This is a genomic window from Embleya sp. NPDC025285 (assembly GCF_055558835.1).
On the sequence record NZ_JBVHLU010000035.1, the window covers coordinates 1 to 55,315 of the forward strand.

At 70.7% G+C, this 55,315-nt stretch carries 53 protein-coding genes and 1 pseudogene (1 of these 54 cut by a window edge); 24 read left to right on the forward strand and 30 right to left on the reverse strand.

What is annotated here, in order from left to right; genetic code table 11:
• Positions 1 to 1,214: 1,214 nt before the first annotated feature.
• The 6 genes from ACZ4FV_RS23640 to ACZ4FV_RS23665 all read right to left on the reverse strand — a co-directional run bounded on the left by ACZ4FV_RS23640 (position 1,215) and on the right by ACZ4FV_RS23665 (position 10,109).
• Positions 1,215 to 2,507: a hypothetical protein gene (locus ACZ4FV_RS23640; protein WP_465323217.1), complete on the reverse strand. Its 1,293-nt coding sequence runs from the start codon at positions 2,505 to 2,507 to the stop codon at positions 1,215 to 1,217.
• A 340-nt stretch (positions 2,508 to 2,847) separates the two neighbouring features.
• Positions 2,848 to 5,652: a DEAD/DEAH box helicase gene (locus ACZ4FV_RS23645; RefSeq protein WP_465323218.1), complete on the reverse strand. Its 2,805-nt coding sequence runs from the start codon at positions 5,650 to 5,652 to the stop codon at positions 2,848 to 2,850.
• A 1,707-nt stretch (positions 5,653 to 7,359) separates the two neighbouring features.
• Complete coding sequence (locus ACZ4FV_RS23650) at positions 7,360 to 7,635, reverse strand: hypothetical protein (protein ID WP_395873125.1); 276 nt, start codon at positions 7,633 to 7,635, stop codon at positions 7,360 to 7,362.
• Positions 7,636 to 8,201: 566 nt separating this feature from the next.
• Entirely contained in the window at positions 8,202 to 8,606 is a 405-nt protein-coding gene (locus tag ACZ4FV_RS23655) for a DUF6193 family natural product biosynthesis protein (RefSeq protein ID WP_395873124.1), read from the reverse strand.
• Between the two features lie 445 nt (positions 8,607 to 9,051).
• Complete coding sequence (locus ACZ4FV_RS23660) at positions 9,052 to 9,633, reverse strand: transcriptional regulator (RefSeq protein ID WP_402240276.1); 582 nt, start codon at positions 9,631 to 9,633, stop codon at positions 9,052 to 9,054.
• 56 nt (positions 9,634 to 9,689) lie between these two features.
• Positions 9,690 to 10,109, reverse strand: a complete 420-nt coding sequence (locus ACZ4FV_RS23665; RefSeq protein WP_465323219.1) for a hypothetical protein — start codon at positions 10,107 to 10,109, stop codon at positions 9,690 to 9,692.
• An 874-nt stretch (positions 10,110 to 10,983) separates the two neighbouring features.
• On the opposite strand from ACZ4FV_RS23665, the gene ACZ4FV_RS23670 reads away from it, so the two are divergent.
• From ACZ4FV_RS23670 to ACZ4FV_RS23680, 3 genes are read left to right on the forward strand one after another with little or no spacing between them, the layout of a single operon-like run.
• Positions 10,984 to 11,136, forward strand: coding sequence for a hypothetical protein (locus ACZ4FV_RS23670; RefSeq protein ID WP_402240273.1), 153 nt, complete (start codon positions 10,984 to 10,986; stop codon positions 11,134 to 11,136).
• 6 nt (positions 11,137 to 11,142) lie between these two features.
• A complete protein-coding gene (locus ACZ4FV_RS23675) occupies positions 11,143 to 12,264 on the forward strand; it encodes a methyltransferase domain-containing protein (protein ID WP_402240270.1) in 1,122 nt (373 codons plus the stop codon).
• Positions 12,246 to 13,304, forward strand: a complete 1,059-nt coding sequence (locus ACZ4FV_RS23680; protein ID WP_465323220.1) for an AraC family transcriptional regulator — start codon at positions 12,246 to 12,248, stop codon at positions 13,302 to 13,304. Before ACZ4FV_RS23675 ends, ACZ4FV_RS23680 begins: the two co-directional genes overlap by 19 nt.
• Before the next feature lie 354 nt (positions 13,305 to 13,658).
• Here the strand turns inward: ACZ4FV_RS23680 and ACZ4FV_RS23685 are convergent, their stop codons facing one another.
• From ACZ4FV_RS23685 to ACZ4FV_RS23695, 3 genes are all read right to left on the reverse strand, one after another.
• Entirely contained in the window at positions 13,659 to 14,894 is a 1,236-nt protein-coding gene (locus tag ACZ4FV_RS23685; RefSeq protein ID WP_402240267.1) for a hypothetical protein, read from the reverse strand.
• 418 nt (positions 14,895 to 15,312) lie between these two features.
• The gene (locus tag ACZ4FV_RS23690) at positions 15,313 to 15,930 is read right to left on the reverse strand and encodes an NAD(P)H-dependent oxidoreductase (protein WP_395873118.1); all 618 of its coding nucleotides are present in this window, start codon (positions 15,928 to 15,930) and stop codon (positions 15,313 to 15,315) included.
• 5 nt (positions 15,931 to 15,935) lie between these two features.
• A complete protein-coding gene (locus ACZ4FV_RS23695) occupies positions 15,936 to 16,556 on the reverse strand; it encodes a short chain dehydrogenase (protein ID WP_465323221.1) in 621 nt (206 codons plus the stop codon).
• A gap of 166 nt (positions 16,557 to 16,722) precedes the next feature.
• Between ACZ4FV_RS23695 and ACZ4FV_RS23700 the strand changes: the two genes are divergently transcribed.
• On the forward strand, positions 16,723 to 17,589 hold the full coding sequence (locus ACZ4FV_RS23700; RefSeq protein WP_402240261.1) for a helix-turn-helix transcriptional regulator: 867 nt from the start codon (positions 16,723 to 16,725) through the stop codon (positions 17,587 to 17,589).
• Positions 17,590 to 17,963: 374 nt separating this feature from the next.
• Here ACZ4FV_RS23700 and ACZ4FV_RS23705 read toward each other — a convergent pair whose 3' ends face one another.
• Positions 17,964 to 18,989 carry a LysR family transcriptional regulator gene (locus tag ACZ4FV_RS23705; RefSeq protein WP_465323222.1) on the reverse strand — a complete coding sequence of 342 codons (1,026 nt, stop codon included), beginning with the start codon at positions 18,987 to 18,989 and terminating at the stop codon, positions 17,964 to 17,966.
• 137 nt (positions 18,990 to 19,126) lie between these two features.
• On the opposite strand from ACZ4FV_RS23705, the gene ACZ4FV_RS23710 reads away from it, so the two are divergent.
• Both ACZ4FV_RS23710 and ACZ4FV_RS23715 read left to right on the forward strand, forming a co-directional pair.
• Positions 19,127 to 20,686, forward strand: a complete 1,560-nt coding sequence (locus ACZ4FV_RS23710; protein ID WP_465323223.1) for an MFS transporter — start codon at positions 19,127 to 19,129, stop codon at positions 20,684 to 20,686.
• A 32-nt stretch (positions 20,687 to 20,718) separates the two neighbouring features.
• Entirely contained in the window at positions 20,719 to 21,231 is a 513-nt protein-coding gene (locus ACZ4FV_RS23715; RefSeq protein WP_465323224.1) for a pyridoxamine 5'-phosphate oxidase family protein, read from the forward strand.
• 128 nt (positions 21,232 to 21,359) lie between these two features.
• Here ACZ4FV_RS23715 and ACZ4FV_RS23720 read toward each other — a convergent pair whose 3' ends face one another.
• Positions 21,360 to 22,340, reverse strand: coding sequence for a hypothetical protein (locus tag ACZ4FV_RS23720; RefSeq protein ID WP_465323225.1), 981 nt, complete (start codon positions 22,338 to 22,340; stop codon positions 21,360 to 21,362).
• Positions 22,340 to 22,942 (reverse strand): RNA polymerase sigma factor, encoded by a 603-nt coding sequence (locus ACZ4FV_RS23725; protein ID WP_402240252.1) that lies wholly within the window; start codon positions 22,940 to 22,942, stop codon positions 22,340 to 22,342. Before ACZ4FV_RS23725 ends, ACZ4FV_RS23720 begins: the two co-directional genes overlap by 1 nt.
• A 339-nt stretch (positions 22,943 to 23,281) precedes the next feature.
• Here ACZ4FV_RS23725 and ACZ4FV_RS23730 point away from each other — a divergent pair, with 339 nt between their 5' ends.
• A complete protein-coding gene (locus ACZ4FV_RS23730; protein WP_395873109.1) occupies positions 23,282 to 23,467 on the forward strand; it encodes a hypothetical protein in 186 nt (61 codons plus the stop codon).
• Positions 23,468 to 23,761: 294 nt separating this feature from the next.
• Here the strand turns inward: ACZ4FV_RS23730 and ACZ4FV_RS23735 are convergent, their stop codons facing one another.
• The 3 genes from ACZ4FV_RS23735 to ACZ4FV_RS23745 all read right to left on the reverse strand — a co-directional run bounded on the left by ACZ4FV_RS23735 (position 23,762) and on the right by ACZ4FV_RS23745 (position 26,227).
• Positions 23,762 to 25,045 carry a L,D-transpeptidase gene (locus ACZ4FV_RS23735; protein ID WP_402240249.1) on the reverse strand — a complete coding sequence of 428 codons (1,284 nt, stop codon included), beginning with the start codon at positions 25,043 to 25,045 and terminating at the stop codon, positions 23,762 to 23,764.
• Between the two features lie 253 nt (positions 25,046 to 25,298).
• Positions 25,299 to 25,448, reverse strand: coding sequence for a hypothetical protein (locus ACZ4FV_RS23740; protein WP_402240247.1), 150 nt, complete (start codon positions 25,446 to 25,448; stop codon positions 25,299 to 25,301).
• 647 nt (positions 25,449 to 26,095) lie between these two features.
• Positions 26,096 to 26,227 (reverse strand): hypothetical protein, encoded by a 132-nt coding sequence (locus ACZ4FV_RS23745; protein WP_395873107.1) that lies wholly within the window; start codon positions 26,225 to 26,227, stop codon positions 26,096 to 26,098.
• 745 nt (positions 26,228 to 26,972) lie between these two features.
• Between ACZ4FV_RS23745 and ACZ4FV_RS23750 the strand changes: the two genes are divergently transcribed.
• The gene (locus ACZ4FV_RS23750) at positions 26,973 to 27,164 is read left to right on the forward strand and encodes a hypothetical protein (RefSeq protein WP_395873106.1); all 192 of its coding nucleotides are present in this window, start codon (positions 26,973 to 26,975) and stop codon (positions 27,162 to 27,164) included.
• Here ACZ4FV_RS23750 and ACZ4FV_RS23755 read toward each other — a convergent pair.
• The gene (locus tag ACZ4FV_RS23755) at positions 27,113 to 28,717 is read right to left on the reverse strand and encodes an MFS transporter (protein WP_465323226.1); all 1,605 of its coding nucleotides are present in this window, start codon (positions 28,715 to 28,717) and stop codon (positions 27,113 to 27,115) included. The genes ACZ4FV_RS23750 and ACZ4FV_RS23755 overlap by 52 nt on opposite strands.
• A gap of 148 nt (positions 28,718 to 28,865) precedes the next feature.
• Between ACZ4FV_RS23755 and ACZ4FV_RS23760 the strand changes: the two genes are divergently transcribed.
• The 3 genes from ACZ4FV_RS23760 to ACZ4FV_RS23770 all read left to right on the forward strand — a co-directional run bounded on the left by ACZ4FV_RS23760 (position 28,866) and on the right by ACZ4FV_RS23770 (position 31,343).
• A complete protein-coding gene (locus ACZ4FV_RS23760) occupies positions 28,866 to 29,750 on the forward strand; it encodes a helix-turn-helix domain-containing protein (RefSeq protein ID WP_402240240.1) in 885 nt (294 codons plus the stop codon).
• A 320-nt stretch (positions 29,751 to 30,070) separates the two neighbouring features.
• Positions 30,071 to 31,030 (forward strand): non-homologous end-joining DNA ligase, encoded by a 960-nt coding sequence (gene ligD, locus ACZ4FV_RS23765; protein ID WP_465323227.1) that lies wholly within the window; start codon positions 30,071 to 30,073, stop codon positions 31,028 to 31,030.
• A gap of 49 nt (positions 31,031 to 31,079) precedes the next feature.
• On the forward strand, positions 31,080 to 31,343 hold the full coding sequence (locus tag ACZ4FV_RS23770; RefSeq protein WP_465323228.1) for a hypothetical protein: 264 nt from the start codon (positions 31,080 to 31,082) through the stop codon (positions 31,341 to 31,343).
• Between the two features lie 19 nt (positions 31,344 to 31,362).
• Here the strand turns inward: ACZ4FV_RS23770 and ACZ4FV_RS23775 are convergent, their stop codons facing one another.
• Positions 31,363 to 31,539, reverse strand: a complete 177-nt coding sequence (locus ACZ4FV_RS23775) for a hypothetical protein (protein ID WP_395873100.1) — start codon at positions 31,537 to 31,539, stop codon at positions 31,363 to 31,365.
• A gap of 1,127 nt (positions 31,540 to 32,666) precedes the next feature.
• On the opposite strand from ACZ4FV_RS23775, the gene ACZ4FV_RS23780 reads away from it, so the two are divergent.
• Positions 32,667 to 33,050, forward strand: a complete 384-nt coding sequence (locus tag ACZ4FV_RS23780; RefSeq protein ID WP_402240239.1) for a VOC family protein — start codon at positions 32,667 to 32,669, stop codon at positions 33,048 to 33,050.
• Positions 33,047 to 33,919, forward strand: a complete 873-nt coding sequence (locus tag ACZ4FV_RS23785) for a sigma-70 family RNA polymerase sigma factor (protein WP_395873098.1) — start codon at positions 33,047 to 33,049, stop codon at positions 33,917 to 33,919. The genes ACZ4FV_RS23780 and ACZ4FV_RS23785 overlap by 4 nt, the downstream gene beginning before the upstream one ends.
• Positions 33,920 to 33,935: 16 nt before the next feature.
• Here the strand turns inward: ACZ4FV_RS23785 and ACZ4FV_RS23790 are convergent, their stop codons facing one another.
• Together ACZ4FV_RS23790 and ACZ4FV_RS23795 are read right to left on the reverse strand one after the other, a co-directional pair.
• On the reverse strand, positions 33,936 to 34,130 hold the full coding sequence (locus ACZ4FV_RS23790) for a hypothetical protein (RefSeq protein WP_402240236.1): 195 nt from the start codon (positions 34,128 to 34,130) through the stop codon (positions 33,936 to 33,938).
• A gap of 118 nt (positions 34,131 to 34,248) precedes the next feature.
• The gene (locus ACZ4FV_RS23795; protein WP_402240233.1) at positions 34,249 to 35,250 is read right to left on the reverse strand and encodes an alpha/beta hydrolase; all 1,002 of its coding nucleotides are present in this window, start codon (positions 35,248 to 35,250) and stop codon (positions 34,249 to 34,251) included.
• A gap of 918 nt (positions 35,251 to 36,168) precedes the next feature.
• Here ACZ4FV_RS23795 and ACZ4FV_RS23800 point away from each other — a divergent pair.
• The 3 genes from ACZ4FV_RS23800 (at position 36,169) to ACZ4FV_RS23810 (ending at position 39,815) form a co-directional block, all read left to right on the forward strand.
• On the forward strand, positions 36,169 to 36,648 hold the full coding sequence (locus ACZ4FV_RS23800; protein ID WP_465323229.1) for a hypothetical protein: 480 nt from the start codon (positions 36,169 to 36,171) through the stop codon (positions 36,646 to 36,648).
• A 495-nt stretch (positions 36,649 to 37,143) separates the two neighbouring features.
• On the forward strand, positions 37,144 to 38,529 hold the full coding sequence (locus tag ACZ4FV_RS23805; RefSeq protein ID WP_465323230.1) for a hypothetical protein: 1,386 nt from the start codon (positions 37,144 to 37,146) through the stop codon (positions 38,527 to 38,529).
• 347 nt (positions 38,530 to 38,876) lie between these two features.
• On the forward strand, positions 38,877 to 39,815 hold the full coding sequence (locus ACZ4FV_RS23810) for a CehA/McbA family metallohydrolase (protein ID WP_465323231.1): 939 nt from the start codon (positions 38,877 to 38,879) through the stop codon (positions 39,813 to 39,815).
• A gap of 824 nt (positions 39,816 to 40,639) precedes the next feature.
• Here the strand turns inward: ACZ4FV_RS23810 and ACZ4FV_RS23815 are convergent.
• A complete protein-coding gene (locus tag ACZ4FV_RS23815; RefSeq protein WP_465323232.1) occupies positions 40,640 to 40,954 on the reverse strand; it encodes a hypothetical protein in 315 nt (104 codons plus the stop codon).
• A gap of 3 nt (positions 40,955 to 40,957) precedes the next feature.
• Positions 40,958 to 41,086 (reverse strand): hypothetical protein, encoded by a 129-nt coding sequence (locus tag ACZ4FV_RS23820; RefSeq protein WP_465323233.1) that lies wholly within the window; start codon positions 41,084 to 41,086, stop codon positions 40,958 to 40,960.
• 155 nt (positions 41,087 to 41,241) lie between these two features.
• Here ACZ4FV_RS23820 and ACZ4FV_RS23825 point away from each other — a divergent pair, with 155 nt between their 5' ends.
• The 3 genes from ACZ4FV_RS23825 (at position 41,242) to ACZ4FV_RS23835 (ending at position 44,139) form a co-directional block, all read left to right on the forward strand.
• A complete protein-coding gene (locus ACZ4FV_RS23825; protein WP_402240222.1) occupies positions 41,242 to 41,376 on the forward strand; it encodes a hypothetical protein in 135 nt (44 codons plus the stop codon).
• A gap of 45 nt (positions 41,377 to 41,421) precedes the next feature.
• Complete coding sequence (locus ACZ4FV_RS23830; RefSeq protein WP_402240219.1) at positions 41,422 to 42,270, forward strand: hypothetical protein; 849 nt, start codon at positions 41,422 to 41,424, stop codon at positions 42,268 to 42,270.
• 423 nt (positions 42,271 to 42,693) lie between these two features.
• Positions 42,694 to 44,139, forward strand: coding sequence for an ATP-binding protein (locus ACZ4FV_RS23835; RefSeq protein ID WP_395873090.1), 1,446 nt, complete (start codon positions 42,694 to 42,696; stop codon positions 44,137 to 44,139).
• A gap of 127 nt (positions 44,140 to 44,266) precedes the next feature.
• Here ACZ4FV_RS23835 and ACZ4FV_RS23840 read toward each other — a convergent pair whose 3' ends face one another.
• The 6 genes and pseudogenes from ACZ4FV_RS23840 to ACZ4FV_RS23865 all read right to left on the reverse strand — a co-directional run.
• The gene (locus ACZ4FV_RS23840; protein ID WP_402240216.1) at positions 44,267 to 44,566 is read right to left on the reverse strand and encodes a hypothetical protein; all 300 of its coding nucleotides are present in this window, start codon (positions 44,564 to 44,566) and stop codon (positions 44,267 to 44,269) included.
• A gap of 773 nt (positions 44,567 to 45,339) precedes the next feature.
• Positions 45,340 to 46,404 (reverse strand): methyltransferase, encoded by a 1,065-nt coding sequence (locus ACZ4FV_RS23845; protein WP_402240214.1) that lies wholly within the window; start codon positions 46,402 to 46,404, stop codon positions 45,340 to 45,342.
• A gap of 666 nt (positions 46,405 to 47,070) precedes the next feature.
• The gene (locus tag ACZ4FV_RS23850; RefSeq protein ID WP_465323234.1) at positions 47,071 to 47,505 is read right to left on the reverse strand and encodes a YdeI/OmpD-associated family protein; all 435 of its coding nucleotides are present in this window, start codon (positions 47,503 to 47,505) and stop codon (positions 47,071 to 47,073) included.
• 155 nt (positions 47,506 to 47,660) lie between these two features.
• Positions 47,661 to 48,074 carry a VOC family protein gene (locus ACZ4FV_RS23855; RefSeq protein WP_465323235.1) on the reverse strand — a complete coding sequence of 138 codons (414 nt, stop codon included), beginning with the start codon at positions 48,072 to 48,074 and terminating at the stop codon, positions 47,661 to 47,663.
• 219 nt (positions 48,075 to 48,293) lie between these two features.
• Positions 48,294 to 48,959 carry a glyoxalase gene (locus ACZ4FV_RS23860; RefSeq protein ID WP_465323236.1) on the reverse strand — a complete coding sequence of 222 codons (666 nt, stop codon included), beginning with the start codon at positions 48,957 to 48,959 and terminating at the stop codon, positions 48,294 to 48,296.
• Positions 48,959 to 49,338 (reverse strand): annotated as a pseudogene (locus ACZ4FV_RS23865) (helix-turn-helix domain-containing protein); the annotation flags it as partial. The gene ACZ4FV_RS23860 and the pseudogene ACZ4FV_RS23865, both read right to left, overlap by 1 nt.
• Positions 49,339 to 49,359: 21 nt before the next feature.
• Between ACZ4FV_RS23865 and ACZ4FV_RS23870 the strand changes: the two are divergent.
• The 3 genes from ACZ4FV_RS23870 (at position 49,360) to ACZ4FV_RS23880 (ending at position 51,009) form a co-directional block, all read left to right on the forward strand.
• Entirely contained in the window at positions 49,360 to 49,506 is a 147-nt protein-coding gene (locus tag ACZ4FV_RS23870; protein ID WP_465323237.1) for a hypothetical protein, read from the forward strand.
• A 328-nt stretch (positions 49,507 to 49,834) separates the two neighbouring features.
• On the forward strand, positions 49,835 to 50,239 hold the full coding sequence (locus ACZ4FV_RS23875; RefSeq protein WP_395873084.1) for a hypothetical protein: 405 nt from the start codon (positions 49,835 to 49,837) through the stop codon (positions 50,237 to 50,239).
• The gene (locus ACZ4FV_RS23880; RefSeq protein WP_465323238.1) at positions 50,218 to 51,009 is read left to right on the forward strand and encodes a hypothetical protein; all 792 of its coding nucleotides are present in this window, start codon (positions 50,218 to 50,220) and stop codon (positions 51,007 to 51,009) included. Before ACZ4FV_RS23875 ends, ACZ4FV_RS23880 begins: the two co-directional genes overlap by 22 nt.
• A 272-nt stretch (positions 51,010 to 51,281) precedes the next feature.
• On the opposite strand, the gene ACZ4FV_RS23885 is transcribed toward ACZ4FV_RS23880, so the two are convergent.
• Complete coding sequence (locus tag ACZ4FV_RS23885; RefSeq protein ID WP_402240207.1) at positions 51,282 to 51,746, reverse strand: hypothetical protein; 465 nt, start codon at positions 51,744 to 51,746, stop codon at positions 51,282 to 51,284.
• A 54-nt stretch (positions 51,747 to 51,800) separates the two neighbouring features.
• The gene (locus tag ACZ4FV_RS23890) at positions 51,801 to 51,980 is read right to left on the reverse strand and encodes a hypothetical protein (RefSeq protein WP_395873082.1); all 180 of its coding nucleotides are present in this window, start codon (positions 51,978 to 51,980) and stop codon (positions 51,801 to 51,803) included.
• Between the two features lie 373 nt (positions 51,981 to 52,353).
• Between ACZ4FV_RS23890 and ACZ4FV_RS23895 the strand changes: the two genes are divergently transcribed.
• A complete protein-coding gene (locus tag ACZ4FV_RS23895) occupies positions 52,354 to 52,989 on the forward strand; it encodes a hypothetical protein (RefSeq protein WP_465323239.1) in 636 nt (211 codons plus the stop codon).
• A gap of 71 nt (positions 52,990 to 53,060) precedes the next feature.
• Here the strand turns inward: ACZ4FV_RS23895 and ACZ4FV_RS23900 are convergent, their stop codons facing one another.
• Positions 53,061 to 53,546 (reverse strand): hypothetical protein, encoded by a 486-nt coding sequence (locus tag ACZ4FV_RS23900; protein WP_465323240.1) that lies wholly within the window; start codon positions 53,544 to 53,546, stop codon positions 53,061 to 53,063.
• Positions 53,547 to 54,368: 822 nt separating this feature from the next.
• On the opposite strand from ACZ4FV_RS23900, the gene ACZ4FV_RS23905 reads away from it, so the two are divergent.
• Positions 54,369 to 55,315, forward strand: partial view of an AAA family ATPase gene (locus ACZ4FV_RS23905; RefSeq protein WP_465323241.1) — the 5' portion only. Its footprint extends 529 nt past the window's final position; 947 of the gene's 1,476 nt are visible here — the first part of the coding sequence; the start codon lies at positions 54,369 to 54,371; its stop codon lies off the right edge, out of view.

Consider the following 55,315-nt stretch of genomic DNA (forward strand, 5'->3'; position numbering starts at 1 on the left):
CGACGAACGTCTGCACTCCGCACTCGACTACATGCCACCGATCGAGTACGAGCAGCAACACTGGGCCGACCAGGAGCAAACCACGCAGTCCGCGTGAACAACCGCAAACGGACTCTACAAAACTCGGGTCACCTCACGTGGCCACGCACTGCAAGCTCCGCGACGGCATCGGCCGGACGATCGTCGTCCCCAACCACGCGCATCTGGCCAAAGGCACGTACTACCGCATAGTTCGCCAGGTCTCGCAACCGTCCTGACCGCTCGCACACAGGGAGTGGGATCGAAACGGCGCCGTTCCCGTGTGGGGGAAGCGGCGCCGCGCGATATGTACAAGGTCGGTGAGGGTGGCCGCCCCACGGCGGAAGGCACACCGTGGCTCCAGCCGAGCGGTATTCCACGGAGGCAATGGTTGGGCCCGGCGGCGCACCCTCACCGAACGTCGAGCGCCATCTGCGCCCCGTCCGGGACGGCAGGACCGCGCGCTGGTCGCGGATCGGGAACCGATCGCGATCCTGGTGCTGCACAGCCCCCTCGGGGTCGGGTCCATCGCGCCCGACGACCCCCCGGATCGTCGCACTCCTGCGCGGATACGCCGCCGACGGCTGGATCCCGCACGTCGACGACGGCGCCCCGTACCACGCGTGGGAAGGCCGCGATGGCCGGCTGAGCCGAGAGCAGGGCGCCTGCCGGCAACGCGATCGGTACATGGGCACGGTCGCGCGTCGAGCGTGGGAGTTCGACGGATGTCGATCGGTCCCGAGCGTGAGGCTCCTCGACGAATGCCTCACCCGACTTGGTTGCCCCTCCGGGTCGGATCACCGGCGGTCGGCCTTGCTCAGGACGGCAATGTCGTGCGGCCCTCGGTGATGACGATCGTGGGTGCGGTGAGCGTCGGGAGAAGCCGGGTGTGGAGTTGGCGCATCGCGGTGGGCTTCCTGCGGTCAGTGGCAACCCGACGACCGCCCAGGCCCGTTCGGATCGTCGGGATCCGCCGGGACGGTGGCCGGCCGCCAGAGCTCCCGTTCATCCCCCGGCCTGCCTGCCGGAGGCGAGGAACTTCGCGCACGAGGCTCGGCGTCCGATCACCGCGGCCGGGCGCGGTGTGCGTCGCGCAGGCCGGCATGCCTCGCGGGGTCACACATCCGGTCTCCGGCGCGGCGCGGCACTTCGGGCAGGGTGTCGCACCGCGCTTTGGTCCCCGTACGTGGAACGTGTCAACCTGTTGGGGCCGGCCGGACTTGCCGCCGCGTCGTGCGCTGCGACGGTGGGACAGGCCTGCATGTCTCGTCGGTTCCAGGCCCGAGCGCGCGGGTGCGGGACCGCTCGAGACGCGCGGCCCGCGCGGCCCGGAACGCCGCGCGCGGGTCGGCGTCGTGCCCACCGGCCGCGATCCATTCGCCTTGCACGGTCGTGTACGGATACCAGCGTTCGTCGGGGCCACACCGAATCTGCACGCCGCCTTCTGTGTCCGTGATGCGGTTCGCCTGCGTTGCCAAAGGACCGCGTACGCCGGTCCGGCTGTTTTCCAGCATCTTGACGGCGGCCGCCAACGTCGTGGGGGCCGGGTGGGTTCGGTACACGGCGGTGTGTACGGCCGCCGGACCGCCGAGACGATGAGCCAGAATCAGACGGTGGAGTTCGTTCTCGGATATCCCGGTGCGGGTCGCGACCTCGGGCAGGCGAGGGAGCCCTGCGGGGTCGCAGAGCATGCGTACCGCGTCGACGACGGCGTCGGCTTCCCATGCGGCTCCGCACGGGCCCATGTTCGCGTCCATGAGGAGGAGCGCGGCCCGGCGTGACGCGTCGGCGATCAAGAGTTCCAGTGCCTGGCGATCCGGGTCCGGAAGGTCCTCGGGTACCCAGCTCGGCCCTGCGGTGGGGGGCGCTTCCGGCGGCGGGTGGGTGGTGTGCGCGAGGCGAGCGCGCCAGCGGTCGTAGGCGTCGTCGGCGCGGGTCTCGACGTGGTCGTCGCGGGCGGGGTCCGGTGGTTCGAGGTGGCTGCCGGGCGGGGTGGGCAGGAGTTCGGCCAGGCGACGCATGCCGGCGCCGCGGAGGGTGAGTACGAGCGCGGGATGGGCCCGCAGCCGTTGGGTCACGGCGTGGGCGAGGGCCGTCGTGTGCGCGCAAGGGGTCGCGTCACCGCATGTGCAGCTGAAGGACAGTGCCTGAGCGGGGGGCGGAATGGGCAGACCTGTGCGGGCCGGGTCGGTCATCTCGGCGGGCAGGGAGCCGCTGCGGACCGCGCGTACGAGTTCCGGCTGTGTGTTCAGGGCCGCCGCGACGGTTTGCCACTGTTCGGTGGTGAGAGTACGGACGTGGATCGCGGTGCGGTGCCGTCGGCCCGCGTGGTCGACCCGGGCGGTCACACGGCCGGCGATGAACCTCAACGTCTGTATTGTGCCGCCGGGTTCGAGGTGTTCGGGGTACGTGGTGGTGGCGGTCAGGGCTCGTGCCCAGGCGCGGGCCCACGGGGTGGGTTCGGATGTGTCTCGGCTTGTGTTGCTCACGGGCGCTCCGAGGGACAGGGTTCGTGGTGGGACGTCGGGTGGCTTTCGCTCCGGTGGGGTGTACCGGTCCGGGTGGTGACCGCGCGGTGGGACGCGCGTGTCACGGGGTTCGCCTTCGTGTGGAGGGACAAGGTCGTCTGTCGGCGCGGGTGGATGTGCTCTGACCGGGTTTCGGCCGACGTTTCCGGTGTCCGTTCTCGGGGTGCCGGCCCTGGAGGTGGCGTCCCGTGCAGCCAGTGATGTGCCGGGCGGTGGGGGCTCGTCCGTCACGGTTGTCGGCATGCCGGCCCGGCCGGCTCGTGTGTCGGTTCCGGTGGTGTGCGGGTCGGGGTCCGCTCGCCTATCGGCCGAGCGTAACCAGTTCGGTCAGGTCCGCGTCCGAGATCTCCGCGAGTCCGGTCTCGCCTGTGGACAGGATCGCTTCCGCGAGGTTTGCCTTGCGGGTGAGGAGTGTGTCGATGCGGTCCTCGACGGTGCCTTCGGTGATCAGGTGGTGCACGTGCACGACGCGGTGTTGGCCGATCCGGTGGGCACGGTCGGTGGCCTGGGCTTCGACCGCGGGGTTCCACTGGCGGTCGTAGTGGACGACGTGTTCGGCGCGGGTGAGGTTGAGGCCGACACCGGCGGCTTTGACGGACAGCACGAGGACGGGTACGTCGCCGCGTTGGAACGCGTCGACCATGTCCTGCCGCTGTGTTTGCGGGGTGTGTCCGTGGAGGAATCGTGTCTGGAGGCCGCGTGCGTGCAGGTGCGCTCGGAGCATGTGTCCCGTGGCCACGTAGGACGTGAACACGATGGCCGCTTCCCGGCGTTCGCGGACCACCGCAAGGATGTCGTCCAGCGCGGCGAGTTTCGCGGAGCGTTGCGTCGCAGCATCCGCGTCCCATGTGTCGGGCATCGGTTCCTTGAGGAACCGGGCGGGGTGGTTGCAGATCTGACGCAGTCCGGTGATGAGTTTCAGCACCAGGCCGTGTCGGGAGAGGCCGGTGTTCTCGCGGATGCGGTCCATGGTCTCGCGGGCCAACGCTTCGTAGAGCACGACCTGTTCCCGGGCCGGTTGCACGACGCGCCGCACGACGACCTTGTCGGGGAGTTCGGGTGCGATATCCGGGTCGCTTTTGCGGCGGCGCAGGATGACCGGTCCCACGAGGTGGTTCACTCGTGCGACGGCTTCGCCGTCGGGGTCGGTGTCGCGTTCGGCCGCGCGGGCGTACCGCGCGCGGAATTCGGGGAGTTCACCGAACAGGCCGGGGTTCACCCAGTCCAGGATGGCCCACAGCTCCGAAAGGTTGTTCTCCACGGGTGTGCCGGTGACGGCCACTGCGGCGCCCGCGTGGATCTCACGCAGCCGCCGGGCCGCGATGGAGGTCGGGTTCTTCACCGTTTGGGCCTCGTCGGCGACGATCAGGTCCCATGCGCGTGCCGCCAGGGCGGCGTGGTCGCGGGCGAGTACTCCGTACGTGGTGACGACGATCGCCGCGGGGGGAACGTCCTCGAGGGAACGGTCGGGGCCGTGGTAGCGGTGTACGGCGGTTCCGGGCGCGAACCGGTTGATCTCGCGGGTCCAGTTCGTGAGGAGGGAGGTCGGACACACCACGAGCGTGGGCGCTCCGGGGTCGCGTTCCTGTCGGTACAGGTGCAGGGCGATCGCGGTCACGGTCTTGCCCAGGCCCATGTCGTCGGCCAGCAGGGCGCCCATACCCAGGTCGGTGAGCCGCGCGAGCCACGCCAGGCCGCGTTGCTGGTACTCCCGCAGACACGCGCGCAACCCCGCCGGAGAGGGAACCGCACCGGCGGAAGGCTCACGCAGACCGTCGACGAGCGTGCGAAAACCGTCGGCCGTGGCGCACGGCATGGTGCGGCCGTCGATCGTGACGGTGCCCGACAGGGCGGCGGCGAGCGCCTCGGTGGCGCTCATGGGTGCGAGAGCGGGCCGGCGGGCGCGTTCGGCCGTCATCTCGTCCATCAGGACCCACGTGTCGTCGCGCAGACGTACCAGCGGTCGGGTGGCCGTGGCGAGGACGTCCATGTCCTCGGGTGTCAGGGCCACGCCCTCGAGCGTGTAACGCCAGCGGAAGTCCAGGACGTCCGAGAGTGCGAAACGTACTGCGGGCGCGGGTGAGCCGGATCGGGTTCCGATCACGGTCCCGGGGTCGAGCGTGTGGACCGTTCCGGGTGGCCAGACGACACTGACGCCGGCGGCCGTCAACGCGGCGCCGCCGGCGTATCTCAACTCCAGGGCCTCGGTGTCGCGCAACACGGTCTCGCACGGGTTCGGACGGGCCGCCAAGGGCCCCAGCGGCGCCCATGCGCGAGCGGCGCGGCGCAGTGCCCGACGTGCGCGTCGCCGACCGTCGGAGTCCAGTCGGTCGAACGTGACGGCCATGTCGTCGGGTCCGGTGAGGTGCACCGCCACGGGGACGACGTCGAAACCCTCGCTTCCTGTGCGTGGCCGACCGACCCGCAGGGTCAGGTGTGGTTCCGGGAGCGGGTCGTGTCCCACTTCGAGGTCGTCGATCCATGCCTGGACGCGCGGGTTCACATCGGCGGTGGCGGTGGTGAACGCACTCTCGCCCAGGACGTGTCGGGCGCCGGGCGTGCGCATGTGCGTGGCGGCGAGAGCGTCGAGGAAGGCGTGGGTGACGGTCGTCGGCGAATCGATCCGCAGCGGCATGTCGCCCAAGAACCGGCAGTGTCCGTGTGGGGGCAACGCGGCTGCCAGGGAACGCAGTTGCGTGGCCTGTGCGTCGCTGGGCGGAGTAAACCGCCACGTGGTCGATCCGGTGTCGGTCGTTGCGAGGCGTACGCGGCGGGCGGCGATCATTTCCAGTCCCCAGCGCGCAATGTCGGCCCAGGCGCGAGCCGCAGGGTGGGTGTGGCAGTCGTGGGGGGCGAGGAGCGCCGGTACGGCGTACGGAAGCGGCACCGCCCAGGCGCCGACGCTCACGCGGCGCACTCCGGTCACGGCGGCGACCGAGGGCTCCAGGACGAGGTCCGTCACGATCGGGTCCGCTTCGGCGGGCGCAGGCGGCATCGGGGCCCCGTCGGGCCGATACAACACCATGTGCCCGCCGTCCTCGGCCGGGTGTCGAGGCATGAACACCGCGGCGCACCCGGCGCGGACGGCTGCCACCACCGAGGTCATCGGTGGCAGCTTCGCCTCGGGTCCCGGCCGGGCACCGATGCCGGACGATGGAGGGCTCATCGGGCGCGGAGCGGGACGGCGCCGGCGCGTGGTGGAGCGGGTGGCGTCGTCGGGCGGGTCGTCGAATACGGGAGCGGAGAACGTGACGAGCGGAGGGCTCGGACGGCAGACGGGGCTATTGCCTCCGGGGGCGGTGTGTTGTGGCTGCACGTGCGGTTCCTGTCGGTCGGGGAAACTGGGAGGGCCCTGTATTCGGGCCATGTCCATCGTGGGCGGAGCAACGGAACGAGGGTGCGCGTCGCACGAGCGGCCATGGGCGCGTGAGCCTCATGCGAGGGCCCCGGTGGGGTGCGACCGGCCGAGGGTCGCGCGGTGGATACTCACCAGTGGTGTCCGCCCGGCAATCGCCGGCGCCGCGTTCAAGAGCGGGACGGTTCGTCGTGTACCGAGCCGGGTGACAGCGACCGCAGGCCCGGGGCCGTTTTCGTCTGTCGGAGCGCGGCCCGCAAACAGCGGGCGTCGCGACCCACCGATATCGCGTACGCCATCGCATAGGCGACGCGGCCTTGCCCGGCGAGGTGGGCAGATCAGACGTGCCCACGCATTGAACAGTACCGCGTACCGCCCCCTGCGCGTGCACGATTTCCGACAAGAGTTCCCCTCCAGACTCCGCGGGCCGTGCCCCGTCGCCCGGGGACACGACACGACACGAGGGTGTACGGGCTGCGACCTGACCGCGATCCGACGCGTGTGCGGACCACCCGCCGGCAGCACTTTCAGCGAACGCCCCGGGGAGGGCGAGGCCGAACGGCCTCCGATCCTCGCCGACGACGCGGCATGGGACGACCCGAACACAGCAGGCCCGAGCGGGATCGACGGTGCGACTGCACGCCGAGGCGGGGGAAGCCTCGACGAACTCGTGCCCGGACGCACCGTCGGCGGCGAGGACGTCGGGGCATGGCTGGAACGGCAACGGCGCAGCGGCGCAAACCTGTCGGCGGCGCAGCGGGCGGCTCCGGCCGGGGTGGGTGTCGAGGTGGCCGCGGTCCCTGTGCGGCGCGCGGTGTCGGTGGATCGGTGGGCGTTGACCCTGGCTGCGGCGGCGTTCCGCCGGCGGGAAGGGCACCTGGTCGTGCCGCGCAAACACGTCGAGACCGTCGAGCGGGCGGCGAGGCACATGCAGGTGAAGCTGGGTGTGGTACTCGCCAACGCACGCCAACGACAGGCTTCTTGGACGCCAGAGCGCGTCGAGGCGCTCACCGTACTCGGCAGGAAGAGCAGGGGGTGGTGCGGGGTGAACTCGAAGTGGCCAATGGTCGCCGCGGGGTCCTCGGCGAAGACGGCTCCGAGATGGGGGCCGCCCGGGGCCGCGTGTCGGCCGGCGGGGTGCGGCGCCGTGCGGTGGCGATGTCCTCCGGGACGTCGGCCGCGCTCGCATGGGGGCCGGCGAAGCGGTCGGTGGCGGGCGTGGCACCGGTCCGGGGCCGGCGGATCGCCGCGGCGAGGCCGTAGGTCTCGGCTGCGGTGTCGTGGGGCCGGGCCGGGCGTGTGGGGGCGGGATCGGCGGGGAGGCGGGCGTGGTCCGGCCCCCGCGACGCCGATCGTGACGCGGGGGCGGGACGTGGGTGTCGGTCAGCCGTTCCTCGTGACCGGTCGGTCACGAGGAACGAAACGTTGCGGACGGCGGGGACGCACCCTACGGGTCGGTCACAGCGCGGCGCGGCGGCACGCCTCGTCGGCGATGGCCGGCGGGACGCCGGAGACGGTGGTCAGGGTGAGAGAGCACAGTTGGAAGGCCAGGGGCAGTCCGGAGCCGCCCACCAGACAGGCGGCGTTGGTGTCCGTGGTGTTGTAGCCGAGGCCGGCGAGGTAGGTGACGCAGTCGGCCTGGGTGGCCTGAGCGGTGGGGGCCAGGGCGGTCAGGCCGCCCAGGGCCAGGGCCACGGCGCCGGTGGCGGCGGCGATTCGATGGGAAAGACGCATGGTCACACCCGTTCTGGGTCGTGTGCGAACAGAACCGGAAACAAGGCGGGGTCGGGGCCGGGTGGTCCCGGGCGCTCGGCCTCCGCTGCCCACGGTAGGACGCGCCCCGCCCCTCGGGCAGAGGCGCACGTACACCCGCGGGTGTACGCCCGCACCCCACGAGGATCGATGCGGAGCGTCGACGTGCGCACAGGTCACGACAGGGCCCCGAAGAGGGCGGTCGTCGGCCGTGAACCGGCCGAGCACGAACGGGCGCACGCCCCCGACCCCCAGCGCCCGACCCCCGGCATCCGGGTACGGCGGCCGGTCGTCGTCGACCGGACAGGCTGCGCACCGGCGAAGGAGCACATCACGCCCCGACCGGCACCAACACCCTCGCGCGGCCCATCGGTTCCAAGGGCGACGGGCGACACGACAGGGCAACAGCCGCTGTAGGATCTCGCGTTCCGCTTCCTACGGCGACGCCGTGTCCTGCGGGTTCTCCGGCTGTCCCACGCCACTTCACCGGGGTTGGTCTCCACCCCCGCCGCACTTCCTCGCGACGAACCGGGACGACGCCGAACACGTCACGGTCCGAGGTCGCCCGCTGTTCCGGCCACGGCTGGGCCGATGTCGGCCGGGAGGTGGTCCAGGACGAGGGCAATGGCCTCCTCGGCGGTGTCCGTCACGCCGATCACGTCCCGGGAACGGGGAACACGCACCCGGAAGCGTCCGTCGTGCAAGGGCTCGACGGGCGGAACCGCGATCGCGTACGGGTACCTCGTGCAGCTGCTCAAGCACAAGGTCGCGTGACTTGTGAACGGGTACAGCCGACGCAGCCGGGGTTCCGCGCGGGCTGCCACCACGAGGCCGAGAGTGCCGCGAGTCGTAGTCCCCCCGGTCCGCGCGGACATCCACTCCAGTGCCAGGAACAGCCGCTGCCACCGCGCCTCGACGGCGAAGGCCGGTCCGCGCTCGTGGGCGGCGGCCATGTCGGGAAGGGCCGGCCTCGGACGCTCGGACGGCCGCGCCACAGCACCCGGGGCATCTGTACTCACCGCCCCATCCTGGCACCGACCACCGGGAACCGAAACGGCCCCCGGCCCCGTACACCTGCCGAAGCGACCGCGACAGGTGCAGTGAGAACGAGGCCGCGAAGTGAGACCGGATCATCCGCACGAGGTACACGACCTGTCGAAATCGCCAAGTACCCGAGATCTCGACTCTCCGGTAAGAGATGCGGCGAGAATCCGACGGCCCCCGGAACAAGGAACGGGGATTCGTGCCCGGCGTCCCCGCCCCTCGATGCACGACGCAGCGAGAATCCGCCGGTTGCACCGCGACAGAACACTGCGAATCGCACGATCGCTTCATATATGCGATCCGTAGGGAACCGGGTCGAAGACCGTGAAGCGGACCTCGAGACCCTACAGTCGGCTATGCCGCGAATCCCACCCCGGAAGCGAACTCGAAGCCGCCCCAGTCCGAACCGAGATCGGCCAACACCTCGTCGGTCCACAACTCGTCGAGCATGCGTTCGTCCCCGGCCGCCCAGGCGCGCACGATCGTGTCCCAACGGCGGACGTTGACGCTGCGGTGCCCGGCCACGCCCGCCCGGCGGTGCGGCTCGCGCACGCCGGACTGGTCGTGCGGGTGCAGTTCCACGCGGGTCCCGCGGCCGTTGTTGTTCAGGCGACGGGTCAGCGACCGCGCCACGTTGCGCCGGCGCAGGTCGCGGTAGGCGGTCTCGATCCGGCGCAGGTTCGCCCGGTTGGGGGTCCGGTCCTCGGCGAGCCAGGCGGCCAGGGTCCGGGGGGTGACGGCGATGCCGGCGTTGTCCATCGCCTCGTAGCCGGCGGTGGAGGCGGTGAGGCAGCGCAGGCGTGCGGCGAGGCCGCGTTCGGTGTCGACGGGCGAGCTGACGCCGTCGGCGAGTTCGTCCAGGCGCTCGGCGGCCTGGGCGGACGCGCGGGCGTCGCGCATCCCGTACTTGCCGGGCTCCAGGGAGCGGTACGGCATCCGGCGTCAGGTCCTCTCGGGCGAAGCGGTGGCGGCGGGGGCGGTGGCGTGGGCCGTCAACTCTTGTCCTTGCTCTGGAGAATGTACGTGTCCTTGATCTTCACGTCGCCGACGCCGCGGCCCTCGGTGAACACGGTGCGCCAGTCGCCGCCGGTGAGGTGGAGTTCGTCGGTGCCCATCACCCGCACCACGGCGAGGCCGCCCCGGTGGGCCTTGAAGGCCTTGACCCACAGGTTGGAGAACGCCTGGGAGCGGATGATGTGCATCCAGTCCGGGCGGTTGATCTCCCGGTTGTAGTTCGAACCACCCATCGTGGACACCAGCTTGGCGTACATCTGCTTCACATAGTCCAACGTCACGTCGTCGCCCTCGGCGATCGCGGCGTCGCGGGCATCGCGCAACGCGGTCCGCAACCGCTCCAGGAGGTTCTCGGTCGCCACCGCCGTCCAGGACTCGTGGCCTGTGGTTCCCCGCACAGGGTGCCGTACGCGGGCGACGCGCAGCGCAGCAGCAGCCGCAGGGTCGGGTCGGTGATCCACAGCGGGCCCGGCTCGTCCCGATCGCCAAGCGGATTCGGCAGGATGTCGTGGTCCCAGGCCGGGGGTCGACGAGATAGATGCCGGCGCGGCGGCGTTTACGCCCTCGCGGTCCGTCGCAGTCGTCCACCTCCGTGCCCGCGCGGTGTTCGAGCGGGCCGATCGGCAGGTGGGCCTTCAATGCGGACAGGTAGGCGGCGTTCATGTCCAGCGCGACGATTTCGTGATCGCCCGCCGGGAGGTGCTTGTTGCGCCACTTGGGGCGGGCCTCCCACACCGCGTCCGACTCCTCCTTGCTGCACTTGCGCAACAACTCCGGCAACGGCGGATACCACGTGTGCTCGTACCGCGAACCCGCCCGGGAGAGCCTGAGGAGTTCCATCACGTCCGGGATCGCCCGGCGGGCCAACGCCTCGCTCGCAGCGGTGATGTCGCCCTCGGCCGAGGGAGTCGGCGGGGTGGGCGTCGAGGTGGCGTGGCGGCGCGGCGTGAGGCGCCGGTGGACCGGTGGGTGCTGCCCTTGGCTGCGGGCGGGTGCGGTCTGTGTGCGGAGGGGGCATCTGACGGTGCCGGGCAGCATGTCGAGACCGTCGGCGTCGATGGTGGGGCGCGCGCGGTGAAGCTGGGTGTGGTTCTCGTCAATGCCCGCCAATGGCAGGCCGATTGGGCGGTGGGCGGGTCGAGCTGACCGGGCTTGGGATGCGCCGGGATAGCCGGGTGTCGGTGGCCGGGGCTGTTGCCGCATCGGGGGGCTTGCGGGTGGTGTGGGTCGCGGTTCGGTGTGTCTTCGGCCCGGATGTGGTGTGGCGTCATCATGGTGTCTCTCTGGGTGATCGAGGAGGCGTTCATGGGACAGCACGAGAAGCCGCCGCCGGATCCGTCGCAGGGCAATCCTCCGCCGGACAACTCCGACGGGCGCGTGCCCCCTCCCCCGCCGTCGAACGGCCGGCACAAGAAGGACGAGTAGCCCGCTGTGGACCTGGTCGAGGCGCGGTCGCGATCGGCGGCCGAGATGGAACGGCGTGGCGACTGGCCTGTGCGCGCGCCGTGGATCCGGACCGCGGTGGAGGCCACGCCCCGGGACGCGTTCGCGCCCGATCGGCTGTGGCGCTGGGACGGCGCGGCGTATGTGCCGGTGGACCGGGCGGTCGACGAGGACGCGTGGGTGTCGTTGGTGTACGCCGGGCCGGACGACGCCGCGGTGACGCAGGTCGTCGACGCGGTACCCACGTCGAGCCTGTCGTGCCAGGCGGTGGTGGTGGACATGCTCGACTCCCTGCTCCTGGAACCCGGACACCGGGTCCTGGAGTTGGGCACCGGGACCGGGTGGAACGCGGCCCTGCTCGCCCGGCGCGCCGGGACGGGCAACGTCGTCAGCGTCGAGGTCGATCCCGACCTGGCCGAGGCGGCCCGCAAGGCACTCGCCGCGGCGGGGGCGGACGTACGGGTCGAGGTCCGGGACGGCGCGGCCGGCCTCCCGGCGCAGCCGGCGTGGGATCGGGTGGTCTCGACGTACGCGGTCGAGCAGGTGCCGTGGGCGTGGATCGCGCACACCCGCCCCGGAGGCCGTCTGGTCACCCCGTGGGGGCGGCTGGGGCATGTCGCGTTGACCGTCGCCGACGACGGACGCTCGGCGAGCGGGTGGGTCCAGGGGCTCGCCACGTTCATGCCCGCCCGCGGCACCCCGGCCGAACCCCGCTTCACCGACGTCCGCGGCGACACGGCGGCCGAGGACGAGCGCGGCGTGGTCCGGGACCTGGCGCCGTTGTGCGACGACGCGCACCTGCTGTTCGCGTTGCGCGTCGCGCTGCCCGAGGTACGCGTGCGTGCCGCGCGCGACGCCGACGGGGTCAACGCCTGGATCCACGACGGCGACGCCTCCTGGGCCGTGTATTCCGCATCGGCGGGCGTCGGAACCACGCTGTACCAGGGCGGAGCGCGGCGGCTGGGCGACGAGCTGGAGGCGGCCTGGGACCGGTGGATCGCCGCCGGGGCCCCGGGACTGTACGACCACGGCATGACCGTCACACCCGACACCCAGTACGTGTGGGCCCACCACCCCGACACCGGGCCCCGGTGGCCGACGACCACCTGACCGCCCACACACCCCTCGACCACCACGCCGGGCAATCCGCCGAACGGTTCCGCCCGACTCACGACGACATCGCACGCGAGTGGCGCAGCGGTATACCGAGGCCCGTCGAGACTTCTGCAAGCCTCATCGTCCCAGCCCAGAAGGCACGTTCGCTCCCGCTGGACCGTCGAGCGCACCCTGGGCCGGCTCATGCGCCCGGGGCCGGGGCCAAGGCCGTCATGCTCAGCGGCGAAGCGAGCTTCGAGCCCGACCACGGCGAGCCGGTGCGGCTGCGCCCGGGCGACGTCGCCATCGTTCGCGGATCGGACCCCTACGTGATGAGCGACGACCCGGCGACCCCGCCGCAGGTCATCGTGCACCCCGGCCGGCGGTGCGTCACGCCCGAGGGCGTCGACCTGCGCAAGCGGATGGCGCTGGGGGCGCGCACATGGGGCAGCAACCCCGACGGGTCGGTGCAGATGGTGCTCGGCGTGTACGAGGAGGTCGGCGCCGTCGGCCGGCGCCTGCTCGACGTCTTGCCGCCACTGCTGGTCGTGTCCGACGACACCTGGGACTCGACGCTCATCCGGGTGCTGACCAAAGAGGTCGCCCAACAGGGGCCGGCCCAGAGCGTCGTGCTCGACCGCCTGCTCGACCTGCTGCTCATCTCGGGGTTGCGGGCCTGGTTCGACCGGCCCGAGACCGAGGCGCCGGCCTGGTACCGGGCACACACCCACCCGGTGGCAGGCGAGGCTCTTCGCCTGTTCCACGAGGATCCGACGAACGACTGGACGCCGGCGCGGGTCGCCGCCGAGATCGGCGTGTCACGGGCACCGCTGGCCGAGTGCTTCCGCCACACCGTCGGTACGCCGCCGATGACCTACCTGACCGAATGGCGCCTGGCTTTGGCCGCCGACCTGCTGCGCCAGTCCGATGCCACCCTGAACGCCGTCGCCCGACGGGTCGGCTACGGCAGTGGGTTCGCCCTCAGCTCGGCGTTCAAGCGGGTGTACGGCATCAGCCCGCAGGAGCATCGCAGCGCCGCCGCGCCGGCGGGCTGATTGCGACGACGTCGTTGCGCGCACCCGGTGTTCCTGTTCACGTGTCGCAATCGTGCCATTCACGTGTCGCAATCGCGCCGCATGCCGCCTTCACGTTCCGACACGTGCAGGCGATTCCCGCACCGGACCGGGAACAAGAGGGCGTCTGTATGGCCGACCTTGCCGACGAGGCGGGACAGGCGCTCTGTTCCGGTGTCGTACTCCAGGACGAGGTTGAGTGGCTTGGGAGTTGCTTTCACGCCAGGCCAGGAAGGCACGCGGACAAACGCAGGCGTACATCTGCGGCTCGGGCATCTCGCGTTCGCCGAGGCGGCGTTAGACGCCGGTGTCGGGTGGGCGTCGCCGGCCGCGGCATTACATCGATCGGCTCGGCTTCTTGTCTTGAAGGCCGCGGTGCTTGATCACCAGCGGTGGGGCGGGGCTGCGGATGGGCGCGTTCGTCGGCGCCGACCTCACGCGTGCCGAGGTCTTGTGCTTGGTGTGTGGGGTGGGCTTGTGGGCGGGCGTCAGTCCCGTCGATGCCAGCCTTGCGATGTCGGTATCGCGTACCGCGGACGGCTGGGGTTGCGGGGAGCGTGCGGGCGACGCGCTTGCGAGTTCGGGCGGCAGTGTGGGTTCCTGGCCCTGGAGGTTCAGGGCCGCACGGACGTCGCGTGTGCGTGCTCGGCCGAGCCAGATCGACAAGGTTGCTCCCGGCCCGGGCTCGAAGGGGCGTACCGCCGCCTGCAGGCGGTCGTAGACGAGGCGGCTGATCGGTTCGGCGTTCGGCCCGTTCATGATCGCGTCGGTGCCCAGGACGGCGACCAACTCGTCCAGGGTGGTGGCCGCGTACTCCCCCACGACACTGACGTAGTCGGCCTTGGTCAGCCGTTCCGCGGGTTTGCCCACGCGCAGGGCGACGGCCGCGCGGACGTCGTCGCTCAGCGAGTTCGGGTAGCCCGGAATCACCCCTGCCTTGCGCCATTCCGGGTGCGCCATCGTCTTCTCGACGACGTGCAGGTACTCGTGGACACCCGTCGGCGTGGGCAGGCTCGCGCCCATCCCGAGCAGGAGAGAACCCCGGTCGGTCGCGCGGAGGTCGGCGTACGTCTCCCGTTGCTTGGCCGGCCTCTTGGAGAGGAAGGCGGCGGTGTCGACCTTGATCTCGGCCTGTGCGTATGCGAAGAACCTACGCCCGAGTTCATCGGGGTGGGTGATGTAGATCTGGGGCGAGGTCAGGGCCGACACCTGCGTCGCACCGCCCACCGCCTCCAGGGACAGCCGACTCAACGCTGTCCCGACGATTCTCTCCACTGGCGCGTCCGGGAAGTGCTGCGCCCCGAGCAGCAAGCCGTCCGCGAAGTGGCGAGCGCCTTCGACATCGGCGCTTCCCAAGTTCACGGGGACATGGGGTTCGTACTCGTACACCTCGGCCAGACCGCGCTGAGCCTGCGCCAACTCGCTGCCGAGCACGTCTTCGACCTCGAAGAGGTCTCGCGCGGCGGCCAGCCCGGGATGGCGGACCGGGAACGGATCGACCGGTACGCCGGACCGCCAGATGAGATGCCGGAGGAGACGGTCGGATCGACCGTACCCCGGCGGCGCGGACAAGCCCGTTTCCTTCGAACCCGATTCCTTCGAACCCGATTCCTTCGAACCCGATTCCTTCGGCTCCATCGCCGACGACTCCATCGGTGGGGCGGTCTCTGCGCGATCAGCCGGAATGGACATCGCATCGACACGCTTGCATTGCGCCGCGTCGGTTTCGTTGGCGGCGAGCAGCACGCTAGGGCATCCATCGATCCCCAGAACAGGGCTCTGGTGCACCATTTCCCGCTGCTCACAGGGCACTTGTGCACCATCGCCCGGCACACCCCATGTCCCTGCCCGGCGCTCCCGCGTCCCCTCCCGCCGTGCTCCGGCTACGTCTTCGACTCCGGCCAATGACAGGCACTGTGATGGTCGGTGTCCCGAGACTGTCGGCACTGACTGGCGCCGCTGCCGGCCAGGCCGGGCCAGGTCGGCGGCGTCAGCGGGATCGAGACGGCACGGCACCCTGCACCCGCCGCACAGCCGGCGCGGCCGAATCGGCGCGAGAGTGTCGGGCCGACACCCCTGCCGGCACCCTTCCCTTCAGCAATGCCCGGTAGCGTCCCGCGAGTTCGGCAAGGTCGCCGTCGTCCAGTACCCGCGTGCCGTGCACCACGAAGGGGTCCTCGTAGCGCATCCCGACGAGGTTCGCGGTCGCGTCGAACGGCCGCAGCAGGTCGGTCACCGGGAATCGGTTGAGCCCGCCGGGGCGGTACAGGTCCTCGCCTCCGCCGGTCGTGGTCGCGACGCGCAATGACTTGCCATGTAGGGCCGTGCCGCCGGCGCCGTACGCGAAACCGTAGGCGAGCACGTCGTCCGACCACTGCTTGAGCAGCGCGGGCGAGGAGTACCAGTGGAACGGGAACTGCAACACGATCCGGTCGTGGGCAAGCAGCAGTTCCCGCTCGTGGTCCGCGTCGACGCGCAAGTCGGCGTAGGCCGCGTACAGGTCGTGCACGGTCACGTCGGGCAGGTCGCGGATGGCGTCGGAAAGCGCGGCGTTGATGCGCGAGTTCGCGAGGTCGGGGTGGGCCAGGACGACGAGGGTGTCAGGCATGGTGGTCACAGTCCGATCGGGGTGGTGGTGGTGATAGCGGTGGTGGGGTCGATGACGAGGCCGTGGGCACTGCCCTCGACGACGGCCGTATAGGCGCGGGCGACATCGGCGGCCGGTATGCCGGGCGAAGGGTCCATACCGAGCATCGCGAGGGACTCGCTGAGCCAGCCGGGGCTGACGATGTTGAGCCTGATGCCGCGCGTCATCTCGGTCGCGGCGGCGAGCACGAACGCCTCCAGGCCGGCGTTGACCAGGTACCCGGTGCTCGATCCGGGAATCGGCTCGGCGAAGTGCCCACTGGTCAGGGTGATCGAACCCCCGTCGCGGATGCGATGGACGGCCCGCCGTACGAGATCGACCTGGCCGATCAGCTTGCCGCTCAGGCCCGTCCAGTAGTCGACGTCGTCGCCGTCGTGCAACCGGGTCAGGGCGCCGCTCGCGGCGGCGCACACCACGGCGTCGAAGGCGCCGACTTCGTCGAACATCGCGTCCAGCGAGGCCCGGTCGGTCAGGTCGGCGCGTACCGGCCCGCGCCGACCGACCCGGACCACGTCGTGTCGCGTTTCGAGTCCGGCGGCGATGGCGCTGCCGAGGGTGCCGCCGGCACCGATCACGATCACTCTCATGTGCTCTGAACCCCTTGCCCCGTCGTTCGTGGCGGTCGTTGTTGCGTCGGAGACCAGACTGCGTGCGGATCGGCGGGGCAGCCGGCCCCGTGTCGGGGGTACCTCCCCGGTGCCTACACCTGGCAGGTGCAGGCACGGCCGCCGCGTCACGGGCACAATCGAGGGCATGGACACGCATGTGGAGCTGGGTGAATTCCTGCGTTCGCGAAGGGCCGTGCTCTCCCCCGAGGAGGCCGGACTGCCGACGTTCGGCGGGCGCCGACGCGTCCCGGGCCTGCGCCGCGAGGAATTGGCCCAGCTCGCCGGCGTCAGCGCCGGGTACTACACGCGCCTGGAGCAGGGCCAGAGCCCGAACGCGTCGGACGCCGTCCTCGACGCGATCGCACGCGTGCTACGCCTGGACGACGTCGAGCGCTCGCACCTGTACACGCTGGCCCGGCCGGCCGCCAAGCCGCGCCGGCGTGCGGCCAGGCCCGAACAGGTGCGGCCCACGGTCGGCGTCATGATCGACGCGTTCGCGCAGGTACCGGCCCTGGTGATGGGTCGCTTCCTGGACGTACTCGCGTGGAACCCGATGGCACACGCGTTGATCGCCGGACACGTGGACTTCACCGCGCCGACCCGGCCGGCGGATCGCCCCAACATCGCCAGATTGCTCTTCCTGGACCCGCACGCTCGGGAGCTGTACGGGGACTGGACCCGCAAGGCGCGCTCGACCGTCGCCGACCTGCGACTCATCTCGGGCCGCTATCCCGGGGACCCGAGGTTGGCCGCACTCGTGGGCGAACTCACGCTTTCCAGCTCGGAGTTCGCGAAGTTGTGGGCCGCCCACACGGTCGGGGACTGTGGCACGAACACGCGCGACTACCATCACCCGGTCGTGGGCACGATGCAGCTCACCATCGAGTTCATGGCCCTGCCCGACGAGGGTCAGCGCGTCGCCGTCTTCACGGCCGCGCCGGATTCGCCCTCGGCGGCGGCCCTGTCGCTGTTGACCGACATCGTCGCGGACACCGCGTCGGGCAGGGCCTGACGGCGTCGTTCACGTCCCGCGGCCCTCGCGGGGAACAGCGCGGGTCGCGCCGCGGGATGGGTGCGGCGGCCGGGACGGGTGGTGGGCCGAAACCACACCCATGAGGGAAATCAGGATCGTTTGACGGAGTGGAACATCCAGTGGTCCGCCTCGTCGTCCGCTGACGAGGCGTCGTCGACACCCATCGCCATTGCCGCTGCCCATGATGTGCGCTGCGAACGGTGTGCACGGCCGCCGGCCGCGTGCGCGGTCTCGTGTCCACGGCCGGCCATGTGCGCGGTCTCGCGTACCCAGCTCGCGTACCCACTCTCGCGGGCCCGCGCAGCGCCGGGCCACCGGCTCGACCCGCAGCTTCGCGCGTGCCGATGCCTCCGTCACACGTTCGCCGGCGTCGTCGGCGCCGGTACGCCGCCCCCGGTCGCCCGGGCACGCGTGCCCGCGCCCGGCCCCGTGCTCGTCGCGCCCCTGCCCGCGCTCCCGGTCGTACCGCCGCCCGACGCCGGTGCTCCGGCTCCCTCGCGTGCCGCGTTCCGGATCGCCTGCGCGAAGACGCGCATCGCCACCGTGTTCTCCTCGCTGCGCCAGACCAGGCCGTAGTCGACCGGCTCGGCATCCAGGAACGGCACATACGTGACCCCGGGTCGCGCGAAGTACGCGGAGGCGTGTGCGGGCGACAGCAGAGCCCCGCGTCCGGCCGCCACCATCATCAGCGCTTCCTGCATGTTGGTGACCGAAGGACCGCGCCCGATCGCCCGACCACCGGGTGTGTGCGTCGGCGCGTGGAACTCGCGCACATGGTCGGGGAGTTCACCGGCGATGGTGAGCAGCGGCAGGTCGGCCAGGTCCTCGAAGACGACTGCGGCGTGGGCCGCGAGCGGGTGATCGCTCGCGATCGCCAGCGTGCGTCCTTCGCGGAGCAGGGTGGGACCGTGGGCGAGGTCGGTCTCGCGTACCGGCAGTTCCGCGACCTGTACGTCGAACTCCCCGTTGCGCAGCTGCCCGTACGGATCGGCGAGCGGCACTTCGCAGATCTCCACCGCCAGTTCGGGGTGTGCGCTCCGGAGCAACTCGGCGGCCCGGAGCACGATCTCGCCGGTGAGCGGCGTGGAGAACCCGACGTGCAGCACCGCGTCGATGCCGCGCGCGGTGGTCCGGGCCCGTTCGACGGCCGCTGCCAGCGCGAGGTGGAGTGGGGCCACGTCGTCGCGCAGTTGGCGTCCGATCGCGGTCAGCCCGACCCGGCGGCTCGTGCGCACGAACAGCGGAGCCCCGACGTGCCGTTCCAGACGGTTCACGAGCTGGCTCACGCGTGAGCGCGACAGGCGCATGCGGTCCGCCGTCCGGCCGAAGTGGAGTTCTTCGGCCAGGATCAAAAAGGTCTCCAGTTCATCGCGTTCCATGGGGCCCTCACGGCGGTCGATCGGATCATGCAGTCGGACTGCATGAACGGTGAGATCTTCGCCGTTGTTCCGCCCCGGCGTCCGGAACGAAGGTGGTGACATCCCGATCACCCCCTCGCCCCGGAGGCGTTTCCGATATGTCCCCAGAAAATTCCGACACAAATAGCACAAGCAGCGCAAGCAGCACAGGTACGCGCGACGCCACGGACGGTGCAGGCGGCCTCGGCGCGCGCAGCTGGGGCGTACTGCTCGTCCTGTGCGGCGCGATCTTCCTCGAGGGCATCGATGTGGCCATGCTCAATGTCGCCCTGCCGTCGATCCGCGCCGACCTGGGCATGTCCACCGGCGAGTTGCAGTGGGTGATGAGTGCCTACGTCCTCGGCTACGGCGGCTTCATGCTCCTCGGCGGGCGGGCGGCCGACCTCTTCGGACGGCGGCAGATGTTCGTCTTCTGGCTCGTCGTCTTCCTGCTCTTCTCCGGCCTCGGCGGCTTCGCCACGCAGGGCTGGATGCTGATCGTCGCCCGTTTCGTGACCGGTGTCGCCGCCGCGTTCATGACCCCGGCGGGTCTGTCCATCATCACCACGAGCTTCGCGGAGGGCCCGCAGCGCAACCGCGCCCTGCTCATCTACTCGGGAACCGCCGCCGGCGGGTTCTCGATCGGCCTCGTCGCGGGCGGCCTGCTGACCTCGGCAGGCTGGCGCTGGGTGTTCTTCGCTCCGGTAGTCCTGTCCGCGCTCATTTTGGTCGCGGCGCTCGCGGTGGTCCCGAAGTCGCCGCGTCCGGAGCGCACGGGCGAGGGCTTCGACATCCTCGGCGGCCTGACCGTCACCGGCGCCATCGTGCTCATCGTCCTCGGGGTCGAACGCGCGGCCCACGCCACCCTCGTCCAGACACTCGCCACCGTCGGCGGCGGTCTGCTGCTCATGGCGGCCTTCGTCGTCATCGAACGCCGTTCGGCCGCGCCTCTGGTACGCCTGGGCATCCTGCGCAACGGCGCACTGCTCCGCGCCAACCTGTCGGGGCTGCTGTTCGCGGGCGGCTTCTTCGGTTTCCAGTTCATCGTCGTGCTGTACCTGCAGGAGTTGCGCGGCTGGTCGACGCTGGAGACCAGCTTCGCGATGATCGTCATCGGCATCGACGCCATCCTGTCGCCGCTCCTCACCCCCAAGCTGGTCGAGCGCTTCGGCAACGCCCGGGTGATCTTCGGCGGGCTGGTGCTCGCGTCCGCGGCGTACGCGCTGTTCCTGCCGGTCGGCTCCGACTGGACCTACCTCGCGATGCTGCCGAGCCTCGTACTCCTCGGCCTGGCCTTCGCCCTGTCGTACGGGCCGCTCACCATCGCCGCCACGGAAGGCGTCGACGAGGAGGAACAGGGTCTCGCCGGCGGGCTGCTCTACACCTCGTTCCAGTTCGGCTCGGCACTGGGACTGTCCGCCGTGACCGCCGTCAACATCGCCGCCACGGAAGCCGGTTCGGCCTCCGGTCAGCTCGACGGCTACCGTGCCGCGCTCGTCGTCCCGTTCGTGGCGGCCGCCATCGCCGCGGTGATCGGGGCGTTCGGGCTGCGCTCGGGGTCGACGGCGGTCGGCGGGAGTGGCGACGACGACACCGATGCGCCCGGCGCGGTAACCCGGATCCCTACGCCGACCTCGACACGGACCAAGAACAACACCGACGTACCCGTCGCGCGCTGAGCAGCACCGACCCACAACCTCGGGAGCCCACCATGGCCACCAAAGTCAGCGACTTCGCCGACATCCAGGACACGTTCTTCTCCTACATCCGCGAGATCAAGTACGCCACGATGATCACCGTCGACAAGCGACACCGCCCGCGCGCACGCATCCTCTTCCCCGTCTGGGAGGTCGTCGACGGCGCCCCGAGAGGCTGGCTCGCGGTCTACAAGACCCCGGTGAAGGCCGCCCACCTGGCCGACAACCCACACACCACCTACTCGTACTGGGGCCCCCGCCAGAACGCCGTCTTCGTCGACAGCGTCTCCACCTGGGCCGAGGACCGCGAAACCCGAGAGTACGCCTGGAACCTGTACGTCAAGGGCAGCCCGCCCGGCGTCGGCTACGACCCCGCCCGCTACTGGCAGGCCGGGCCCGCCGACCCCGACTACCACGTGCTCCGCATCGACCCCTGGCGCATCCAACTCGTCCGCGGCACCGATCTCCGCAACACCCTGTGGCAGCCCCTCCGCACGCCCGCCGAGTCGGGGGCCTCCCCACACTGAACAGGCTCGCCCAACCGTGCCCTGGTCGACCCCGCCCGCATGAGTGGGGCCGACCAGGGCGCATGGCGGCAAAAGCCTGCCTTCTCCGGTCGGCATCCGCCGGTCGGAATCAGGTCGGCCGGATGCGCTCATCGGGCGCCGGCGGTCCAGGGCAGGGCCGGGCGGCACGTGGCGGGATCGGGTTCGGCGCGGCCTTGGTAGTCGAGCAACCGGCCGTCGGGGGTGCGGACACATTCCGCCGATCCCGGCTTCGGGACGTCTCGAGCGGAGTCCCAGATCAGCTTGCCGGCGTCGTCGTAGCCGCGGATCCGGGGATACTGGCCGGCCGGAAACGCCTCGGCGGCGTCGCGCGTGTACCCGACGGTCTCCGCCGCGTACCAGACGCCGCCCGCCATGATCGCCTGGTGCTCGCCGGTGCCCCGGTCCATGGTGATCCGCGCCACGGGGGCGTTGTACCGGCCCGCGGAGTAATCGGTCCAGCTCGAACCGGACTTGGTGCCGCCACTGTGGTCCACCTGGACGGTCCCGGTGAGCAGTTCGAAATCACTCCGAATCCGGAGTGCCGTGGGCAGGTTCGAGCCCGAACACTGCAACGCGTTGTGTCCGGCCGGGTCGACCGCGATCGCATAGATGTTTCCGGGGTCGGCCGGCCGCGGGCTGCGCACCGCGAAGTAGGCCCGGTACCCGCTCGCGGCCGCAGGGTCGAGCCGGTCGGCGGCGCATGCGGCGACGAATCGGGCGGCGGTGTCGTCGGACACCGCGACCTCCGCCGGTACCGGCACCTGCTTGAGCGGCAGCGGGCGGTCCCCGGCGGAGGGCGCGGGGGTGGGCACAGACCCCGAGTCGGCCGGCCCCGGGACCCGGATGGCCCCGTCGTCGTCGCCGGAGATCCCGAGCAGGACCCCGGTGACCAGGCCCGCCACTGCCGCCGCCGCAGCCAATGGGAGCAGCACCCGGCGTGGCGGTGTCAGTCGGCCCAGGGTCCGCCGGCGGATGGTGGGCAGTGCCGGTGCCGGGGAGCCCGCGTGGGGCAGGAGGGCGAGCAACTCGGTTCGGCGGGCGGCGCTGTGCGGCAGGTCGCGCTCGGGCGGGATCGGGTTCGAGGGCATCACGAGGTCTCCTCGGCGATGACGCGGCGGTCGGGGGAGGACGGTGCGTATTCGCGCAGGTCGTCGCCGAGTCGGCGGCGCGCGCGGTGCAGGCGCGATTTGACGGTGCCCACGGCCACGCCCAGCGCGGTGGCGGCGGCCTGTTGGTCCAGTCCGCTCCATACGCACAGTTCGATCACCTCGCGTTCGTGCGCGGGCAGGCGGCCGACGGAGGTGCGCAGCGCGACCAGGGCGCGTTGCTCGTCGATGCGATCGGCGACGTCCTGGGCGTGGTCGGGGACCGGGGAGGGGGTGGGCAGGCGTTCCTTGAGCGCCTGGTAGCGCCGACGGGCCCGGCCGCCGTTGGCGGCGGTGTTGCGAGCGATGCCCAGCAGCCACGGCAGTGCGCTGTCCCGGTCCAGGGTGACGGCGCTTCGATGGCGCCAGGCGTCCAGGAAGACCGCCGAGGTCAGGTCCTCGGCCTCGGCCCAGGAGGCGGTGCGGCGGGACAGGAAGTTGTAGACCGCGCGGGAGTGCCGGTCGAAGATGGTCCCGAACGCCTCGGGTTCACCTGCGCACGCCCTCTCCCACAACTCGCGGTCGGATATCGGGGTGATGGTCACACCCTGTCTTGTCCGGCGGGCCACTGCGGGTTCCCGGCGGCCGGTGCTCACCGCTTCTCCCGTCGCTTTCGGCGGACCGGGAGACATCGAGGCGTTCCCGGACCCGTTGCGTGCCCGGCGGGCCGCGACGATGAACCATTTGCGGGAGGCGCAGTCTTGGGCGACTCCGGATTCTTGATCCTGACACGCACGGGCGGTGGGATTCGGTCTCCGCGGCTACGACAACGATCAGGTCACCGGGGACCGGGCGCCGGCGGCGATGCTGCGCGCCGGGCGGCGGCCCCGTCTACATCCCTACGGACCGAGAGGGCGGGGAGGGGCGGCTCCGTCCTCGACGGCATGCACTGCGGCGGACAGGCGGTGTTGTTCCTGGTCGACAACACCCCCACGCCCACCGCGAAGATGGAGGACGACCTCGACCGGATCGCGCCCGAACCAGCTTCCATCCCTTGCCCCCCGGACGCGGCGACCACCGACGGATCACCGGACCGGGAACGGGAATGCCCCGCGTCGAGGCGCGACTGATTCCGAGTCCTCGCCGAACGTCGACGAACCAGCGACGGACGGTCGCCGGCGGGACCGCGTTTCGCCTCCGATCCGGACGATGCAGATCTCTCGCACGAGGCGATCCACCTCTCGCTCTACGACCCGTGCCGCCCTACATCTATCGATCGCACGCTCACGCGGAACCCGCGGACCGCACGGCCCGTGCGCCGGCCGGCTTCGTCGTTCGTCGGCGCCGCCGCGTTCCGGGTCGACGGCGCCATCGCGGGCGCCGACGTCACCCCGATGTGGCGCCCGTGTGCCGGCCGGGCGTGGTCAGGCCTTGATCCACTGGGCCCAGGTCAGCGTCCAGCCGCTCCAGCCGTTGTCCGCGTCGATCACCTTCTCCGGCGAGTTGATCACCTCGACCACGTCGCCGACCAGCGAGTTCGCGTAGAACCAGGCGCCCGGTTTGGTGGCGTCGCCGCCACCGACGACATCCTCCAGGCCGACACAGCCGTGGCTGGTGTTCAGCCGGCCGAACGGGGGGTTCGCCTTGTCCTTGAACCAGTGGTTGCCGTGCACGTAGGTGCCGCTCGTGCTCAGCCGCATGCTGTGCGGGACGTCGGGGATGTCGTACGAATCGGGGCCCAGGCCCACGCTCTGCCCGTACATCCGGATCGTGCCCTCCTTGGCCATGATCAGCATCCTGCCGTTGTAGGTGGTGAATTCGTCGCTGCCCAGGCTGGCCGGCAGCTTCTTGAGCAACGCGCCGTCGCGGGTGACGGTGAGGGTGTGGGCCTTGCTGTCCGCGACGCTGGTCTGCGCCCGGCCGATGGTGAAGGTGACGGTCTTCTTCTGCTTGCCGTAGACACCCGGGGAGGTCTGCTTGCCGTCCAGGTCCAGATGGAGGGTGACCTTGGTGCCGGGCTGCCAGTACTTCTCCGGGCGGAAGTCCAGTCGCGTGTCCTTGAACCAGTGGCCCTTGACCTCGACCGCGGGCTCCGAGGTGACCGTCACCGACCGGTTCACCAGTGCCTTGTCGGTGACCGCGGTACCGAAGGTCAGCGACACGATCATGCCGACGCCGTAGGTTTCGTTCGCATCGATGTTGAAGTAGCCGTAGTTGGTGTTCGCCGGGGTGAGCGTGGTGAACGAGGACTGCATCGCCGACACCAGCCCGGCTGCGTCCGTGGCGGTCGCGGACACCGCGTACTTCATCCCGGTCTGCAGCGCCGCCGCCGGTGCCCAACTGGCCCCGTCCGGTGCGATGGTGCCCTCGACGGTCTTGCCCTCGGAGGTCTTCACGGCGACCTCCGTCAGCTTCCCGGCGGTCGCGGTGACCTTGAGAGCCCCTTCGGTGGCCACTCCCGTCGCACCGTCCTGCGGGGTGATCGCGACCACCGCCTTGGACATCTTCGGCGCGTCGCCACCGGGGTCCTTGGCCTGGGCGGCGGGCTTGCCGTCGCCGGGGCCCTTGCCACCCCTGTCGTCCTTCGAGTCGCCTCCGCTGCACGCACCTGCGCCCAGCAGGGCGACGCACAGCGCCAGCGCCGGCAGCACCCGGCGGGCACGCCGCACGGGAGACCTCCTCGGGCTCTCTCGGGTGGTGTTCGGCATGCGCTCTCCTCGGTTGTGGTTCCCGAGGAGATGACGATCTCGGCCACCGAACACGTCACGAGCCCCCGGCATGACATGTGTCACGGATCGCATCGGAACCGGCACGCCCGAACGACCGTCTCGGTAAAAGCGATTCGGCGCCCGGGCCACTCCGGCAGATGACGCGCCTGAAGAATCCCGTACTGGTCGAGGATCCCGACAGCGGCGGCACCCGGCGGATCCACCCGGTGGTGCGCGACTGGCTGCTCGACGCTCACACGGCCAGGATGGCGAACTGCCGCCCACCCTCCGGATCCTGCCCGCCCTGCACCGCGCCGCCGCCGAGTACCACGGGGTCCCGGCCGAGGGCGGCTTCTCCCCTCGGACCACCCAGCACCGCTTCGCCCTCGGTGACGATCGCCACGTGGCCACCTGGAGCCGGCACCTCGCCCACGCCCTGACAACCGAGCCACCCGACACCGCCCGAACTCGCCACACATCGCTGTCATCGCGACTCCCCCGCCCCCGCCGTACACGGGCTCGGGCCGTACGACGCACCCGACGGCCGCTGCCTCACCCGGCTCTGTTCACCCGGGCGGACCACGCCGATCGAAGAGCAAGGTGGAAGAACCCCGCCCATCCCGCGGTGGCGTTCCGCCGGCGCACCCGGGCCTCGACACCATCGTCCCTCACAGCGAACGCACCGAAGCAGCCCGCCAGAAGGCCTTCGCCGGCGGATACCGCGACGCCGCACGAACAACCTTGTTCGGGGAACTCCGACAGGCACGCCCACGACAGCGGCCTCGTCCGCTCCGCCCTCGAACAAGCCCTGCGCCTACACCAGACCACCAGCGACCGGTTGGACCGAGGCATCACACCGGACGTGCTCGCCGAAACCGCACGGAACGGGGCCGTCTCGGCGAGGCGCGCCGCCTGGGCAACGAAGCCCTCAGGCCCCCACCCTGTTCCGAACCCGCCACCGAGCACGACGGCGAGAAGGGGAACTACCGAGTCCACGTGGAGACGCCGGCGGGGAGCAGGACCGGCTTCGTCCCTCCGCCGCGCGAATCATCAACGCAGGACGCCGGCCCAGTGGTCCAGGACCGAGGGAAGCTCCTTGGCGTCCACCCATGCCCGGAACAGTTGGTCGCCCCGCTGTTTCGGAGCTCCGGTGTGCACGGAGACGATCACACGGTCGTGCATGAGCGCATCCTCTCTGCACCTGTGGTCCTCCGTCCACACGGACACGTACCCCTGGCGGTACATCAGCGGTCCGATCTCGTGCATCTCCCCGACTCCGGAGCCTCCATTTACGTCCATGTAAGGGACTCTATGCCCCGGGCGCGACCCTCTCCCCCGGATCGTCGCGGCGGGCGTCCCGAGGATCCGGAAACCTGGTACGAGATCGGTCGTCCACCGTCCCTGGCACGCGGGCACACACCCGCAGGACTCGCTGCACAACGCCGATCGGCGCGAGCAGGCCGACAGTTGCGGCCACAGCCGCTTCGCAATCAAAGCCCACGCCCTGCGACCCGCATGCGCCGATGTCCAGTCCGGTGTGCGGGCCCCGATGAGCGGCGCGAGGGTCTGCGGCACGTCCTACACGCGGCATCCGAGGAGGCCCGCGAGATCGGCCTCATCGGCCGTGTCGACGGCAACGACCCGCGCCGGCTGTCGAGGCCGTCGGCGCTCGATCATCGAGACCCCGGACCTTCCGGCGGAGGACGCGCTCAATCGCCAACTTGCATCGGCCGGCCGATCTTCGCGACCGCCGACGCACAGGAGGGCCCCACCGCGTTCGCCCGGAAGCGCAAGCCGGTATTCCCGTAGGGCGTGGCAGCCGGGTGCGCGCCGCGCACGGGCCGGACGACCCGCGGAAGAGGGACACTGGAGACACAGCGGCACCGCACCCGGCACCGCAGGGTGCGGTGGGCCGCAGGAGGTTTCCATGCCTGACACCCAGGTACGTGCCGAGCACCGGCTGCACGAGGAGCACCACGGAATGCACTCGCCCCCGCGCGTGGTGGTGCGGGGAAGCGACATGCGCACGTCCGACGCAGACGCCACATCGGAGCAGACCGCCCACGCCTACGAGACATCGCAGGCCGAGGGTGACCGCGCCGAGGACGAAGACGACTGACCGAGCGGATCGGCAGACTCGATCCCGGCCGGATCGGCAGGAGGCCGCACGGCCTTCGGAAGAGCCAGCGCGGCCGGGAGTCCGACGAGGGCGCCCACCGCGACCACCGCCACCGCCGTCCGGATCCCGCCCACCGAGACCAGCACCGCCAGGCCGGCCCCGGAGCCAAACTGGAGTGCGGTGGACGCCAGTCCGGAGGCGGCACCCTGCTCGGTGTCCGCGACGCCCGACGCCGCGGCGACCCACATCGTGGTGAACACGACGCCGGTGCCCAGCCCGAACGCGACGATCCCGGGCAGCAGTGCGGCGTACGACGAGTCGTCCGTCATCCCCGCCGCCAGCACCGCGGCCCCCAGTGCGGCGACCGAGAACCCGACCATCAGTGTCCGACGCACGCCCAGGCGCCCCGCGAGACGCTCACCCGCGAGATTGCCCACCGTGATCGACAACGTCGGCCCCAGGAACGCGACCCCCGTGCGCAGCGCCGAAAAGCCCATCTCGTCCTGGAACCACAACGTCAGGAAGAACGGCACGGCCTGCAGGGTCAGTCCGAACACCAGGATCACCCCGGTCGCCGCCGTCAGGCCGCGATGCGTGAACAGGCGCAGCGGCAGCAGCGGATCGGCCGTCCGCGACTCCACCGCGACGAATCCCGCAAGCAGCAGCAATGCCACTCCCGCCGCACCCGGCACCCGGGGATCCGTCCAACCCCACTCCGGCCCCTGCGCAATCGCGAACACCAGCAGCGTGAGCCCGACCGTGCCGGTCAGCGCGCCCGGGAGGTCGAAGCCGGGCCGCGTCGCACCCGCGCCGCCGCGCCCGTCGCGCTCCTTGCGTCCGTCACGTCCGTCGCGTCCGTCCTGGCCCTTGAACCCCTCGCAGCCCTCGCGCCCTTCGTGCCCGCTGCGTCCGTGCTGTTCCTCGCACCCTTCGCACCCCTCGCGTACGTCGCGCCACGCCGCGTCGGCGGGCAGCAGCGCGGACGCGGCCAGGGCGGCGACCACGACCAGCGGCACATTGACGTAGAACACCGCCTGCCAGCCGAACGCACTTGTCAGTACGCCGCCGAGCAGCGCCCCCAGGCTCAGCCCGCCCGCTCCCGACACCGCCCACACGGTCAGCGCCCGGGTCCGCGAACGCCCTTCCGCGAAGAGCGTGTTCACGAGCGACAACGTCGCGGGGAACAGGACCGCGCCGCCCACGCCCTGCACGGCCCGCGCGCCGATCAGCGCGCCCGGCGCGGTGGCCAGACCGCCCAGGAGCGAGCCGGCACCGTACAGCGCCATGCCGACCACGAACATGCGGCGTCTGCCGAGCAGGTCCGCGAGGCGACCGCCGAGCAGCAGAAGTCCGCCGTACACGACGGCGTACGAGCTGACGACCCACTGCAACCCGTGTTCGGAGAAGCCGACGTCGGCGGCGATCTGGGGCAGCGCGACGTACACGATCGTGAAGTCGAGCGCGGTGATCAGGCCCGCGAGGGCGAGGAGAGCGAGTGTCCAGGCGGGACGTGTCAGGCTGGTGGGACGTACGAGGTTGGCAGGCGACGGCATAAAGGCCGACCTCCGGAAAGGGCCTCGGGAGTGAGGCGGGCGGCTGGGTCGCTTCCCAGCCTGGGCGGACCGCCACGCGCTACCCAGGTCCCGGCTTTGCCTACGCACCGCGTGATCACCCTCGCGCCGTCCCGGTTATGGTCGCCGTGTGGACGCACGTATCGAACTGAGCGAGTTCCTCAAGTCCCGCCGCGCCCGCCTGAGCCCGGGGGACGTCGGACTGCGGGCGTACGGCGGCCGCCGCCGCGTGGCGGGCCTGCGCCGCGAGGAACTGGCAGGTCTCGCCGGCGTCAGCGTCGCGCACTACACGCGCCTCGAACAGGGCCGGGCCGACAGCGTCTCGGCGGAGGTCCTGGCCGCGATCGGGAAGGCGTTGCGCCTGGACGAGGACGAGCGGACGTACCTGGGCCAACTCGCCAGGCCCGACGCCCGCACGTGTCCCGGAACCGCCGTCACGCCGCGCCCGGGCCTGCGGCACCTGGTGGCGTCCTTCGACGCGACCCCGGCGATCCTGGTCGGGCGGCACACCGAGGTCGTGGCGTGGAACCCGGTCGCGACCGCGCTCTTCGGCGACTTCGCGGCGATGCCCGAGGGCGAGCGCAGCATCTCCGACCTGATCTTCCGCCGGCCGGAGATGCGCGACCTGCACGGCGACGGCTGGGAGCGCACGGCGGTCGAACACGTCGCGCACCTGCGGGTGTTGTCCGCCTGCTACCGGGGCGACCGGAGCCTCGTCGCACACATCGAGCGGTTGCGCGCGGCCAGTCCCGAGTTCGCACGGATGTGGTCGTCCCATCCCGTCGCGCGCACGGGCCACCGGTTCTACCGGCTGCACCACCCCGTCGTCGGCGACCTGGAGCTGTACGGCGAACTCGTGACGCTGCCCGGCGACCTCGAATACAGCGGCCTCGACCTGTTCGCCGCCGAGCCGGGCTCCGCTTCCGAACACGCACTACGCCGCCTGGCCGACTTGGGCCGCGCCCGGGAGACGGCTTCGCCCGCACGCTCATCCTCGGCCGCGGGACCGCGCTAGGGGTACCGGTTACTCCCGCAGCCCGGGCCGCAAGCCCGCCGGCACCAGCGGCACGCCCGCGCCGAGCAGTAACGGGGCGCCCGGCGCCGGCCCGCGAGCGCGTCCGCAGCCGCGTCGATGCGGCGCCCGCGCAGTCGTCGCGGTGCGCCTGCGCGGTGGAGCCGGCACGCCTATTGCGATGCGGTCGGCGTCCAGGCGGTGCGGGCGCAGTGTTCGAGGTACGGAGACCGTTGACGTGCGCCTGCGTTCGGGTGCCTCCGTTCGGGCGACCCGGGCCACCGCCGGGTGTACCCGGGCGCCGGGGCGACGACGTTCCCCGCATGCCCACGCTGCCCCGGATCGCGCCCATGCTCGCCACCCCCGGCACGCTGCCGCCCGCGTCGGAGGACGACCGGTGGGCGTACGAGACCAAGCTGGACGGGCAACGCGCGATCGTCTACCTCCCCGGGGACGGGACGGTGCTGCTGCGCGCTCGCTCGGGCGCCGACATCACGGGCGCCTACCCCGAGCTACGGGCGATCGGCGAGGCCCTGGGCGACGTCGCCGCCGTGTTGGACGGCGAGATCGTCGCGCTCGACGAGCACGGGCACAGCGACTTCGAACGCCTGCAAGCCAGGATGGGCTTGGCCGGCTCGCCCGCCCGGGCGGCGCACATGGCCAAGGAGGTCCCGGCGCGGCTGATGCTCTTCGACGCGCTGTTCCTCGAGGGCCGCGACCTGACCGCACAACCGTGGACCGAACGCCGCGACCGGCTGGAGACCCTGGAGCTCCGGGGCCGGAACTGGTCCACCCCCGGGGCACTCGTGGGACACGGCGCCCAGGCGCTCGAGGCGACCCGCGAGGCGGGCCTGGAGGGGCTGGTCTGCAAGCGGACCGACGCGCGGTACGAACCCGGCGTGCGATCACGCTCGTGGATCAAGATCCGGCATGTGCGCACCGTGGACGTGATCGTCGGCGGATGGCTCCCCGGCCGCGGCCGCCTCTCCGGCCTGCCCGGATCACTGCTGGTCGGCCGTCCCGGCCCCGACGGCCTGCGCTACGCGGGAGCCGTCGGCACCGGCTGGACCGACCGCGAACGCACCACCCTCGCCGAACTGCTGCGCGTCGCCGCCACCGAAGACTGCCCCTTCCACCCGCGACCCTCCGTCCCCGGCGCCCGCTGGGTCCTGCCGCGCCTGGTCGGCGAGGTCGCCTACGCCACCATCACCCGCGCCGGACTCCTCCGACACCCCGCGTGGCACCGCCTGCGCCCCGACCTCACCCCCGACGACGTCGCCTGACCGGCGGACCGGGCGAGCCGATCCTCGCGAATCAGGCCACACTCGAATCATGGAGATCGTCGAAGCGCACGGCCACCTCACCGTGCCGGGGCTGGGCGACGTGGAGGTCGACGTCGACCTGTACGACTGGCCGCCGGCCGAGCACGTCGGTCCGGTCGCGTGGAGCGCGGTAATCGCCGACGGCCCGGAACTCGAAGTCGGCACCAAGGGCGAACTGCACATCGACGGAGAGAACACGGAGACCGGCCACCCCTTCACGGTCATCATGAACGCCGGCCGAGTCAGCCAGCTCCGCGGCCGCGAGAACACATGAGCTGCAATCCCATCAAGGCTCAGTCGAAGCCCGCTTCGGATCGCAGCTCGGCGATCTCACGATGCGAGGCCGCGAGATCGGCGGCCACCCGCCGGTTGACCTCGGCGACACCGGCCTCCCACACCACACGCACCAGCGCCTCGGCAGCGGCCTGAGCCAGGCCGGCCGACCCCCTCGCACGGTCGGCCGGCGTCACGATCGGATGCTCGGCATCCACGTCTCCAGGACGCTCCGCTCGCCCGTCCGCATCCCGCAGAGCGCTACAGCCACTGGGACTGCGAAGCCGGAGTGGCGTAGTCCACCGGCCGGGCTTGCGACAACCGTGCCGAGATCGCCGCCGATCGAACACCGGACACTGACGCGACGCCCATATCGGGCTGTCCCAACCCAATGCCCAAAACGGCCGAATGCGCCTCGATGCCGCTGCGCCGCGTGCGGCAGCAGTGTGCACTCCCCGGTCCGTAAGGCGTTCCACCGAACAGCGCGACCAAGACCACGTCGCCGATACACACGACCTACCGCTGCGCCGAGGGCGGCACGCGGTCGGCGACATCGACATGCGCATCGTCCTCGCCAACGCCGACCTTCCCCCCACCCACCGGACGTCCCCGGCGCAAGGCAGGGCACCCGACGAGACCAGCCGGGCTCCGACTCCCACGCAGAGAGCGGCCGTCCCGCGAACGCACCCGGCACGCCTGGTACTTCCGTCCCACGACCGGGCTGGTCCTCTCCCACCGGTACGGATCCCCCACAGCCGAACCCGCGTTCCGGCAAGGCGTTCGAGTAGGACATGGCGGCCTTCGGTGTCCCCATCCTCGCCGGTGTCCACGACGACCTCATTCCCGCCTATCGCGGCCGCCCTCCGGTCGTCGTCGTACTCGACCGTCCCGGCACCGTGCCCGCCGGCTCCTGCCGCCGGGCTGCTTGCCGCCTGCGCGCAGCCGTCCACCCTCCACACGGGTGACGGCCCAACGGTCAGGCGGGCAACGTCTTCCGGCGGTGTCCGGCGCGGGCTCTGCATCGTCGTGGGAGGGCGGTGGTCGATACCGGGCCGGCGAGGACTCCAGGTGGAAGGCCCGAGAGCCTACTCAGCGCGGGCGACGCGTTGTTGGCAGGCGCGGCGGGCAGGAGGTCGACCAGGTCTGCCCCCGGCGCCCGGAAGCATGTGCCGAGCCTGGATGCGTACTGCCGAGTCACACCGCGTGCACCCGGGGAAACCGATCCGGCGGACCAGTCCTGTTACCTTCTCCCGTCGGCACTCGTCATAGGTGCGACGGCCGATTTCGAGCGGTCGTCGCACCCAACGAGTGAATCGAGAACAGGATGCTGACCAACATCATGTACGTGACGGTATACGTCACCGATCAGGACCGTGCGCTGGAGTTCTACACCGAGGGCCTCGGCCTGGAGAAGCGGCTCGACTTCCCGGGGCCCGACGGACGCTTCCTCACCGTCGGCGTTCCCGACAGCCCGCTCCAGATCATCCTGTGGTCGCAGGCCGCAGCCGCGGGACAGCCGGGAGCGCATGCAGCGCCAGGGCCGCTGATCCTCGAATCCGACGATCTGCGAGAGGATTTCGAGGTCATGGGCCGACGCGGCGTGGTCTTCGAAGAGTCCGAACCCGTGGACTATCCGTTCGGGGTTCGCGTCGAGGCCGTGGACCCCGACGGCAACCGGATCTCGCTCCGTCAGCAGCCAAAACCGTGACCGCCCACCCGTCCGACCTTGTGACGAAGGCGTTCGAAGCCCAGCGCGACCGGCTGCGCGCAGTCGCGTACCGTGTGCTGGGCTCACACGCCGACTCCGAGGACGTGGTCCAGGAAGCGTGGATGCGCCTCGTCCGCCAGGATGAGGCCGCCATCGGCAACCTGGCGGGTTGGCTGACCACCGTGGTCGGCCGCATCAGCCTGGACCTCCTGAGGTCCCGACAAGCCCAACCCACCGCCTACGGAAACGAGTTCGCGGACCTCGTGGTGCTGCCCGACGGCGACCCCGCGCCGGACGAGCAGGCGGCGCTGGCCGATTCGGTCGGCCTCGCCCTGCTCGTCGTGCTCGACTCGCTCACCCCGAGCGAGCGCCTGGCGTTCGTCCTGCACGACATGTTCGCGGTCCCGTTCCACGAAATCGGACAGATCCTGGGCAAATCCGCCGACGCCACCAAGATGATCGCCAGCCGCGCTCGCCGCAAGGTCCAAGGCACGGACCGGGTGGCGGGCCCCGGCCGCGAACACCGCGAGGTCGTCCAGGCATTCAGCGCCGCCGCCGGCGGCGGCGACTTCGAGGCGCTCCTGCGTGTCCTCGATCCGAACGTGAAGCTGACCGTCGACACCCCAGGCGGCGTTGTCGTCACTCTCGGCGCCACCAAGGTCGCCGCCGGCGCCCGCATGTTCTCCGGCGAGGCCGCCCGCCACCGACCCGTGCTGGTCAACGGCGTCCCCGGCCACATGTCCTGGCGCTCCGACGGAACCCCTCTCTCCGTCATCGCCTTCACCGTCACCGGAGGCCGGATCACCGGCATCGACATCATCGTCGACCCGGCCAAGCTCGCCTCGATCCATCTGCCCGCCCCGGCCTGAGCCGGTGGCGGGGTTGTTATAGGAGCGGACAGAGATCCACGTCCGGTCCGCCGGCCCTGGCGTGATGACGGACGAAGGTGACTTCGTCGCGGAACAGCACCTGGCCATCGGAGCTTGGAGACGCCACCTGGTCCAGGATCACTCGGTAGTGCTGGTGCCGCGGCTGGCTGCCGGGGTACTTCACCGAGCGGATCGCGACGATCAGCGGCATCCGAACGCCGTTCACAACGTCGGCGAGTCCCCGCCCTCGCGGAGCCGATGCCAGGACCGGGTTCAATTCGATCGCAACGACGTGCGATCCCGTCACCGGCCTCCGCGAGCAATACGGCTTACGCCGCCGGCCGAAGGTGGGCGACGATGCCGTCGATGTCCTCGGCGAGGAGGTGCCAACGGAGAGTGTGGCCGCCAGGGACCTCGTGGGCCGTGTACGGGATGCCCGCCTGGTCGAGAAGGCCACGGAACTCGCGCTGGCCGTCCAGGACATGGGACTCCTGGAAGGCACTGAACCACGGGATGTTCTCGGCACCCGTACCGGCCACCATGAAGATCCGCTTGTTGTGGTAGCTCGGAATGCGCTCGACCGCGTTGTCGGCACTGACCCGGGCCTCGTTCCACAACGGCACGCCGTAGATGGTGCCGCCGCCCAGCTCGATGGCGGCCGAGGACGCGTTGGCCCAGTGGCCGACGGCGCCGCCGTTGAGGCGCAGGCTGGGCGGGCCGGAGTGGGCGCTGACCGAGGCGAAGTGGCCGTAGTACTTGGCGGCGTACTTCAGCGCGCCGAAGCCGCCCATCGAATAGCCGGCGACCGCGCGTCCGTCGTACTCCGCATGGGTCCGGAAGTTCGCCTCGACCCACGGCAGGAGCTGGGACATGTGAAAGGTCTCCCAGTTGCGGGGACCGACGAACGAGGTGACCGGGTTGGAGTACCAGCCGGCGCCGCCCCCGTCCGGCATCACGACGATGATCGGCTTGCCGGCGGTGAGTTCCCGAATGCCGCCCGGGACGTCGAAGTTGCGGAAGTCCGCGCCCGTGCCGCCACCGTGGAACAGGTACATGACGGGGTACCGGCGGCCGCTGCTGTCGTAGTCGTCGGGGAGCAGGACGTTGACGCCCGGACCGGTGGTCCACCCGATCTGGCTCGTCTTGAACCGGTAGTACTTCAGGCGGGGATCGCTCTCGTTGCTGTCGATGATGCGCAGCCCGAAGCCGTCGCCGATCGCATGGGCGGCGGACGCGCCCCCGACGACGCCCGCGGCGCCGAGCACCGCCGCCGCGGACAACCCGCCGGCGGCCTTCAGGATGTTGCGGCGGGTGGGTTGGAACTCGGTCATGCCATCCCCGTGTTCGGTTTGTGGTGTGGAGGCCGCGTGCGGACGACGTTCGGCCTTCACCGAGCCGCACCGGTCCTCATGGACGGGCGAACTGCAGGCACAGAACGACCAATCACCCTGGCGCGGCAGTTGGTTACATCCGGTGCGCGTTGATCACACACCAGTCACCTGCAATGGTCAATACCGAACCAAGCTAAGTTTTTGGCCCAGGCAATGACCCCAACTCCCTTACACACCACGGCTACACGTGTCACCGCACACCGCAGCCATCGATGGTGCCGACAGGCAGCGGCAGCGTCCCATCGCGCTGCATCCGCCTCGACCGATCACCGCTGTCCTGCCGTCGCACACGTCGGCGTTCGCCGGAGCGGGACGCCACGCGATAGCGAGCCGGGACGACGGCCCGAGAAGACACCGACACCCACCGGTGGCACGGCGATCGTGCAATCCCCGGATGGATTTCGGATCACACCACTCGTGGGACCGGTCCGAGGCATGGCACATTCGAAAGGCCGAAACCGAACGGCACGAGGGGGACTCACATCCCGCTTGCGCGTGGCCGACCGAACTGATGCATTCGGTCCACCTCGCGGTGAGCCTCCTGCCGCGATTTCTGCTTGGCAGCCAAGACACTGAAGGGCGCACCGGAGTGGGCACGTTGCCGCGTCCGCGGGGTCGGCTCCGGGTTCTCCCACGGGCTGGAGGACGTGCCAGGAGCGCCCCCGAGTTCGCGGGGTCGACGGTATGTGAGGGAGCAGTTCCACGGGACACCCGGGAAACTCCCCGCGCATGTGGGCACGACCATTCCGGGCGGCGGCGGCAACCCCGGATCCGTCCGGAACATCCTCGCCCGGGCGAGGCCGAGACCCCGGTGAAACACCCCCCGCAGTTTCGCCGGGTGTCGGCGTGCTCCGTCAAGTGCTCGACCAGGTACAGACGGACGTACTCAGCTCCCTGCTTGAGGTGATCGTGCTTCGTGCGACGATCCTGGGTATGGCCGAGCTCGATGTTCCCTCTCCACGGCGCCGTTTCGGCACAGCCGGACTGCGTGGAGGGGCGACGATCCAACGCCCCTCCGCAGTCTGCATGTTGGTGGCGCTGCTGGACCGCTCGCTGGCACGGATCGCCGCTGCCGCCGCGGACGCGCGCTGCTTCGACCGGGAGGCCATCCTTGTGGCGGCGGACGTGTGGGACAACAACACTTTCCCGCTCTTTCGGGCGGTGACGGCCGGCACACGAGGCGGGCGCGAGCGCCGTGCGTCGGCGGCATTGGAATGGATGGCCGGCCTCGGTGAAGAGAGACGGGCCTGGATGCGCCGTCCGGGGCACCGCCCCCGCCCGCTTTCGCTTGCAGACCGAGGCGTTCCAGGGCACAAGCCGGCCCCAGGTCACGGGTGACGACGAAGCAGCCCGCCGCCTTCTTTTGCACAACGGAGCACTCGACATCACGAGCAGGGCTGGAAAGGACCGGAACCACGATCCGTCGTGAGCACATCGGCTTGTACCGACCCGAGATGTAGCCCTGCACGCCGACATCGGGCCGGGACACCGCGCGTTCGAACCCAATCGGGTGCGAACACTTCCGGGGGCACCGACCCCACCGCCGCTCGCCATCTGGGACTGCAAAGGTCACCGGCGGCGGCGGGTTCGTCGGCGAGGCGACGCCGCAACGGGCCGCAGCCGTGCTGAGGACCGCGCACCATCACGACCCGGATGGTCGTGTTTGCCGGTCGCGCCAGTATGATTACCGGCTTCGGGACCGCGCCGAGCTTGGTGATCACTCGGTCCGCAGGGGTACTGGTATCGTCCGCTGCGACCAACTCCCGCAACCAGCAGCGGCATTGACCGGCGATCACCATCCGCCGCCACGCAGCGAAGGGAACGCACCGCCGGATGCTCGTGGTGCCCTTGGACGCCGAACCCCGGTACAGCGCGTCGTCGGCCGAGCAGCTCTACAGGGCCGCAAAGCAAGTCGTGGACCGGTCGGCGGAGGAGAGGACCCGCGCGTCGCTCGAGGGCCGGGAAGTGGTGGTTGGCAAGGGCTTGTTCAATCGCAACGTCGCCGTGCCGGACCTCGTCCACGGAAACACCGTGAACGTTCGGATCCCCGAGCCCCTGGCGTCCCGGGAACCGATCTCATGGCGCACCGGGTTCCTGGAGGCCGAAGTCCAGGACGCCCAGCGACGTGCGGGGATGGTCAATCGACCGAGGACCTACTACGCCGATCCGCGCGGTCGTTTCCATATCCAGAGGCATGAGCCGGACGTCAGCCCGTGGATGCCTCGCGGCGATCGGGGTCCGGTGTCCGAACACCAGGTCGCCGAGTTGGCCGACGCGTGGGCGCGGACACTGGAACTCGACCTGCCGCACAAAACCGGCCTGCTGCCCATGGACATGATCGGCATGCAGGCGAGCCGCCTTCCGATGTCGCGCGTCAGCACGCGAATTCCGCACGACTTCGCTTCCTACCGAGATCTGCAGTTTGCCCAGATGGAATCCGCCCTCGCACGGCACCTGGAACGGTGGGGACCGGCGCTTGCACGCTTGGGAATGACCATGAGCGCGCACGAGTACGTCCGTCGTGCGCGACGCACCCTGGATTCGGTCGTACCCGTTCGACTGGCCCCCACCCACCCCGACCGGCACCGCGGCAACCTCGGGATGCGGGGCGGCCGGATCTTCGAGTGGGATCCCGAGCTCATCGGCTTCCACGACCCGCGTCATGGCGTGGCGGTGGCCGTCGGCTGGGAGGACTACCGCGGCCAGGACGCCTCGATCATCGAGGCCCACCGGAAGGTGGCGCCCGCTTTCCTCGCCCGAGGATTCACCGAGGGCGTGGAGGCCTGGGGCCGCTACGAAGAGGCCGATCGCGCCGCGCGGAGATTGCCCAGGGCCTTACAGCAATTGACTCGCAGCGAGTCGGTGCGACAGCTCGAAGACGCGATGCCGTTGTGGGCGCCGTACCTGGCGACCATCGTCACCAACGCGGCACCACATGTCGGCATCACCAAGGAGGTCGGTCCCGAATTGATGGCGGGGGTGCTCATGGAGACGCTGCGGCCGCTGGTGGTGGCGCGCGCCGGGGCGCGGGCGAGCGCGGTCGGCGTCGCGCCCGCCTCGGCAATCCGGGACCGAACCGCGACCGCGCGCGATAGAGCCGCGGACAGCAGTCCACTCAGCATGGACGCGCTCGCGGCACCCATCCTTGGCCAGGCACCCCCGGCTCGTGGTTCGGGCCCGCAGGTCGGGCTTCGCCCGGCCAAGGGCAAGAGCCTCTGACACGGCGTCGGCTTGGCGAAGCCGGCGGGGACTTCCTGAATACACCCCAGGCCATCCCTTGTTCCCGAACACCGCTGCCCTGCCTGCCGGTTCATGCCCAACGCTTCGATTCCACGCCACGCCCCGCCGCGACCGGCAGCAGGCGGCCGCATGCTCTGCAAGGCTGCGAGAGCTGTCGGCTGTCAACTGTGGGCGCAGCCTGGCCGGCAGTGTTCAAGGTCCGGTGCGGTGGCTCAACCCAGTCGGAATCCGGTACAGCCCGCCCCGAGCAGTGAAGGCGTCGATTGCATTTCCCCGGCCGACCGACGATCGTTAACTTGGATCGCGCGGACTGAGACACAAGAGCGATGGGGGCTTCGGTGTTCGATCTGCCCTTTGATCGGCCCGGCCGATTCTGGCGTGGCAACCTGCACACCCACTCGGATCAGTCCGACGGGGCTTGGTCGCCCGAGAAGGTCGCGCGCCACTACCGGGAGGCCGGCTACGACTTCCTGGCCCTCACGGACCACTTCCGCGCGGAGTACGGGTTTCCCCTCACGGATACCCGGGCGCTGCGTACCTCCGACTTCACCACACTGTTGGGTGCGGAACTCCACGCCCCGATCACCGAGATCGGGTCGAGCTGGCACATCGTCGCGGTCGGTCTGCCGCTCGGGTTCCGTCCCCCCGTTCCCGGTGAGTCCGGCCCGGAACTGGCACGCAGGGCGCGAGCGGCCGGCGCGTTCATCGGCATGGCCCACCCGGCCGCCTCGCTGCTCACCCTTGCCGACGCGGAGAGTCTGGACGCCGCCCACGCGATCGAGGTGTACAACGCCCTGGCGGCCCGCGAGGACCGCGGGGACAGCTGGCACCTGACCGACGTCCTGCTGTCTCGGGGGCACCGACTGAGCACCTACGCCGCCGACGATGCCCACTTCCAGCCGCAGGACCCGCCCGGCTGCGCGGCCTGGGTCCAGGTACGCGCCGAATCCCTCGTGCCCGAGGCCCTTGTCTCGGCGCTCAAGGCCGGCCACTACTACGCGAGTACCGGCCCCGAACTTCACGATGTCCGCGTCGACGACGGCTGGATCACCGTTCGCTGCTCGCCGGTACGCAAGGTCCTGATCACCGGCGGCACCCCCGGGCTACAGGTCGTCGAGGGTGAGGACCTCAGCGAAGGCACCCTGCCCGTGACGATGTTCGCCGGCGGGTACTGCCGTGTCACTGTGGAGGACGCCTCCGGAGGACGGGCTTGGACCAACCCGATCCGACTCGAACCGCGTGCCCCCGTGTCGATCGAGGCATAGCCGAGACGCCGGACAAGAAACCGACAGTCGATCAAACAAGGGAACGTCCCTCATGCTCTGGCCGGCACTCGCGCCCTCTTCCATGGGGAACTGACGCCTGATCAGGTGCGGTGGCTGCTCGACGCGTTTCGGCTCGGAAAAGTATCACCCGCCGAAAGGCCCGGAGCGGTGAAGAGCATCGCGCACCGTTCCTTCGTCGACGACGCGGGCGGCCGCGTGCTACTCGACCTCGCCCGCGGCGGCGAGTCCGGCTGGTCGCGACTGCGGCGCGCAACGCGTCGACGCGCAGGAGTGGGGCCTTGCGCTTGGCCAACCCCCGGTCGATGCAATCGCGTTGGTGGTCATCGATCACCGCGCGGTCGTGGTGTCCGGGATCGGCACGCCGTCCGCACGGTGACGCGCGCATATACCGCGTACATCACCCGTCGGATCGTGGAGGGCGTAGCCGCCCCACCAATCTTTTGTGGCCGGCCTGGAGGTCGTTGCTGTCCACGAGGTCCGAACGGCCCGCGGCGGCTCTGGCGACAAAGGGGCGGGCCCAGCGGACGCGCGCCGCCGGTTCCGCGTGGCTTCGCCGACGTAGGGAGGGACCATCCCGGATGTTCGTTCCCTGGTTGAGCGCCCCCAATACCGCCCAATATCCCGATTATCGCGATCGGCGACCGATGGAGGACCCGCGTCGGCGGCGGCCGTTCGTCCTCGCGGTCGAGACGTTCGACCCCGAGTCCGCGACGGACGAGAGCCGGTCCACGAACGCCGGACCCGTGCCGAGCCCGCCGGACGCTCGGGCGTGCCGCGCGAGACGGCCACTTCCGTCTTCATCCTCATCTCGGAACCCGCGTGCCCTCCGGGCTCTCGGCGTACGTCTCGTCCGTGATCCGCTCGAGGGCCCGGGTCAGTGCCGCCCGCAGGTCGTCGTGTCGTTCGTCGAGTCGGAATCGCGGTTCGCCCCGGTCGGGATAGCGCCGGACCGGACCGTGTCGCAACGCGTCGGGCTCCCACGCGTAGCGGGCGTGGACGTGGCCGTGCAGGAGCGGGAGGGGGTTGCCCAGAACCTCGTAGTTGACCCGGAGGAACCCGGGGTCCGCATCGGAGCAGGCGTGCTGGACTGCCTCGCCGAGCAGGGCGAGATCGAACATGAACTACGCGTGCTCGCGCCGTCCCGGATCGGTCAGGTGGTCGGCGTCGCCGTCGTGGAGGAGGACGCAGTAGCCCGGTAGGTGTCGCGTGTCCCCGATGACGGCCCAGCCGCTGCGCATGCGCGCCGGCACCGTGGGATTCTCTCCGCGCCTGGCGGCCCCTACCCGATCGTTTCGCCAATCCGACATGAGCGCGTGGTCGCACGCGCGACCGCGAGCCCGCGTGGTCGAACCGTGCACCGTACATCGCCCGGTTCGGACCCGAACCCCGTGACGAGGAGGACCAAATGTTGGAAATCGCAGGAAAGGTGGCGGAGTTTGCCGAGGGACAGGCAGGACAGGTCACCGTGCGGCAGGCGTTGCTCACCGGGGCCGACGACACGATGCTGGTCGCCCTGGTGGACGCCGGGGTCGCCGAATAGGGCGTCCCGAGGCTGGTCCTGCGGATCCGAGGCGGCGCCAGGCCGATGTTTCCCCGGCTGCGCGCGGCCTGGCTGTTGCTGGATCCAGCGCGGCCCGGCTGGGAACGGGACCTGCCGGCCGCCGGGGTGGTCTCGTACGGCTCGGCCTCCCGGGTCCACGGCCTGGGCGATCTACCCGGCCCGGGGCCCGAGTTCACCCTGCCGCCGGGCACCTCCGTGCCGGAACCCGCGGAGTCGCGGACCACTGTCCACGTGGCCGGGCTCGCGCCCACCGAGTGGCAGCTGGTGGACGGCCTGCCGGTGACCACACCCGCCCGCACTTTGCGCGACCTCGCGTCGGTTTCCACCGTCGACCAGGACACGCTCGGCCGCGTGGCGTCGAGCATCGTCCGCCGCAAATCTCGCGACGCCCGCGGAACTGGCCGAGGTGCTCGACGCGCTCCTGGTCGAAAGGGCCGGGACGCGGACGGTCGACGCTGGTTGCGCTTCCTGCATGCCCCACGAGAACCGAACGGAGTGGCGAGGCACATGGACTACGGCAATGTGGACGAGGCCACCCACATCCACCGCGACGACTTCCGCGCCGAATTCCCGACCTGGGATCGGTTTCGCGGGTTTGTGGAATCCTGGGCACGCTATCCCGAGTTCGGCTGGGACCGTGCCGCGCACCAGGTTTTGTCCGCCGACCTGGCCCAACGTCCGGCCGCCACCGGGGAGAATGTAGCGTGTGCCACTCGCGGAGGGTTGACAATGCGGGGGCGGACCGCGACTCGAGACCGCCGATCGGCACCTCGCCGGGATCGGGACGCCGCCGATCTCCCGGGCGACCTTCTCGGCAATTCCAGCGACCTGGGCCACGCCACGCCCTCGCGGACCTGCGGGACACCGGGATGATCGTCCGCAGCCCCGACGCCTCCCACGGCAAACGCTCCGCGTACCGCATCACCGAACCCGTCGTGTCCTTCCACCACACGGCACTGCGCTCCGAGTGGAGCGACCTGGAGGGCCCCGGCCACGCCGCACAGGTGTGGGACCGATCCCGGACCACCTTCCTCGGCAAGATCGTCGACACGCACTTCGAACAGGTCTGTGCCGCGCCTGGACCTGCCGGTAAACCTCCCCGAGACCCTCGGCGGCCACCGCGTGCGCGTGCAATCCGGCACCGGCGCCATCCCCGCCCCCGCCGCCGGAAACGGCCTCGAGGGCACGCCGCCGGAACCTTTCACTAAAGGCAAATCAGGGTAGGATGAATCTATGTAGACACCAACTACATAGATTGAATCTATGTAGCTCATTCCTAGCTCGATGGAGAACGGGATGTCGTTCGTCGGTCGACGCATTGAGCTCGCACTGCTGGCCAAGCGTCTCGAGCGGGTGGCCGCCACGGGCGCCGGGGCCGCGCTCGCGTTGCGCGGTCGACGTCAGGTCGGCAAGTCGCGCCTGGTGCAGGAGTTCTGTAACGCGGCCGGCGTACCGTACGTGTTCTTCACCGCCACCAAGGGCGCCTCGCCGGTCGAGGCGGTGGCGGACTTCCTGACCGAGCTGGCGGAGTCGTCGCTGCCCGGGGACCCCGAATCGGTACCCTCGGGAGGCGCCGGCAGCTGGCCGGACGCCTTCCGGGCCCTGGCCTCCGCCCTGCCCGACCGACCCACCATCGTGGTGATCGACGAGTTGCCCTGGCTGGCGGAGCAGGACAGCCTCTTCGACGGAGCGTTGCAGACCGCGTGGGACCGACTGTTGTCCAAGCACCCGGTGCTCCTGCTGCTCCTGGGCAGCGATCTGCACATGATGGAACGGCTCACCGCCTACGATCGGCCGTTCTACGGCCGCGCGGACAACCTCGTGCTCGGCCCGCTCAACCCGGCCGAGACCGCGGACGCCCTCGGACTCGGAGCCGCCGACGCCATCGACGCGCACCTGGTCTGCGGCGGACTGCCCGGCATCCTGCGCGCCTGGCCACACGGCACCCCCGCACTTCCCTTCCTCCAAGCCGAGTGCGCCGACCCGGCCTCCCCGGTCTTCGGCATCCCGGAATCGTCCCTGTTGGCCGAGTTCCCCGCCCCGGACCAGGTCCGGCGGGTCCTCGAGGCCGTCGGCGGCGGCGATCGCACCCACGCGAACATCGCCGCCACCGCCGGCGGCAGAAGCGGCGCCATCCCCTCCGGCTCACTGTCCCCCGTACTGCGCCGCCTCGTCGAGGAGAAACGTGTCCTCGCGATGGACGAGCCCCTCTCCACCCAGCCGGGCAAACCGGCGCTCTACCGGGTCCAGGACAGCAACCTGCGCCTGTATCTCGCGGTCCTTCGCATGGCCCAGGAGCAGGTACGGCGGGGCCGTCCGGAAGCCGCCTACCGACTCGTCGAACGCCGCTGGGCCGCGTGGCGCGGCCGCGCCGTCGAACCACTGGCCCGCGAGGCGCTCGAACTCGCCGCCGGCGACGGCAGGTTGCCGTGGGACGACATCGAGGCGGTCGGCGGCTGGTGGAACCGCCGCTTCGACCCCGAAGTCGACCTCGTCGCCGCGGACCGCGCACCCGTCGCCCGCCACGTGCGCCTGGTCGGCTCCATCAAGTGGCTGTCGGGCCCGTTCGACCGCCACGACATGGCCGACCTCGCCGCAGCCGCTCCCCAAGTACCCGGCTTCACCCTCGGCTCGACCACCCTCGCCGTGGTCTCCCTCTCCGGAATCGCCAACGACGTTCCCAGCGAACCGATCGGACTCCGGTGGGGCCCCGAAGATCTCATCGAGGCATGGCGCCGATGAATGACCCAGCTTTCCCCGGCCATACTGGGACAAATTGTGATAATGCTTGGTGGGTCGCCGTGCTGACAGCAAAAGATCTGCTGATTCTGGGCCTCGGATAAGTCGTGGCGATCGCGGTCGGCGTCGGTCATCGACCGCTCTTGAGTGTCTTGAGCAGCGCGCTGCAGGTCGCGGTGACTTCCTCGACCTTCTCGGGGTCCGCGGGCGTGAGCGTCCCTGGGATGTCGGCCCAGCGGTCGAGTTCCGCCTCCCATGCCTGGATCTTCATCGGGTCCGGTTTCGCGCTGCGCTGTTCCTCGTGGACCAACCTGGTGTATCGAGCGGTGAGGAGGTTCAGGCCTTCGAGGGCGACCTCGTACGCCAGTGCGTCCCGCTGGGACCAGGTGGTGGGCCCCAGGTTCCCTACGATCGAATCGTCGTCTCGCATTGCATGCTCCTCGAGCGTCGTGGCGGACTGGGGGCGGTAGTCGCGGGCACGGAACGGCCGCGACAACGGGCGGTTGCGCGGTGGCGCGCCGCCGTCCGCATCGCGTCGGATAGCCTCCCCATATCCGACGCGACAAACCCGGCGCGCCATCACGCTAGGTCGCGGGAACGCGTGGGCGAGTTCCGCGCCTACGCGGCGAAACGGCGTGCCGCCTCCTCTACGAAGGCATCGACCGTAGCTCGGGCTTCCTCGATGCGCCGGTGGCCGTCGAGCATCGGGTTTGTGCGTGTCGATCGCCTTTTCGCGGGCGTCGGTGGCCGGCGCGACGAGACCGGGGTCGGCACCGAGCAGACGCGGTCCGCTGTCCGGGAACGCGGATGCTGTCGTGCCACGGCATGCCGCTCCCGCAGGGCCACTCGATCGGACCAACGTGGTGCGAGCCGTCCTCACCCGTCGCGAAGCTCCGGGCAGGCCCCGCTCGGACGCCGTCCGTAACGCGCGTCACGGAACCTCGCGGCCTGCTCACCGGTCTCACCGGTCACTGCGGCACGCCCCTCGTGACCGGTGGCGACGCGGCAGGGCGGCCGTGATGGTGGAGATACCGACCAGGTCTGCTTCGATCGGGCCGGACTGCTCCGGGTCGACGTGGCCGGCGCCCTCGGGCTCGGCCGGGTCACCGTCCTTTGCAGCATACGAAACCCGCGCGCACCCCTGGTCATCGGCTCCCAGGGCCGGAAAAGGCCGCACCCCTGCCGAAGCGGAGGGCCGTTGGGTCAGTCGATGGCAACGGCCTCCACGACGGACAACACCGTGGGGGTGTCGAGGATGCGGTTCAGTCGCAGGCCGGCCTCGGCGAACAGAGCTGCGAACTCCGGTGCGGTGCGCTCCCGGCCGGCCAGGGAGGCCATCATCATCAGGTCCAGTGCCTTGGCTTGGTGCCGGACGTTGCCGGGCGGGACGACGGCGTCCATGACCAGGACACGCCCGCCGGGGGCCATCGCGCGGCGGCAGTTGCCCAGCAGGGCCACACAGTGCTCGTCGTCCCAGTCGTGGGTGATCCGCTTCATCATGTAGACCTCGGCGCCGTCGGGAACGGAGGCGAAGAAGTCACCCTCGGCAAGCCGCCAACGTCCCGCAAGGTCTGGGGAGTCCAGGCGGTGGCCGGCCAACACGTGCTCCCGGTCGTAGAGCACGCCGTGCAATGCGGGCCGGCCGCGCAGCACCGCCCGCAGCAGACCGCCGTGGCCGCCGCCGACGTCGACCACCACACCGTGTTCGGGGAAGTCGTACGCGTCGGCGATCGGCTGGTCCTCCGGGTCGGACATGGCCGCCATGCCGTCGTGGAAGACGGCTGCCGTGGCGGCGTCTTGGGCGAAGTGGTCGAAAAACGGCATCCCGAAGATCGCGTCGAAGCCCGACCCGCCCTCGCGGAGGCAGCGGTCCATCTCTCCGGCCGGCAGCCACATGGTGCGGTCGGTGATCATCAGGACAGCGGACCGCACGGACAGCGGGGCGTCGGTGCGCAGCGCGCTGCCGGCGGCGGTGAGCCGGAAGGCCCCGGTGCCGTCCTCGGCGAACAGGCCCCTCGTGGCCAGAAGTCGCAGGACCCGGTGGAGGTACGCCGGGTCGGTGCCGGTCGGGCCGGCCAACTCGGCCGCGGTGCGCGGGCCTTCGGCCAGGTGGTCGGCCACCCCGACGGCGGCGGCCGCCCGAAGCGCGGCCGGGTACAGGTAGGCCAGTGCCTCGTCGATCAGATACGCCGCCGAGGCGCGGCCGTCCGGATCGGCGGCGTCGGCCGGTCCGACACCGTCGGCGGGTCGGGGCTGGACATCACTCACCGGATGACCTCCTCGTCGCGGGGGTGACCGTACTGTCGCCTCATCGTGACAGCCGGTGTACGACGTGGATGCGGATTTCTCGCATTCCGTCGGGGCCGGGTCCTCCACGAGGTTCGATGTGGCTTCCGGACAAGAGGAGATGGTCGGTGAGCGCTCGGTGGACGGGCCCGGTCCTGCGCTGCGCGAATGGTCGAGTCCGTGTCGCCTTATCCGCCAAAACGTGCCCGCCCGTGTCGAGTTCGTTCCTGTCGCGCGGCGAAGGGCACCGCGCTCCCGGTCCGCCCGCAGGCCGCACCGCACGTGGTGGCTCATTGCAGTTCTCCCGCGCCGATCGGAACGTACCTCGGCCTCGACGGCCCGGTGCCGTGCCTCGTCCGTAGCGGCGTCCTGCGCATAGACCTCGCCCGGGAGACGCTCACATCGGCGCGGAGCACCCGGTCCGTGGCGGCGCCCAGTGCCGCGAGCGGACAGCGGAGGGGTGTCGGCCCTTCTCGGTCACCCGCGCGAACAGATCAAGGGGGCGGCCGTGCCGCCGCCGGACAGTTCGCCGAGCGGGGCATGACCGTCCCGATCGGCGCCCGGGTCCGGTGGCGGGGCGATGAGGCCGCCGCGGGTCGGTGCAGGTCAGGGTTTCCCTCCATAGCCGGGGGTCTCGCTTCTCAGGGGTCAGCCCCGCAGGGTGGCGATGGCCTTCTCGATGCGCCGTCGGCGCGTCTCGGGCTTCTTCGCGCTCTCGATGGCGCGCACATGCTCGCGCTTGTGGCTGTACGCGAGGCTGTCGTACGCGGCGCGGGCGAGGGGGTCGTCGTCCAGAGCCTGGGCGAAGTCCGCGGGCTCGACGACGACGCGCGGCTCTGTGTCGAGCTCCAACTCGACCTCGGCCTCCTCGCCGATCGCGACACCGGCGGCCTGCCGGTTGGCGTTGCTGAGACCGAGCAGGTGGCGGCCTCGCAGGATGGCGACCCGGCTCTTCCAGGAATGCCCGTTGACCGTGATGGTCACCGGCGGCCGCGCGCCCCCGCCGAGCGCTGCCACCACCTCGGGCGGAACTTCCAGGCCCCGCATGGGCTCGGGTGGCTCCACGAGGGTGCGAAACTTCATGATCCTTCTCCCATTGTTCTGCCGGCTCAGCGCGAGTCCGGCCCGCCCGGCTCCGATGGCCGCTCCCACTGCCCACACCGGGATCATCGCCGTGCCCAGAACGGCTACGGCACGCGCCGCACCGTCCCGGACGGCTGCGAGGCGAGAGATCGCGGCTACTCGGCGTAGGGCTGGTCGGTTCCCTGGGCGCTGTAGCCGAGACTCCAGATATAGCCGTCCGGGTCGGCGAAGGTGCCGCCGTACCCGCCCCACGGCAGAGCACCGGCAGGCTTGAGGATCTTGGCGCCGGCCTTACCGGCCTCCGCCATGATCTCGTCGACCCGTGCCTCACTGCGAACGACGTAGGTCAGAACCAGCCCGCTGAAGCCGCTGCCTTCCGGATCCGTGCCCACCTGGCCGGCCAGACCCTCGCGAGCGTAGAAGCCGACCGGCGACGCGCCGTCCGATTCGAAGAACACCGAGATGCCGAAGTCGTTCTTGACCTTCCAGCCGAGCCCCTCGGCGTAGAACCGCTTGGCCCGGTCCATGTCCCGGACACCGAGGAGGATCGAGCTGACGTGCGCCTTCATGACGTGCTCCTTGCACAGAGGGTGGATGGACGCGTGCCGGACATCCGGGCTGGGGCCCGGCCGTCACATCGGCGCGTGTTCGCCGGTCGATCGGTATGACAGGACCGGATGGAGAAATGTGACCGATGGTTGAACAGGACCGGCCGACCGAACCGTTCGCCGAGCACCCGGCGGGTCAGGCGGTACAGGGTCGAGCGGGGCGGGAGTGGGGGTCGGGAGTCAGGACAACGTGGGGGCGAGCGACGCGGCAGTCTCCCAGACGAACCCGTCCGCGTCGGTGCAGGCGCCGGCGGTGCTGCCGAGGACGATGCGGTGCGAGCCGGTGCCGTCGGCGGGGACGCCGAGGTCCTTGGCAAGGGCACGGCGCTTGTACAGCGCCAGCTTGACGGGGCTGGACTGACCGGGGGCGAACTCGGCGTACTTGCCACCGAAACTCTTGGCCACGGTCATGCCCCGGCCGACATAGAACTGCTTGGTGGCCTTCACGTCCTCGACGCCGATCAGCAGGACGACCTCGTCGATCTCGCGGGTGGCGGGGCCGGTGTCCTTCTTCGCCGAGGTCGCGATCTTCCAGATCGTCCCGTCCGGGGCCTGGACAACGCCGCCGTAGCCCCACAGCGACTTCGCCGCGGGCTTCAGCACCGTGGCGCCGGCGTCCACGGCGGCGCCGACGAAGCCGTCGACGGTGGCCGGCCCGGACACCGTGAGCGCCAAGGTGAAGCCGCGGAACCCGGTGGAGTGCGCCTCGGACGCCCGCAGGTCTATGTACGTGTCCACGCCGAAGGCGCTGTAGAAGCGGCGAGCGGCCTCGATGTCGGCCACCTCGAGGGTGACGGACGCGAGGGACGTGTTGGCTGCGGTGGAAGCGGTGGTTGCCATGACCATCACGCTAGGGGCCGCGCGGCGGCCGGGGCTTCTCCATTCCTGACCGGTCCTGAGACTTGCTTCGCCACGCACGCCGGCATCCCCTCCACCTTGATCGCCGACCCCGCATCGCCGGCCGTACCCGCAACATGGACATGACCGTCCGCCGCGTCCGCCGCCTGGCGCCGCAAGGCCCCGGGCGGCAGGCAGACCGGCTCGGTGAAGCGGGTGGTGGACGCTGCCGGCGACGCGCAGCCGACCGCGAAACAGACCTCCGTAACACTGAGGTCGCCCCGCCGCAGGAGAGCCGTCGCCCGCTCGACGCGACACGTCAACAGGTGCGCGCACGGCGACTCACCGTAGGCGGCCGGAACTGCCGACCCAGGTGCCCGGCGGACATGTACAGGAGGGCTTGTCGAGCGTGTTCGTCGGCCTCGACAAGCGCGTCCTCGAGACGCTGGACCTCGGCTCGGTGCGGATTGCAGACGTGTCCGAAGAGAGGCTCCGCACGCCGACGTTCGGCTCGACCATGACGCGTACGCGTTACGCGAATGCTGCCACACCATGAGCAGGAGAGTGTGCCGCAGCCCGCCCGACGCTCCCCACCGAGGCGATTCGCGTGCACGGTCGCGATGCGGCGCAGCCTTCGGGTGATGCCCGAGGCATCGCACCGAGGTGGACCGTGGTGCAGCAGCCACCATCGCGACGGGAAGTGGTGCACCCGCACCCCATGCCGGGCGGAAAACGGTGCACGGGAGCCGTATCGCGGGCTGCCGGATTGCTTCTATCGTTCCCGTCACGATCGCGCGGTCGGGATCGTGAGGCCCTCAGCCCCACGGTCCATCCTCCCTGTAGCACGCCGCCTCCGGCGGCCATCCCACACGAGATGGGCTTCCATGAAGCTGCGCACCAAACTCCTGAGCGTCCTCGGCACCACGGCCGTGCTGGCGGGCGGCGGGACGGTCCTCGCCTCCCCGGCGAGCGCCGAGTGCACCACCTGCGAACCCGTGGTGAATGCCACCGTCTACACCAACGGCACCCGGGCCGGCGAAGTGCGGTTCAAGTCCTACGGCGAGCACCTCTACGTACGCGACTTCAAGCAGGACGGCATGGCCGTCGTCGCCGAGTACTACGTCGGCAACGCCGATCCGCTGTACCGCGCACGCAACACCGTCGGGGTCGGCTACACCCTGGATGTGGATCTGGAGATCCCGGAAAGGTGGATGGTGCAGTTCCGGGCCTGCGTCTACAAGGCCAACACCCGTGTGACCTGCGGCGGGTGGATCACCGACTACGCCTGACCGAGCCGCTCCGGCCGCACGCCGGCCGGGGCATCGGGTCACATCCCGCCGTCCCGACCGACCTCGTCGAACGCTACGAAGCCGTGGCCCTGCTCCACACCGAACATGGCACCGACGACGCACGCCGGCGCATGGACGACCTCTTTGTGACTCGTAAGTACGACACCTGGCCTGGTTGGACAACTCCCGAGGCGCAGGATTGCCCGGCGCGCCCGGCGCGTTGCGTGTCACCACCGGGTGCGCAGCACACCGTCACCGTCGGGCAGGACGGCGCCGAACAGTGGGTGGCGTCGCGCAACGTCTCTCTCAGCAAACACAGTCGGACACGCATCGGCACCAACAGACCCTCGCCGGGGCCGATAGCCGCCACGCCGTGTCCAGGCCGCGCCTGGAGGCCAAACCGGGCGTCCTACGTCACGGCCAACGCAGCCGCGCGCCAATACCGGATACAGCTTCTCAACTACGCGGTCGCCGTCCAACGCGGCCGGGTCCGCGATCGGGAGGGCGACGACGCCGAGACCATCCGGCAGGCATACGTGGCGCAGATCACCGACAGCCAGAGGACCGGCTCGCCTGAGGTCCTGGCCGAACTCGATTCTGTGTCCACGACGTTGTCGTCTGCGCTGCGCAGGATCCGGTGCGTGGAGGACGGCGTTCCGGAGCCGAACGACGGCATCGACAGGTTCACCGGGACCTGCTGGAGGCCATGGAACGGTTGGTGGGTGAATAACGCGGTGCGGCAGGGGGAGCCCCTTCCCCGAGGAGCGTGACGGAGCGAAACGAAGGTGAACGACGGGCGCCCCCGTTTGCCGCACCGTGTGCGGTTACGGTGCGGTGCACGGGGCCCCGTCGGCACCGGATGATGCGGGACGCGGCGCGGCAGCGAGCTACTGGCAGCGTCACCCGGACGGTGTGGTCGAAGGACGATGCGGACGGTGGCGCGCCGCCGTCCGCATCGCGTCGGATAACCTCCCCTCATTCGACGCGACAACCGGGCGCGCCACCACGCGAGGTCGCGAGAACGCGTAGGCGAGTTCCGCGCCTACGCGGCGAGACGGCGTGCCGCCTCCTCGACGAAGGCATCGACCGCGGCTCGGGCGTCCTCGATGCGCCGACGGCCGTCGGCATCGGGTTTGTGCGTGTCGATCGCCTTTTCGCGGGCGTCGGTGGCCAGCGCGACGAGACCGGGGTCGGCCCCGAGCAGACGCAGTCGGAAGATGGCACCGCGACTGCTGGTCCGGGTCCGGTCGGCCTCGGCCTTGAGTTCGGCGAGTTCGGCGGCGTTGCCGGCCCCGACCTCGAGCACGCGACGTGCGCGCTGGACCCCGCGGAAGTGCGTGAGCAACTCCGCGAGTTCGGCGCACACCGCGAGACGCTCGGCCCGCAACCGATCGGATTGCTCGACCTGCGCACTGCGTCTGCGCTCCCGCAACGCGAAGAGGTGAGTGGCTGCGGCACCCAGCAGGGTCCCGACGACGGCGACGGCGGCCGTGAGAATAACTTCCATGGCCGCATCCAACCCGCCACGAACGCGCCCGGTCCACAGGGGCGGGCCCTGCGCCTACAGCCCGATGCCCTCGGTGGCGGCAGGGTCCCCCCACATCTCGCCCTCCTCCACGCAGGACCAGAACACCGGGCTGTTCGCGCCGTGTCCGACCTGCTTCCGTAGCTTCTCGGGCTTCTTCCGCTTCTTGCGGCCGGTGGTGATCAGACCGCGCCGGGAGAGTGGCCGGTCATGCACACGTCCACGCCGGAGCGTTCGGCGGCCCGGGAACAGGCTGGTCGAACCCCTTGTCCCGGGACGGATGAGATGCGGACTTCTTCCCTGTACCGGTGTTTGGGCAGGCTGCAACGCTCAGAACGGCTCGACGTCGTCCAGCCGCGTCGGCGCCGTGGCCATGTACTCCGGCTCTCTCGAAAACGTCCTGCCCCTGCCGCGCCGCACCGGCGCGCGCTCACGGCCCGCCCGGTCCACCCAGTCCGCTCGCCGCGCGATCATCGTGGCGCGACGACAGCTGTCACCACGGTACGCGCCGCAGCGGCGACGGACCGGCGCCTCGGTCGTGGCAGGGTGGGCGCGACATCGATCCGACGGGCTGCGATACCGTCGATCGATGATCGACACGCGGTGGGACATCCTGCTCCTCGGCGGCGCCTCGGGTCTGGGTAAAAGTCGGGCGGCGGCCGAACTGGCCCGGGAGCAGGGGGCGTTCATCGTGGAGTTCGACGACGTGGTCGGCGCGGTTCAGGCCATCACCGACGCGGAGACCCATCCCGGCCTGCACCACTTCAATCGGCTTCCCGACTCCGCGCCGCCGAGTCCCGACCGGGAGTTGCAACTCCAGATCGCCACCGCCATCGCGATGGAACCCGCCGTCGTCGGCGTCGTCGGCAATCGGCTGACCGTCCCCGTACCGGCCGTCGTGGAAGGCGACTACATCACCCCGGCCGCCGCCGCCCGGGCGATCCGCGCGGGTGCCGCCGCCGGGCGCGGCGTACGGGCGGTGTTCCTGCACGAGGACGACGTCGCACAGGTTGTCGCCAACTACGCCGACCGCGAGCCGGAACTCGGCAGCCAGACACAGCGGGCCGAGGTCGGCGTGCGCTACTCCCGGTGGCTCGCCGACCGGGCCGCGCATCACGGGCTGCCCGTGGTCGCCTGCCGCCCCTGGCGTACCCTCACCAGACGCATCACGCAGGCGGACGTCCCGGACGTCCCGGACGGCAGGTCGGCGGCCGGGCGCGGCTGACCCGCGGCGCACTCCTGGACCGGGCGCATCGGCGTCGCCCGCGGCCGCACCCGCCTCGTTCGGTCTCGGGCTCAATCGGGGCAGCCGGAGAACGGCAGGTCCCCACTGCGCGACGCACCACCGCTCGTACCCGGCGGTTCGACGACCGCGGCAGCTCGGCCGAAGCAGTCCGACACCTCCCCAACCCCGTGCTTGTCGCGAAGCTCGCCGATCAGGTGCAACTCGCCCGGGATCAGGAGGTAGGTGGGGAGGCTGAAGACGAGGGCGAGCGCGAAGGCGAGACCGCGGCGACCGCGGTCGGAACGGGTTCGCAGAGCTCGAATCCAGCCGAGGTGGAAAAGCAACAGCCCGAGCGCACCACACGTCAGCGCGGCCAAGAGCAGCGTCCACTCACGCACGGGCACCGGCTCGTAGAGGCACCGCGCCTCCGCCACGTTCACGAACCGGACGAACGCCGTCGTCCCGGCCACCGTCAGCGCGACCGAACACCACATCATCCCGGCCCGACCGCCCACGCCACGGCTGCCCCCGCTGCCCCCGCTGCCCCCGCTGCCCATGGTCCCCCTGCCCCGGCGTTCCGCTCCGGCCCTGCGGTGATTGCCGGGCCGATCGCGCATCACCTCGTGGACGCACGGGCCGCCGATCGGTTCCCCACCGATCGGGGGCCGGCCGCCCACCCCAGCACCCGGATCAGCCGTCGTTCACCGTCACCTTCGAGACAACGCCAGCCGACAGTTGCCATCGGGCCACGATGCGCTGATAGTCACCGCGGGCCGGCCTGGATCGTGCCGTGGATGATCGCCCGCTTGAGCCCGCAACGGTCGGAAAGGGCGCGGATGCGCCGGGGGTTGCCGTGGGGGACCAGAATCGCGGTGCCGACCCGGCCTGCAGCGGAGCGCCCTTCCTGCTCGGCGACACGGTGCCGGTCGCCGACCAGAGCGGCCCCCAGGCCGACGCCTCGGGAAAGGTGACGGCCTACGACCTCGCGACCGGCGCCCGACGATGGTCCACCGACGGGATCACCGATCGCCGCGATCGGCGACCGCTGGGCACTGGTGGCCGTAGAGATGATCGTCCACGTCTATCCGGTGCGGACCCATTGAGCGGCATTCACGACGGCGATCCCCGCCCGCGACCGATGGTGGTCCCGCGTCGGTGGCCGTGCGTCGTCGCGGTCGGGGCGCTTGAGCCGTCGCCCGGGACGAACAGGGAGCGGCTCGACGACATCACTCCCGAGCCACACCCGCCGGACCGAGGCCGCCGTGCCGACACCGCCGCCCCGCTTCTTTGCACGCACGACACGCACGCACGGTCGAGAAACCATTGATAACCACAGTTATAATAGATACGTTCATCATTGCCGACGTCCGGGTGGAATCGTGCACAAGCCGTCCGACATGTTCGACCGGGACTTCGAGTGGTCCGAGCTCGTGCGCTTCGCCGCCTATCCCGGACGCGAGGCCACGCTCGGCGTGGTCTCCGGGCGGCGCCGCCAGGGCAAGACGTTCCTTCTGGACGCGCTGTGCCGCGAGACGGGCGGCTTCTACTTCTCCGCCACCGAGGCCACCGAGGCCGAGTCGCTGCGCCAGTTCGGATCGGCCCTCGCGCGCCACACCGGCCAGCCAATCCCGTACCGGTTCGCGCACTGGGAGGAGGCCGTCGAGACCCTGATGGCCATCCCCGTCCCCGACGGCAGGCCCATGCCCGTGGTCATCGACGAATTCCCCTTCCTCGCGAAGGCGTCCCCCGAACTGCCCTCGCTCCTGCAACGCGCGCTCGGACCCAACGCGCGCCGCGGCGGCGCCCCGATCCGGCTGCTGCTGTGCGGCTCGGCACTCTCGCTCATGGGCAACCTGCTCACCGGGACCGCCCCCTTGCGCGGCCGCGCGAGCCTCGAATTGGTCGTACCCACCCTCGACTACCGGCTCGCCGCACGCTTCTGGGACATCGACGACCCCACCCTGGCGCTCCTCGTCAACTCCGTCGTCGGCGGAACCCCCGCCTACGCCCGCGAGTTCACCCTCGGCGACGCACCCGCCGACCTCGACGACTTCGGCCCCTGGGTACAGCGCAACGTCCTCAACCCCGGACGCCCGCTCTTGCGCGAGGCCCGCTTACTCCTCGCCGAGGAACCCGACCTGCGCGACACCGCCCTCTACCACGGCGTCCTGTCCGCGATCGCCGACGGCAACCACACCCGAGGCGGCATCGCGAACTACCTCGCCCGCAAGTCCACCGACCTGGGTCACGCCCTCGCGGTCCTGGAGGACACCGGGATGATCATCCGCGACCCCGACGCCTTCCACGGCAAACGCTCCGCGTACCG

What these genes read in the sequence shown, in the direction of transcription:
- ACZ4FV_RS23695 (WP_465323221.1), bottom strand. Translation starts at nt 16,556, where the DNA reads ATGAGAGTGATCGTGATCGGTGCCGGCGGCACCCTCGGCAGCGCCATC.
- ACZ4FV_RS23830 (WP_402240219.1), top strand. Translation starts at nt 41,422, where the DNA reads ATGTTTCCCCGGCTGCGCGCGGCCTGGCTGTTGCTGGATCCAGCGCGG.
- ACZ4FV_RS23655 (WP_395873124.1), bottom strand. Translation starts at nt 8,606, where the DNA reads ATGGCCGCCGCCCACGAGCGCGGACCGGCCTTCGCCGTCGAGGCGCGG.
- ACZ4FV_RS23745 (WP_395873107.1), bottom strand. Translation starts at nt 26,227, where the DNA reads ATGCACGACCGTGTGATCGTCTCCGTGCACACCGGAGCTCCGAAACAG.
- ACZ4FV_RS23795 (WP_402240233.1), bottom strand. Translation starts at nt 35,250, where the DNA reads ATGACCGAGTTCCAACCCACCCGCCGCAACATCCTGAAGGCCGCCGGC.
- ACZ4FV_RS23755 (WP_465323226.1), bottom strand. Translation starts at nt 28,717, where the DNA reads ATGCCGTCGCCTGCCAACCTCGTACGTCCCACCAGCCTGACACGTCCC.
- ACZ4FV_RS23735 (WP_402240249.1), bottom strand. Translation starts at nt 25,045, where the DNA reads ATGCCGAACACCACCCGAGAGAGCCCGAGGAGGTCTCCCGTGCGGCGT.
- ACZ4FV_RS23670 (WP_402240273.1), top strand. Translation starts at nt 10,984, where the DNA reads ATGGTGTCTCTCTGGGTGATCGAGGAGGCGTTCATGGGACAGCACGAG.
- ACZ4FV_RS23730 (WP_395873109.1), top strand. Translation starts at nt 23,282, where the DNA reads ATGCACTGCGGCGGACAGGCGGTGTTGTTCCTGGTCGACAACACCCCC.
- ACZ4FV_RS23750 (WP_395873106.1), top strand. Translation starts at nt 26,973, where the DNA reads ATGCCTGACACCCAGGTACGTGCCGAGCACCGGCTGCACGAGGAGCAC.
- ACZ4FV_RS23840 (WP_402240216.1), bottom strand. Translation starts at nt 44,566, where the DNA reads ATGCGAGACGACGATTCGATCGTAGGGAACCTGGGGCCCACCACCTGG.
- ACZ4FV_RS23690 (WP_395873118.1), bottom strand. Translation starts at nt 15,930, where the DNA reads ATGCCTGACACCCTCGTCGTCCTGGCCCACCCCGACCTCGCGAACTCG.
- ACZ4FV_RS23790 (WP_402240236.1), bottom strand. Translation starts at nt 34,130, where the DNA reads ATGCCGCTGATCGTCGCGATCCGCTCGGTGAAGTACCCCGGCAGCCAG.
- ACZ4FV_RS23835 (WP_395873090.1), top strand. Translation starts at nt 42,694, where the DNA reads ATGTCGTTCGTCGGTCGACGCATTGAGCTCGCACTGCTGGCCAAGCGT.
- ACZ4FV_RS23780 (WP_402240239.1), top strand. Translation starts at nt 32,667, where the DNA reads ATGCTGACCAACATCATGTACGTGACGGTATACGTCACCGATCAGGAC.
- ACZ4FV_RS23770 (WP_465323228.1), top strand. Translation starts at nt 31,080, where the DNA reads ATGGAGATCGTCGAAGCGCACGGCCACCTCACCGTGCCGGGGCTGGGC.
- ACZ4FV_RS23650 (WP_395873125.1), bottom strand. Translation starts at nt 7,635, where the DNA reads ATGCGTCTTTCCCATCGAATCGCCGCCGCCACCGGCGCCGTGGCCCTG.
- ACZ4FV_RS23700 (WP_402240261.1), top strand. Translation starts at nt 16,723, where the DNA reads ATGGACACGCATGTGGAGCTGGGTGAATTCCTGCGTTCGCGAAGGGCC.
- ACZ4FV_RS23815 (WP_465323232.1), bottom strand. Translation starts at nt 40,954, where the DNA reads ATGTTCGATCTCGCCCTGCTCGGCGAGGCAGTCCAGCACGCCTGCTCC.
- ACZ4FV_RS23660 (WP_402240276.1), bottom strand. Translation starts at nt 9,633, where the DNA reads ATGCCGTACCGCTCCCTGGAGCCCGGCAAGTACGGGATGCGCGACGCC.
- ACZ4FV_RS23710 (WP_465323223.1), top strand. Translation starts at nt 19,127, where the DNA reads ATGTCCCCAGAAAATTCCGACACAAATAGCACAAGCAGCGCAAGCAGC.
- ACZ4FV_RS23900 (WP_465323240.1), bottom strand. Translation starts at nt 53,546, where the DNA reads ATGGGCAGCGGGGGCAGCGGGGGCAGCGGGGGCAGCCGTGGCGTGGGC.
- ACZ4FV_RS23645 (WP_465323218.1), bottom strand. Translation starts at nt 5,652, where the DNA reads ATGACCTCGGTGGTGGCAGCCGTCCGCGCCGGGTGCGCCGCGGTGTTC.
- ACZ4FV_RS23895 (WP_465323239.1), top strand. Translation starts at nt 52,354, where the DNA reads ATGATCGACACGCGGTGGGACATCCTGCTCCTCGGCGGCGCCTCGGGT.
- ACZ4FV_RS23850 (WP_465323234.1), bottom strand. Translation starts at nt 47,505, where the DNA reads ATGAAGTTTCGCACCCTCGTGGAGCCACCCGAGCCCATGCGGGGCCTG.
- ACZ4FV_RS23805 (WP_465323230.1), top strand. Translation starts at nt 37,144, where the DNA reads ATGCTCGTGGTGCCCTTGGACGCCGAACCCCGGTACAGCGCGTCGTCG.
- ACZ4FV_RS23875 (WP_395873084.1), top strand. Translation starts at nt 49,835, where the DNA reads ATGAAGCTGCGCACCAAACTCCTGAGCGTCCTCGGCACCACGGCCGTG.
- ACZ4FV_RS23885 (WP_402240207.1), bottom strand. Translation starts at nt 51,746, where the DNA reads ATGGAAGTTATTCTCACGGCCGCCGTCGCCGTCGTCGGGACCCTGCTG.
- ligD (WP_465323227.1), top strand. Translation starts at nt 30,071, where the DNA reads ATGCCCACGCTGCCCCGGATCGCGCCCATGCTCGCCACCCCCGGCACG.
- ACZ4FV_RS23810 (WP_465323231.1), top strand. Translation starts at nt 38,877, where the DNA reads ATGGGGGCTTCGGTGTTCGATCTGCCCTTTGATCGGCCCGGCCGATTC.
- ACZ4FV_RS23715 (WP_465323224.1), top strand. Translation starts at nt 20,719, where the DNA reads ATGGCCACCAAAGTCAGCGACTTCGCCGACATCCAGGACACGTTCTTC.
- ACZ4FV_RS23705 (WP_465323222.1), bottom strand. Translation starts at nt 18,989, where the DNA reads ATGGAACGCGATGAACTGGAGACCTTTTTGATCCTGGCCGAAGAACTC.
- ACZ4FV_RS23860 (WP_465323236.1), bottom strand. Translation starts at nt 48,959, where the DNA reads ATGGTCATGGCAACCACCGCTTCCACCGCAGCCAACACGTCCCTCGCG.
- ACZ4FV_RS23720 (WP_465323225.1), bottom strand. Translation starts at nt 22,340, where the DNA reads ATGCCCTCGAACCCGATCCCGCCCGAGCGCGACCTGCCGCACAGCGCC.
- ACZ4FV_RS23855 (WP_465323235.1), bottom strand. Translation starts at nt 48,074, where the DNA reads ATGAAGGCGCACGTCAGCTCGATCCTCCTCGGTGTCCGGGACATGGAC.
- ACZ4FV_RS23825 (WP_402240222.1), top strand. Translation starts at nt 41,242, where the DNA reads ATGTTGGAAATCGCAGGAAAGGTGGCGGAGTTTGCCGAGGGACAGGCA.